At 38.7% G+C, this 57,671-nt stretch carries 54 protein-coding genes, 1 tRNA gene and 1 pseudogene (1 of these 56 running past the window's edge); 31 read left to right on the top strand and 25 right to left on the bottom strand.

Annotated features, from left to right (window positions below):
- The 3 genes from I6F50_RS16280 to I6F50_RS16270 form a co-directional block, all read right to left on the bottom strand.
- Window positions 1-395 carry the 5' end (the start) of a hypothetical protein gene (locus tag I6F50_RS16280; RefSeq protein ID WP_331458731.1) on the bottom strand. Its footprint begins 712 nt before the window's first position, so only the first 395 of its 1,107 coding nucleotides appear in the window; the start codon lies at window positions 393-395; the stop codon falls past the left edge of the window.
- A 156-nt stretch (window positions 396-551) separates the two neighbouring features.
- A complete protein-coding gene (locus I6F50_RS16275; protein WP_166419207.1) occupies window positions 552-848 on the bottom strand; it encodes a hypothetical protein in 297 nt (98 codons plus the stop codon).
- A gap of 35 nt (window positions 849-883) precedes the next feature.
- Window positions 884-1,888 carry a YHYH protein gene (locus I6F50_RS16270; protein ID WP_166419206.1) on the bottom strand — a complete coding sequence of 335 codons (1,005 nt, stop codon included), beginning with the start codon at window positions 1,886-1,888 and terminating at the stop codon, window positions 884-886.
- Between the two features lie 185 nt (window positions 1,889-2,073).
- On the opposite strand from I6F50_RS16270, the gene I6F50_RS16265 reads away from it, so the two are divergent.
- Window positions 2,074-2,832, top strand: a complete 759-nt coding sequence (locus tag I6F50_RS16265; RefSeq protein WP_166419205.1) for a sulfite exporter TauE/SafE family protein — start codon at window positions 2,074-2,076, stop codon at window positions 2,830-2,832.
- 179 nt (window positions 2,833-3,011) lie between these two features.
- On the opposite strand, the gene I6F50_RS16260 is transcribed toward I6F50_RS16265, so the two are convergent.
- From I6F50_RS16260 to mnmC, 3 genes are all read right to left on the bottom strand, one after another.
- Window positions 3,012-3,647, bottom strand: coding sequence for an NAD(P)-binding oxidoreductase (locus I6F50_RS16260; RefSeq protein ID WP_166419204.1), 636 nt, complete (start codon window positions 3,645-3,647; stop codon window positions 3,012-3,014).
- Window positions 3,648-3,830: 183 nt separating this feature from the next.
- Window positions 3,831-4,154 (bottom strand): hypothetical protein, encoded by a 324-nt coding sequence (locus tag I6F50_RS16255; RefSeq protein WP_197176732.1) that lies wholly within the window; start codon window positions 4,152-4,154, stop codon window positions 3,831-3,833.
- A gap of 67 nt (window positions 4,155-4,221) precedes the next feature.
- A complete protein-coding gene (mnmC, locus tag I6F50_RS16250) occupies window positions 4,222-6,231 on the bottom strand; it encodes a bifunctional tRNA (5-methylaminomethyl-2-thiouridine)(34)-methyltransferase MnmD/FAD-dependent 5-carboxymethylaminomethyl-2-thiouridine(34) oxidoreductase MnmC (protein WP_166419202.1) in 2,010 nt (669 codons plus the stop codon).
- 179 nt (window positions 6,232-6,410) lie between these two features.
- Between mnmC and fabB the strand changes: the two genes are divergently transcribed.
- The gene (gene fabB / locus I6F50_RS16245) at window positions 6,411-7,622 is read left to right on the top strand and encodes a beta-ketoacyl-ACP synthase I (protein WP_166419201.1); all 1,212 of its coding nucleotides are present in this window, start codon (window positions 6,411-6,413) and stop codon (window positions 7,620-7,622) included.
- A gap of 103 nt (window positions 7,623-7,725) precedes the next feature.
- Here the strand turns inward: fabB and I6F50_RS16240 are convergent, their stop codons facing one another.
- Window positions 7,726-8,091 carry a hypothetical protein gene (locus I6F50_RS16240; RefSeq protein ID WP_008169794.1) on the bottom strand — a complete coding sequence of 122 codons (366 nt, stop codon included), beginning with the start codon at window positions 8,089-8,091 and terminating at the stop codon, window positions 7,726-7,728.
- A gap of 51 nt (window positions 8,092-8,142) precedes the next feature.
- Between I6F50_RS16240 and I6F50_RS16235 the strand changes: the two are divergent.
- Both I6F50_RS16235 and ggt read left to right on the top strand, forming a co-directional pair.
- Window positions 8,143-8,684: pseudogene (locus tag I6F50_RS16235) on the top strand (GNAT family N-acetyltransferase).
- A 92-nt stretch (window positions 8,685-8,776) separates the two neighbouring features.
- Window positions 8,777-10,450, top strand: coding sequence for a gamma-glutamyltransferase (gene ggt / locus I6F50_RS16230; RefSeq protein ID WP_166419199.1), 1,674 nt, complete (start codon window positions 8,777-8,779; stop codon window positions 10,448-10,450).
- A gap of 47 nt (window positions 10,451-10,497) precedes the next feature.
- Here ggt and I6F50_RS16225 read toward each other — a convergent pair whose 3' ends face one another.
- From I6F50_RS16225 to I6F50_RS16185, 9 genes are all read right to left on the bottom strand, one after another.
- The gene (locus tag I6F50_RS16225) at window positions 10,498-11,355 is read right to left on the bottom strand and encodes a Tim44 domain-containing protein (RefSeq protein WP_197176729.1); all 858 of its coding nucleotides are present in this window, start codon (window positions 11,353-11,355) and stop codon (window positions 10,498-10,500) included.
- A 161-nt stretch (window positions 11,356-11,516) separates the two neighbouring features.
- On the bottom strand, window positions 11,517-12,269 hold the full coding sequence (locus tag I6F50_RS16220) for a DUF3379 family protein (protein WP_197176727.1): 753 nt from the start codon (window positions 12,267-12,269) through the stop codon (window positions 11,517-11,519).
- The gene (locus I6F50_RS16215) at window positions 12,269-12,826 is read right to left on the bottom strand and encodes a sigma-70 family RNA polymerase sigma factor (RefSeq protein ID WP_032827217.1); all 558 of its coding nucleotides are present in this window, start codon (window positions 12,824-12,826) and stop codon (window positions 12,269-12,271) included. The genes I6F50_RS16220 and I6F50_RS16215 overlap by 1 nt, the downstream gene beginning before the upstream one ends.
- A 60-nt stretch (window positions 12,827-12,886) precedes the next feature.
- Window positions 12,887-14,545 carry a BatD family protein gene (locus I6F50_RS16210; RefSeq protein WP_197176725.1) on the bottom strand — a complete coding sequence of 553 codons (1,659 nt, stop codon included), beginning with the start codon at window positions 14,543-14,545 and terminating at the stop codon, window positions 12,887-12,889.
- On the bottom strand, window positions 14,539-16,479 hold the full coding sequence (locus I6F50_RS16205; RefSeq protein ID WP_197176723.1) for a VWA domain-containing protein: 1,941 nt from the start codon (window positions 16,477-16,479) through the stop codon (window positions 14,539-14,541). Before I6F50_RS16205 ends, I6F50_RS16210 begins: the two co-directional genes overlap by 7 nt.
- Window positions 16,479-17,465 (bottom strand): VWA domain-containing protein, encoded by a 987-nt coding sequence (locus I6F50_RS16200; RefSeq protein ID WP_166419194.1) that lies wholly within the window; start codon window positions 17,463-17,465, stop codon window positions 16,479-16,481. Before I6F50_RS16200 ends, I6F50_RS16205 begins: the two co-directional genes overlap by 1 nt.
- Window positions 17,458-17,892 carry a DUF4381 domain-containing protein gene (locus I6F50_RS16195; RefSeq protein WP_004335624.1) on the bottom strand — a complete coding sequence of 145 codons (435 nt, stop codon included), beginning with the start codon at window positions 17,890-17,892 and terminating at the stop codon, window positions 17,458-17,460. The genes I6F50_RS16200 and I6F50_RS16195 overlap by 8 nt, the downstream gene beginning before the upstream one ends.
- A gap of 2 nt (window positions 17,893-17,894) precedes the next feature.
- A complete protein-coding gene (locus tag I6F50_RS16190) occupies window positions 17,895-18,839 on the bottom strand; it encodes a DUF58 domain-containing protein (protein WP_197176721.1) in 945 nt (314 codons plus the stop codon).
- A 3-nt stretch (window positions 18,840-18,842) separates the two neighbouring features.
- Window positions 18,843-19,799, bottom strand: a complete 957-nt coding sequence (locus I6F50_RS16185) for a MoxR family ATPase (RefSeq protein WP_197176719.1) — start codon at window positions 19,797-19,799, stop codon at window positions 18,843-18,845.
- Window positions 19,800-20,105: 306 nt separating this feature from the next.
- Between I6F50_RS16185 and fadI the strand changes: the two genes are divergently transcribed.
- From fadI to I6F50_RS16170, 3 genes are all read left to right on the top strand, one after another.
- Complete coding sequence (fadI, locus tag I6F50_RS16180) at window positions 20,106-21,416, top strand: acetyl-CoA C-acyltransferase FadI (protein ID WP_004335629.1); 1,311 nt, start codon at window positions 20,106-20,108, stop codon at window positions 21,414-21,416.
- Entirely contained in the window at window positions 21,416-23,623 is a 2,208-nt protein-coding gene (gene fadJ, locus I6F50_RS16175) for a fatty acid oxidation complex subunit alpha FadJ (RefSeq protein WP_165729177.1), read from the top strand. The genes fadI and fadJ overlap by 1 nt, the downstream gene beginning before the upstream one ends.
- A 73-nt stretch (window positions 23,624-23,696) precedes the next feature.
- The gene (locus tag I6F50_RS16170; protein ID WP_007580595.1) at window positions 23,697-24,206 is read left to right on the top strand and encodes a GNAT family N-acetyltransferase; all 510 of its coding nucleotides are present in this window, start codon (window positions 23,697-23,699) and stop codon (window positions 24,204-24,206) included.
- Between the two features lie 36 nt (window positions 24,207-24,242).
- On the opposite strand, the gene I6F50_RS16165 is transcribed toward I6F50_RS16170, so the two are convergent.
- The gene (locus I6F50_RS16165) at window positions 24,243-24,629 is read right to left on the bottom strand and encodes an MmcQ/YjbR family DNA-binding protein (RefSeq protein ID WP_007580596.1); all 387 of its coding nucleotides are present in this window, start codon (window positions 24,627-24,629) and stop codon (window positions 24,243-24,245) included.
- Window positions 24,630-24,823: 194 nt separating this feature from the next.
- Between I6F50_RS16165 and yeiP the strand changes: the two genes are divergently transcribed.
- Window positions 24,824-25,396: an elongation factor P-like protein YeiP gene (gene yeiP, locus I6F50_RS16160; RefSeq protein ID WP_007580599.1), complete on the top strand. Its 573-nt coding sequence runs from the start codon at window positions 24,824-24,826 to the stop codon at window positions 25,394-25,396.
- A gap of 142 nt (window positions 25,397-25,538) precedes the next feature.
- The gene (locus I6F50_RS16155) at window positions 25,539-25,733 is read left to right on the top strand and encodes a hypothetical protein (protein WP_007580601.1); all 195 of its coding nucleotides are present in this window, start codon (window positions 25,539-25,541) and stop codon (window positions 25,731-25,733) included.
- Here I6F50_RS16155 and I6F50_RS16150 read toward each other — a convergent pair.
- Window positions 25,730-27,982: an EAL domain-containing protein gene (locus I6F50_RS16150; RefSeq protein ID WP_007580604.1), complete on the bottom strand. Its 2,253-nt coding sequence runs from the start codon at window positions 27,980-27,982 to the stop codon at window positions 25,730-25,732. The genes I6F50_RS16155 and I6F50_RS16150 overlap by 4 nt on opposite strands.
- Before the next feature lie 54 nt (window positions 27,983-28,036).
- Window positions 28,037-30,760: an insulinase family protein gene (locus I6F50_RS16145; RefSeq protein WP_197176717.1), complete on the bottom strand. Its 2,724-nt coding sequence runs from the start codon at window positions 30,758-30,760 to the stop codon at window positions 28,037-28,039.
- Window positions 30,761-30,952: 192 nt separating this feature from the next.
- Here I6F50_RS16145 and sixA point away from each other — a divergent pair, with 192 nt between their 5' ends.
- From sixA to I6F50_RS16130, 3 genes are read left to right on the top strand one after another with little or no spacing between them, the layout of a single operon-like run.
- Window positions 30,953-31,423, top strand: coding sequence for a phosphohistidine phosphatase SixA (gene sixA, locus I6F50_RS16140; RefSeq protein WP_197176715.1), 471 nt, complete (start codon window positions 30,953-30,955; stop codon window positions 31,421-31,423).
- A gap of 24 nt (window positions 31,424-31,447) precedes the next feature.
- Window positions 31,448-31,801 carry a RidA family protein gene (locus I6F50_RS16135; RefSeq protein WP_024591642.1) on the top strand — a complete coding sequence of 118 codons (354 nt, stop codon included), beginning with the start codon at window positions 31,448-31,450 and terminating at the stop codon, window positions 31,799-31,801.
- Between the two features lie 8 nt (window positions 31,802-31,809).
- Window positions 31,810-32,547, top strand: a complete 738-nt coding sequence (locus I6F50_RS16130; protein WP_197176713.1) for an SDR family oxidoreductase — start codon at window positions 31,810-31,812, stop codon at window positions 32,545-32,547.
- A 1-nt stretch (window position 32,548) separates the two neighbouring features.
- Here the strand turns inward: I6F50_RS16130 and I6F50_RS16125 are convergent, their stop codons facing one another.
- Together I6F50_RS16125 and smrB are read right to left on the bottom strand one after the other, a co-directional pair.
- The gene (locus I6F50_RS16125; RefSeq protein ID WP_007580614.1) at window positions 32,549-33,478 is read right to left on the bottom strand and encodes an AEC family transporter; all 930 of its coding nucleotides are present in this window, start codon (window positions 33,476-33,478) and stop codon (window positions 32,549-32,551) included.
- Window positions 33,479-33,505: 27 nt separating this feature from the next.
- A complete protein-coding gene (smrB, locus tag I6F50_RS16120; RefSeq protein ID WP_007377742.1) occupies window positions 33,506-34,063 on the bottom strand; it encodes an endonuclease SmrB in 558 nt (185 codons plus the stop codon).
- A 152-nt stretch (window positions 34,064-34,215) separates the two neighbouring features.
- On the opposite strand from smrB, the gene prmB reads away from it, so the two are divergent.
- From prmB to I6F50_RS16075, 9 genes are all read left to right on the top strand, one after another.
- Complete coding sequence (gene prmB / locus I6F50_RS16115; protein ID WP_165725676.1) at window positions 34,216-35,151, top strand: 50S ribosomal protein L3 N(5)-glutamine methyltransferase; 936 nt, start codon at window positions 34,216-34,218, stop codon at window positions 35,149-35,151.
- A gap of 64 nt (window positions 35,152-35,215) precedes the next feature.
- The gene (aroC, locus tag I6F50_RS16110) at window positions 35,216-36,313 is read left to right on the top strand and encodes a chorismate synthase (protein ID WP_008138551.1); all 1,098 of its coding nucleotides are present in this window, start codon (window positions 35,216-35,218) and stop codon (window positions 36,311-36,313) included.
- Window positions 36,314-36,432: 119 nt separating this feature from the next.
- The gene (locus I6F50_RS16105) at window positions 36,433-36,810 is read left to right on the top strand and encodes a DUF4112 domain-containing protein (RefSeq protein ID WP_024591638.1); all 378 of its coding nucleotides are present in this window, start codon (window positions 36,433-36,435) and stop codon (window positions 36,808-36,810) included.
- Window positions 36,811-36,916: 106 nt separating this feature from the next.
- Complete coding sequence (locus I6F50_RS16100) at window positions 36,917-37,564, top strand: glutathione S-transferase family protein (protein ID WP_165725678.1); 648 nt, start codon at window positions 36,917-36,919, stop codon at window positions 37,562-37,564.
- 62 nt (window positions 37,565-37,626) lie between these two features.
- On the top strand, window positions 37,627-38,088 hold the full coding sequence (locus tag I6F50_RS16095) for a zinc-ribbon domain containing protein (protein ID WP_010554668.1): 462 nt from the start codon (window positions 37,627-37,629) through the stop codon (window positions 38,086-38,088).
- 117 nt (window positions 38,089-38,205) lie between these two features.
- Window positions 38,206-38,760: an elongation factor P hydroxylase gene (locus I6F50_RS16090; protein WP_010554670.1), complete on the top strand. Its 555-nt coding sequence runs from the start codon at window positions 38,206-38,208 to the stop codon at window positions 38,758-38,760.
- On the top strand, window positions 38,750-39,913 hold the full coding sequence (locus I6F50_RS16085) for an ATP-NAD kinase family protein (RefSeq protein ID WP_197142245.1): 1,164 nt from the start codon (window positions 38,750-38,752) through the stop codon (window positions 39,911-39,913). The genes I6F50_RS16090 and I6F50_RS16085 overlap by 11 nt, the downstream gene beginning before the upstream one ends.
- Window positions 39,910-40,185, top strand: coding sequence for a YfcL family protein (locus I6F50_RS16080; protein ID WP_008138544.1), 276 nt, complete (start codon window positions 39,910-39,912; stop codon window positions 40,183-40,185). Before I6F50_RS16085 ends, I6F50_RS16080 begins: the two co-directional genes overlap by 4 nt.
- 143 nt (window positions 40,186-40,328) lie before the next feature.
- A complete protein-coding gene (locus tag I6F50_RS16075; RefSeq protein WP_197142247.1) occupies window positions 40,329-41,882 on the top strand; it encodes an AbgT family transporter in 1,554 nt (517 codons plus the stop codon).
- Window positions 41,883-42,788: 906 nt separating this feature from the next.
- Here I6F50_RS16075 and I6F50_RS16070 read toward each other — a convergent pair.
- Window positions 42,789-44,666: a DEAD/DEAH box helicase gene (locus I6F50_RS16070; RefSeq protein ID WP_197176711.1), complete on the bottom strand. Its 1,878-nt coding sequence runs from the start codon at window positions 44,664-44,666 to the stop codon at window positions 42,789-42,791.
- 160 nt (window positions 44,667-44,826) lie between these two features.
- Window positions 44,827-45,090, bottom strand: coding sequence for a GrxA family glutaredoxin (locus I6F50_RS16065; RefSeq protein ID WP_007585470.1), 264 nt, complete (start codon window positions 45,088-45,090; stop codon window positions 44,827-44,829).
- A gap of 257 nt (window positions 45,091-45,347) precedes the next feature.
- Here I6F50_RS16065 and I6F50_RS16060 point away from each other — a divergent pair, with 257 nt between their 5' ends.
- The 9 genes from I6F50_RS16060 (at window position 45,348) to I6F50_RS16020 (ending at window position 54,896) form a co-directional block, all read left to right on the top strand.
- A complete protein-coding gene (locus I6F50_RS16060; protein WP_165729187.1) occupies window positions 45,348-46,385 on the top strand; it encodes a response regulator in 1,038 nt (345 codons plus the stop codon).
- A gap of 22 nt (window positions 46,386-46,407) precedes the next feature.
- On the top strand, window positions 46,408-47,016 hold the full coding sequence (locus I6F50_RS16055; protein ID WP_197176701.1) for an isochorismatase family cysteine hydrolase: 609 nt from the start codon (window positions 46,408-46,410) through the stop codon (window positions 47,014-47,016).
- On the top strand, window positions 47,009-49,819 hold the full coding sequence (locus tag I6F50_RS16050; protein ID WP_165729191.1) for a PAS domain-containing hybrid sensor histidine kinase/response regulator: 2,811 nt from the start codon (window positions 47,009-47,011) through the stop codon (window positions 49,817-49,819). Before I6F50_RS16055 ends, I6F50_RS16050 begins: the two co-directional genes overlap by 8 nt.
- 336 nt (window positions 49,820-50,155) lie before the next feature.
- Entirely contained in the window at window positions 50,156-50,446 is a 291-nt protein-coding gene (locus I6F50_RS16045) for a hypothetical protein (RefSeq protein ID WP_007585474.1), read from the top strand.
- 427 nt (window positions 50,447-50,873) lie between these two features.
- The gene (locus tag I6F50_RS16040) at window positions 50,874-51,686 is read left to right on the top strand and encodes a bifunctional diguanylate cyclase/phosphodiesterase (protein WP_165729193.1); all 813 of its coding nucleotides are present in this window, start codon (window positions 50,874-50,876) and stop codon (window positions 51,684-51,686) included.
- A gap of 108 nt (window positions 51,687-51,794) precedes the next feature.
- Window positions 51,795-52,169: an Hpt domain-containing protein gene (locus I6F50_RS16035; RefSeq protein WP_024591627.1), complete on the top strand. Its 375-nt coding sequence runs from the start codon at window positions 51,795-51,797 to the stop codon at window positions 52,167-52,169.
- Between the two features lie 9 nt (window positions 52,170-52,178).
- Window positions 52,179-53,576 (top strand): sigma-54 dependent transcriptional regulator, encoded by a 1,398-nt coding sequence (locus tag I6F50_RS16030; protein WP_197142251.1) that lies wholly within the window; start codon window positions 52,179-52,181, stop codon window positions 53,574-53,576.
- A gap of 113 nt (window positions 53,577-53,689) precedes the next feature.
- Window positions 53,690-54,220, top strand: coding sequence for a peroxiredoxin-like family protein (locus I6F50_RS16025; RefSeq protein WP_007585494.1), 531 nt, complete (start codon window positions 53,690-53,692; stop codon window positions 54,218-54,220).
- A 229-nt stretch (window positions 54,221-54,449) separates the two neighbouring features.
- Entirely contained in the window at window positions 54,450-54,896 is a 447-nt protein-coding gene (locus tag I6F50_RS16020; protein WP_007585496.1) for an Hsp20 family protein, read from the top strand.
- A gap of 60 nt (window positions 54,897-54,956) precedes the next feature.
- On the opposite strand, the gene I6F50_RS16015 is transcribed toward I6F50_RS16020, so the two are convergent.
- Both I6F50_RS16015 and I6F50_RS16010 read right to left on the bottom strand, forming a co-directional pair.
- On the bottom strand, window positions 54,957-56,513 hold the full coding sequence (locus tag I6F50_RS16015; protein ID WP_197119608.1) for a cryptochrome/photolyase family protein: 1,557 nt from the start codon (window positions 56,511-56,513) through the stop codon (window positions 54,957-54,959).
- A gap of 191 nt (window positions 56,514-56,704) precedes the next feature.
- On the bottom strand, window positions 56,705-57,166 hold the full coding sequence (locus I6F50_RS16010) for a globin domain-containing protein (protein WP_197119607.1): 462 nt from the start codon (window positions 57,164-57,166) through the stop codon (window positions 56,705-56,707).
- Window positions 57,167-57,596: 430 nt separating this feature from the next.
- Here I6F50_RS16010 and I6F50_RS16005 point away from each other — a divergent pair.
- Window positions 57,597-57,670, top strand: a tRNA-Met gene (locus I6F50_RS16005).
- Window position 57,671: the final 1 nt, after the last annotated feature.

Raw genomic sequence — 57,671 nt, 5'->3', positions numbered from 1 at the left:
TGCTTAATAGCTGCAGCTGTATTTGGGGCTTCGTCTGTATCTAGGCGTTCATTTTGTATTGAGATACTTTTGTCGTTAGTACTTTCACTAATGTGTTTATCTGTATTTTTACTGTGCTCAGTGAGTGCTATTTGATTATTTTGAGATTGAGAGATTACAGTAATGAGTTGAGGTTCTACTTTAGTAATCAAACCTAGCTTTTTAAGTGAGGATTCTGTTTTAACAGCATCAATACTCGATAAGTCTTTTTTTAAAGCGTAAGCTTTTCCATCAAATAACTGAACAACAATATTATGAGGAATATTAAGAAGTTGGCTGAGTTGTTCTTGGGCAGAGGTAAGGTCAGTATTTTGATATAACTGACCATTAAAAACAATTTTAAATGTAGCGCTCACGTTAGTACCTTGCTTGTGTAATTCCATTTTTGGAATTTTATTTTTATTATTTGATACACAAAGCTAACTTAACAGATAAAGGGTATGCTTTCTAATGATTTGCGATTAAAAAAGCCTTAACAAACAGCGTTAAGGCTTTGGCGTGTAGCTGTTACTTTATCGTTTAGCGAGTGATTTTACAGATTGCTTTTGATCACTTGCTGGTTGGGTTGCTTTGTCTATTAATGTTTCAAGTGGTTTATTTCGAACGCACATAAGTACTTTGTTCATTGCTTGGCATGTGCCTGTCGCTTTTCTATCATGGCTTGTGTAGCTGCAATCTTCATTAATGGCTTTTGCTTCACATGCTTCCCAAGGCGCATTTGAGCCGTGGCCTGCATGACTTAGCGCTGAGCATGAGGCAGCAATTAAAAAGCCAGTGGTTAGTGCTTTTATCACGTTAAATATTTTCATTAGTATCTCAGTTAATTGTTTGGCCAGAATGCGAGTTATCTTGCGGTAGCACCTTTAAAACAACCAATAAACATGTTTTCAGATACATCGGCTGCATGGTAGTGGTATCCGCGTGTATCGTCGGTGTGGCCTCTACATTCGTCTAAATCAGTGGGTTCTAATCCATCTTCGTTAAGCATGCCAAATATACCAAATCCATCGAGTGCATAACCCATCATGGCGGCATGACCGTCTGATTGAATTTGTGTTTGGCTACAACCTGCTTCACCGTGGTAGTGATAACCTGCTACTAAGTTAATATGGCCAGCGCAATCATCAAAGGCTGCAATAGTGTATGCGCCTAAAATAGCCTCAACAGGCGCGGGTGCAGCAAGTACAACACCATTGAGAGCAACACCTACATTGGCGTTACCAATACTGCTATTTTGAGTGGTTGCAACAGGCGTTATTGGAATTAAAAATGATTCTGATATACCGCCATCAACATAATCAATAGAGCATTCTACGCAGTGGTTTTGGTATTGTTCTTCTACGTTTGGACGTGCAGCGCCATCACACGATTCTTGTGTGTCGGTTACATTTACAAGGCCTGTACCTTCGTCGTATAGCTGCCAATGACTATCGTTATATAATGTAGGTAGATTTAAAATAAAGTCTCCGGTTATATCGTAAACCTCACCGGTGCCGTCAAACCAAATACCGGCTTCGTCAGCTGTTGAGGTGATATTTTGAGGGCAAAATACACCAATCTCGTAATTTGAAGGCGCACCGGCAATATCAATTTTGTAGCATGAGGCTTCATCGCCATTACTTAGCGTACATGTTTGAGTGGTAATTGATGAAATGAGCGCATCGCTTTCAAAGTTAAAAGGGTCGACTTCTACAACAAAATCGGTTGAAGTATCTGTTGTAGTTCCCTCATCGGTGGTTGTTTCAGTTACGACGGTACTTTCAGCATCGCTACCGTTACAGGCAGCTAAACCCAGTGCAAGTATACACACTGCAAGCGGTGTCAAAATTGGTGTGTTAATTCTTCTCATCAAAAATATCCGGTAATGAAGTTGAATGTATAATATTTGTTAAATGTGCAAACAAAGTGCAAAAACAACGCAACATAGTACATAGCACGAGATAGAGGCTGATAAAGTTGCTATAAATGTGTTTAGTACCTTTTTTACTATTAAATACTGCGACTTGAAAGTACTTAAATAGGCAGTGGAGTTTTATGGATTTTTTATTTCCTGACAGCATGTCTTTATTTTTGTTTTTATTGTTAATGATCACCGCTGGCTTTACTTCTTTTATATCTGCTGCATTTGGTGCTGGTGGCGGATTAATGCTGCTTGTTGTTATGGCGTCGTTTATGCCAATGGCAGTTGTTGTGCCTGTGCATGGTTTAGTACAGCTTGGCTCTAATGCAAATAGGTTTTTACTCAGCTTTAAGCATATTGATAAAAGCATGTTTGTATATTTTGCGTTAGGCGGCTTAGTAGGGGCGGGGTTATCTAGTTTTGTAATTAATGATATATCGCTTGATGCAATGAAGTTCGTGGTCGCTATTTTTGTTATTTATTTACTGTGGGGTAAAACGCCACCTATAAAATTAACCTCTAAGGTGTGGCGTATGGTCGCGGGTTGCATTACTACTTTTATTTCTATGTTTGTGGGGGCAAGTGGCCCATTAGTTGGTAGCTGTTTATATATAAATAACTATGAAAAGTTAAAATTTACGGCAACGTTTTCGAGCATTATGAGTGTGCAGCATTTATTAAAAGCGATAATTTATGGCGCTGTTGGCTTTAGTTTTTGGCAATGGATACCGCTTGTAATTGCCATGGTAATAAGTGGCGCAGTAGGAACTTGGTTCGGAATTAAATTACTTAAAAGGATGTCTGGGGATAAATTTAAGCATATTTTTAGGATAGTTTTAACGTTATTAACGCTACAACTTGGTTGGCAAGGTATAAAAATATTACTCCACTAATTTGCTTAGTGGAGTAAATTTAATTTTATTAAACATAAATTATTTAAGCGGATTAAATAATTCATTGCGCCAAAAAGTTACTGATATAGAGCGACTATACTGTAATTTTTTGCCTTATCGATGAATTACATATTCTTTGTAATAATTGTTCATATGTTTAATTAAATTGGTATTAAAGCTTATTTAACAGCGGCTTTAATTGGCTTGTCGCCATCAAATAACTCAAAAATTCGATTGCTAATAAATGAGTTAGTCGCAATATGTAATAAAGCATTGGCTACGTTTTCGCGGCTAATTTTAGCTTTTGAGCGGTCACTTGGTCGCTGCGTTGTTACTTGCATTGATGCGCTTTCGTCAGTCAATGTACCTGGGCGAACAATAGTGTAATTTAAGCCACTATTTATTAAGTGCTCGTCGGCCATGTGTTTTGCTACTAAGTAAGGTTTTAAATCACCTTGAATCGAATCTGGATCGTCTGCACCAATTGAACTGACCATAATAAAGTGATTAACGCCGTGCTCTTTTGCAAATGTAGCTGCTTTTGTTGCAGCCCATAAATCAATGAGTACAGTTTTATCATCGCCTGTACTTCCACCAGAACCAGCAGCAAAAATTACTTGGTCACAGCCTTTCATTGCATCGCCAAAATCGCCTTCAAGATCTTGCTCAACAATAGTTAAAAAAGAGCTGTTTAAATCGCTTAACTTATTTTTGTCGCGCACTAATGCCACAACATTTTGCTCATTTTCTAAAAGTAGCTCAGTTGTCATTTTACCTATTTGTCCGCTTGCGCCAATAATTAGGGTCTTACTCATAATTAACTCCTTCCAATAAATAGTAAAAGTAATGTGCTTACAAACAGACCTTGGGGTAGGGGATTATTTTTAAAGGGTAAAAAAGAGTTTAAATGAGCTAATTTCAAAAAATACTTTAATTAAAGTGCGATGCTTAACTGAGTATTAAAATCAGCTGCTTTTGGTGTATTTTTTTAAACCTTTTTATTCAACCATTATACTCACTTCGGTCACATAACTACGGCGGTATAGACTAATACGGACTTTACGTTCTTGGTAATTATAAAACAAAGTGCGATATGTACTATTGCCATTTCTTTTTAAAGGTTCACCTAATTTTTGCTGATAAAAGCGAGTGATATCAGAAATTGAATCGGTTAAATAACCAGTACGTACCATTGGGTATTCGCTTGCTACGTCCATCGTTGTAACAAACTCTTCAGGAAGTGGGATTTCAGTGACGTTTTGGCTGAGTACGTTAAACGATAGAGTGCATAGCAATATGATTAAACATGCTAAAGTTTTCATTAGAGTCCTTTGAGTAATAAATTCCTTTTATTGGTACTTATTTTACCTGAATAAGCACCAATGTCATTTAAATTTTATTACGAATTAAGTCTCGCACTATAAATCGTGCAGGATGAATCGCTTGGCTTACACGTTCGCTTAATGGGCGGGGTTCGTTATTTAAACAACTTACGAGGTGGTCTGCACTTAGCGGTGCGCTACACAACGCGCGAGCACCAAAACCGGTAAAGATATGCAGGCCTTGTTGTGGTTTATTAAGTTGCTCGTACCGATAGCGTTTACCTAAACGTAGATTAGCAAAAGCCATAGTGTAATCACTTTGCTCGCACCATTGCCCTGCCATTGGTAGGTGATCTATAAATGTGCAGCGAACAGCCGCTTTTGCCGAGGTTATATTGCCAAGAGTGGAGGCAAATTCACTTTGCTGATAAAAGCTAAGTAGTTGCTCTTGGTTTAATTGGTTGTCGAGCGCTGTAACCTGGCGGCTTTTAGTGTTTTTTTCAAATGTGGCACCCATACAGTGATGATCTAAATAAGCCGGTGTAAAATACCCTTTATGGCATAGCACTGTTTTAAGTTTGCGTGATTGCTCACTTGCCTCAATATGTGAAACCTGACCGCGAACGCCTACTATTGGCAGCGCTTTTGTTTGCTCAAATGCATCGCTGTGCTCGCCTGCACAAATAATTACATCGCTAAAAGGGCCTAACAGCTCATTATTCGTTAATAAAAACCAACCGCTATCAGTTTTTTTAAGCTGCTTTATATTGCAGTTAAATAGGCTTTTAAATGGGCTTATGCTATTTGCAGCGCTTAGCATAGCGTTTACTAATTGTGGCGGGTTAACCCAGCCGCCTTGTTCAAAAAACACGCCTGAATAACCTGTCGTTACGCCGGCTATTTCATCGCCTTGCTCTGCGGTTACGTTACGCATTAGCTGGGTTGGCCACAGTTGCTTTTGTGCTAAGTTTTCGTGCTTATCAGCGAGAGGTTTTTTTACTGCGTGTTGTAATACGCCGCACCAATCGTAATCAAAATTAAAACCGCTGCTAAGTAAATTGTTATATAGGCGTTTGGCGTATAAAAAACTATGTGCAAACAATTCGCTGTGCGGCGAGTTTTTAGCTTGTAGGTGAGGGTAAATAGCGCCTTGCACATTATGCGATGCACCCATAGCGGGCTTTTCATCTTGGCAGAATAATTGGCTTGTTATGCCACGTTTTGCCAAGCTATATAAAATACAGCTACTGGCAATACCGCCACCTATTACAGCTACGTTTTTTAATGCGCTGCTATCTTGATTGAAATAAGCGGGGGTTGATTGAGCGTTATTAGTCTGTTTAAGTTGGCCAATAAGCATATTTTCTTTTTGATTAAAATTTTTGGCTTTTTCAGCACTAAAGCCAGCTTCTATTAATCCTCGTTGAACAAAGTCAGCGGCAGTAAAAGTCGATAAGGTTGCATTAGCTCTTGTTATATCAGCCATGGAGTTAAATAAACTTTGCTGCCACATATCAGGATTTTTACTTGGCTCAAGCCCATTTAAATACCAGGCATCAACAATTCCTGTTTGCGGGTAGCTCATTGCCTGTATGGATTCTAAAGCATCCCCAAAATATAAATCGAGAACAACAGTGCCATTATTAAATTCGAGCCGGTGGCACCCCTCTAAGTTAATAGGGTAGTTTGCTGCTAATTGCTCGCTTAAATGACTTAAAGTAGGCCAAGCGGTTAATGCTTGTTTTAAGTCGTTCACGGTTAAAGGGTGTTTTTCAAACGAAATAAAGTGTAAGCGTTTTACACTTTTTTCACATTCATTTTGAACTTGCATCCGCTTAAGGTGGTCAGTAAAGCGTTGCCATGTATTTAAAAAGTTTAAACCTGTGCCAAAGCCGGTCTCGGCAATAACAAAATGTGCTTGGTCATGATTTTGTAATCGTGCATCTATATTATTTTGCTCATAGAACACATAATGCGATTGAGCTAAGCCATCGACATTAGAAAAATAAATATCACCGGAGTCATTAGTCAAAGGTTTACCTAAATTATTAAAGTGACTATGTGCGTTTTTAATCATGATTTTTTAAATTTATGGATATATTTTTTAATTATTTTACGGGTTTTCTTTGAAATAGTCTGGCGTTATTTATATGCTAGCAGTTCAGAGTACAAGTGTACGCTAGAAAGCTGACCACTTAGGTGATTAAATTCGCGTAAAATAGAATGCAATTAAGTATTAAGCTAAGGGAATTACCCATGAGAAGAGCTGTAATTACAGGTATCGGTGTTGTATCAAGTATCGGTAACAACAAAGAAGAAGTATTAGAATCGTTAAAAACGGGCAAAAGCGGTATCGCTTTTAACCAAGAATTTGCCGATTATAAGTTACGTAGTAACGTATCGGGTAAAATTGATATTGACGTTAAAGCACATGTTGACCGTAAAGCAATGCGCTTTATGGGTGATGCTGCTGCTTACTCTTATATTTCTATGACTCAAGCAATTGAAGACTCAGGTTTGACTGACGACCAAGTATCAAATGAGCGCACGGGTATTATTGTTGGCTCTGGCGGTGGTTCGTCTAAGTGGCAAGTAGAAGCAGCTGATATTTTACGTGAAAAAGGCGTAAAACGCGTAGGGCCTTATATGGTTCCACGTACTATGGCGAGCACTACATCTGCTTGTTTAGCAACACCCTTTAAAATTAAAGGTGTTAACTACTCGATTAGCTCTGCATGTGCAACATCTGCGCATTGTATTGGTAATGCAGTAGAACAAATTCAATTAGGTAAGCAAGATGTTGTTTTTGCTGGTGGCGGTGAAGAACTACACTGGACATTGGCAATGGAATTTGACGCTATGGGCGCACTTTCTACTAAGTACAACGAAACACCAGAAAAAGCGTCTCGTACATACGATGCAAACCGCGATGGTTTTGTTATCTCTGGCGGCGGCGGTATTGTTGTAGTTGAAGAACTTGAACATGCACTTGCACGTGGCGCGCACATTTACGCTGAAATTGTTGGCTACGGTGCAACATCAGATGGCTACGACATGGTTGCTCCATCTGGCGAAGGTGCAGCACGTTGTATGCGCCAAGCTATGCAAGATGTAGACAGCATTGATTACCTAAACACGCATGGTACATCTACACCTGTAGGCGACGTTAAAGAGCTTGGTGCGATTCAAGAAGTGTTTGGTGGTAAGTCACCAATGATCAGCGCAACTAAAGCAATGACGGGTCATGCTCTCGGTGCTGCAGGTGTTCACGAAGCTATCTTTTCATTATTAATGCTAGAGCACAGCTTTGTAGCGCCTTCAATTAATATTGATGAGCTAGATGAGCAAGCGGCAGGTTTAGATATTATTACTGAACGTCGTGATGTTGAGTTAAATACTGTAATGTCTAATAGCTTTGGCTTTGGTGGCACAAACGCGACTTTAGTTATGAGTAAGTACAAAGGTTAATTTGAGCTTATAAGCCCTAAATATGTAAACACATGTCAGGGCTAAACTGCTTAAAACAAAAAAGGAAAGCCGAGGCTTTCCTTTTTTATTATCGAAAGTTAAATTAACCTTCGTTATGTTCTTTACGCGCTTGCTCAATTTCGTCAGCAATTTCTTGCGCTTTCTGCTTAGTTTTTTCAGTTAACTCGCCAGCAGCTTCTTTGCTTTTAATCCATGCATCAACCGCAATCTCTTTGCCGTCGTCGTACATGTCTAAGCCCATTGTTTTACTTTGCTCTAATAGCTCGTTTAAAGACTCATCATTTTTAAGATCGTTAGTTGTCTCTTTAACGTCGTTCCATGCATCACCAAGCTTTTCTTGCATTTGTGCGCTTTTATCTTTTGCATCTTCTTTTACTTCGTTGGCATCTTCACAACCAGTTAATGTAATTAAAGTGCCTAATAAAGCTAAACCTGCTAATTTATTCATGTGCTATCTCCTTTACAGACTGATAATTAATTCGAGGCAGACTATACAACAATGAAAATGAACGCCCCCGTAACAAAACGATTAAATTTAAATTAATGAATGAGCACGATTGGCCTCAATTATTTGAACTCGACCAAGACCCCGCCGTAATGCAGTATTTAACGCGAGGTGTACCTACCTCTTTAGAACAAATAAAAAATGAGGGAGTGCCTCGTATGCTCGCATATCGAAATGAGCTAAAAGGCTGGGGGCTGTGGAGTATCACTCTAAAGCAAACCAATACATTTATTGGCTGGGTATTAATAAGACCTATGAATTTCTTTAGTGATGCACCAAATTACAGCGATATTGAAATAGGTTGGCGCTTTAAACAAGCGAGTTGGGGGCATGGTTATGCAACCGAGGCGGCTATAGCATTATGTGATGAACTCATTAAGCAAGATGACGTTAAGGCGATAAGCGCAACTGCACTAAAAGATAATACGGCCTCTATAACAATAATGAAAAAGTTAGGCCTGCAATTTATAAAAAATTATATACATACAGATGAGCAAGGCGACTTACCCGCGGTACTTTATTCAAAAAACGTTTGAAGATGATTAAATATCAACAGCATAAAGATTGACCTGTCCTTAAGTGACGTGCATTAATATGGGCAACAAAAATAATAAATTAAGGATGTTGTATGGGATTGTTTTTTTCACCACGTAAATTAATCGTCAAAAGTGTACTGGTTTTACAGTTCACTACTTTTAGTGTTTTGGCGCAGCCTTTAGCGCAAAGCGCGGTCGCAATGCCAGACTCGTTCAGTGCCGATGCTGCTAAAAGTATATTAGAGCAAGGCGGTAATGCTGTTGATGCAGCTATTACGGCACAATTTGTACTTGCAGTGACGCTTCCTGAAGCCGGAAATATTGGCGGCGGGGGATTTATGCTTATTCAAAAAGATGGCAAAGGCGATTTTATAGATTATCGCGAAACAGCGCCAACAGCGGCTCATCGTGATATGTATTTAGATGAGCAAGGTAATGTTATTGCAAACAAATCAATATACGGCATTCACGCAAGCGGTGTACCTGGCAGTGTAGCGGGTATGTGGCTTGCACATCAAAAGCATGGCACTTTAAAGTGGGAAACACTAGTACAGCCTGCTGTAACGTTGGCTGAGCAAGGGTTTGTAGTTCCGCCTAAGTTAGCAAAAGGTGTTAGCCATTATATAGCCCATCTAAAAGAGCAAAAAATAAATGTAAACTTCGAAAAATATTTTGCTGATGTAAAAGCCAATAAAGTCTTTAAGCAACCCGAGCTAGCGGCAACGCTAAAGCGTATTCGTGATAACGGCCAAGATGGATTTTATAAAGGCGAGACTGCAAATATTATTGCTAAATTTATGCACCTGCATGGTGGTATTATTAATCAAGATGATTTAAAAAATTATACCGCTAAATCACGTACACCCATTAAAGCAAGTTGGAATGGTTATGAAGTACTTACTTCGCCACCGCCGAGTTCAGGTGGTATTGCTATTTTACAGTGGCTCAAAATGTATGAGTTACAAAAACCAAATGCAGGCTTAGCGCATAACTCGACTCAGTATGTGCACTTACTTTCTGAAATAGGTAAACGTGTATTTGCAGATAGAGCAGAGTATTTAGGCGATCCTGATTTTTTTGATGTACCAGTAAACGCGTTAACTAATATTAACTACCTCAAAGAGCGCAGTAATGGCATTTCGTTAACCGCTATCTCGACTACCGAAAATATTAAACCGGGCCTTAAAGAAAGTGAGCAAACTACGCACTTTTCAATCGTTGATAAAATGGGTAACGCTGTCGCAAATACCACCACAATAAACTTAGGGTTTGGTAGCGGTGTAGTTGTTGAAGGTGCAGGGTTTATTTTAAATGATGAAATGGACGACTTTAGCGCCAAACCAGGCGTTATGAATGTGTTTGGTGCAATAGGCGGTAAAGCTAATGAAATACAGCCACACAAGCGTATGTTGAGTTCTATGACGCCTACAATACTACTTAAAGACAACACCGTTAAAATGGTGACAGGTTCGCCTGGTGGCACAACCATTATTAGCTCTGTGTACGAATCTATCTTAAATGCGATAGAGTTTGATATGAGTGCAGAGCAGGTTGTAAATAGTCCTCGTTTTCATCACCAACTATGGCCTAAAAATATAATTAGATCCCATAAAGGTTTAACCGATAGCGTAAAAGCAGAGCTTACAAAAATGGGTTACACCATAGACGAGAGACACTTTGGTGACTTACACGTTATTATTAATAAAGAGGGTAAATTAGATGCTGCTTCTGAAGCATCAGGGCGCGGTAAATCAATTGTTTTTTAAATAAAAAAACACCGCGCTAAAAAGCGCGGTGTTTTAAACGTTAACGCTTATTGCGTATCAATTAAATCTTCAACACCCACTATTAGCCATGGAGCATCATCTGAAATTAGGCGTTCTAAGTGCCAAATTTCTAAAATAGGCTCTTCTTTTTTATCGCTTAAATCACGGTATTTACCTTTAAAGCGAACACTAACCTGCCACGATTGCGCATTTGTATCTGCACGCACAAGTTCGGCATCAATAAACATTACTTCAGTGTCTACGCTTTGTATTGCTTCACGCTCAGCTTTAAATTCGGCAACAAGTTCAGAGCTCAAGTATTCAGCCATTGTGGTGTAATCGGCATTATTCCATGCAGTTTGTAGCGTATGGTAATGACTACGGGCACCTTGCAAAAAGCCATTAACGTCAAAGTTAGGTGGTAAATTAAATGGCACACTTTCACCTTGCGGTGCATTGCTTGCAAAGCCTGTACTCATTGGCTGCTCAATCGGTGTTTGTTTAAAAGCATTTTGTTGAGTACTTGTACCTGCACTGGCATTTGCAAGTTGCGGTGCACGATTCGCACGTAAAAAACCGGTTACTAGCTTAAATAAAATAAATAGTCCGCCAGCTAATAAAATCATTTCCAATAGCTGAAAACCTTCAAAATCGTCGCCTAACATTGCTGCAATTAAGCCACCAGCTAAAAGACCACCCAAAACGCCAGCCATAATCCCTTTTTTATTTGATTTAGCTTTAGGTGCTGTTGATGCAGGCACATCTGATTGTTTATTTTGTGTGGTTTGTTGTGTTGCAGGTGTTTTTCCGCGTTTGCTGCTGCCAAACTTTTTACGTGCATGTGCATCAAAACTAGCAGTACATAACAATGCTAATAGTGAAAAAATAACGATGATGTTCCTCATGAAAACCCTTAATTTTAATCGAGCCGCGATTATAATTTACTTTAAGGGGAAATATAAATAATTACTTTTAAAATCAGATGGTTTGAGTGTAATTTAATCTATTTAATAGACACAAAAAAACCGCTTAATAAATATTAAGCGGTTTTTTAATTACGTAAAAATTATAACCAACGAATAGCGCCTGTAACGCGTTCGTTATAAGTATTTAGAGGTGCGCCAACACTTGCCACTAAAATAGTATCTGCTTGTGGACCACGATTAATATGACCTTCAAAGCGCTCGTCTTTGAAATTATCATCGCCAAAACCAAATGATTTATTTTCAGAAGGCACTATAAATACAGTCATTGGGCCAAAGTCAGACTCAAATATTAAGTGCAGACCTTTTTCGCCTTCAAAATCACAAAACATAGCGTACGTTACGGCACCTGGAAGTTCATCAAGATGACCTCCTAGAACTGCAAGCTTGTCGTTAACGCTTTGTAGGCTAATAGGCTCTTTTTTATCAAGCGCATTAATTTCGTAGTACACATGGGCTAGTGCATGTTCACCTGCTTCGTGCGCAATATTTTGCTCTGTACTAAAAAAGAATGCACCCATTGCTACAAAAAATGATGCGGCAAGCGCTAAATGTACTCGATCAAACTTAAAACGCGATCGGGCATCAACCACGTTTTTTCCCGTTGCTTGCTCTTCTTGTAGTGCTTTTTCTTTTAATGATGTGTTTAAAAGAATACGGTCTGCAAGATTTTCTGGCACAGGTATGTCTAAAGCATCTTGAATATACTTATCAAAATCTTTCATATCGTTAATAAAACTTTGTCGCTCTGGGTTACTGTTAGCAAACTCCATGAGCTCCTTGTCAATGTCGTTTGGCTGCGCAATAGTGCGGCGACGAAACTCAAGTTCATCCATTATTTTGATGCCCCTTTAAGTTGTTCATCATCACGGCTTAAAGCCTCTTTAAGTTGATTTCGGGCACGGTATAAACGAGTCATTACCGTGTTTTTATTTAAATTAAGTATGCCTGCAATCTCTTCACCAGAGCAGCCCATTACAACTTGCAGTAATAATGGTTCTCGGTATTCATCAGATAGCAGTGCAATCTGGCGTTGAATAACCGTTTGCTCCATTTCATCATCTAATGAATGGCTGGTTTCATCAACAAGCGTATCGTTTTCTACATCACTGTAATCAAACTGTTTACGCTCAAATCTGCGTGCGTTTTCTCTTCGTAATATAGTTAGCAGCCAGGGTTTAGCTGCTTTTTGATCAAGTAAAGAGTCGAGTGAACGCCAAGCGCGTAAAAACGTTTCTTGTACTAAATCATCTGCTATGTGCGGATCACGGCATAACCAATAAGCAAAGCGATAAAGCTCTTTATTGTAAACGTGGACCAAGGCTTCATAACGCTTTTGTTTCTCTGCCATATCGATTAAGACCTGATTGTTTGATTTTTTCTTTCCAAGCATAAGCACTTTTTTAATTAAAAATTATTATTTTTTGCAAAAAAGACCTGTTTATAGTCGTTATTAATCATAAAGATCTTTTAATACAGCTTGTTGCGATTTTAATGCTTGAGTTTGATAATTCTCAATAATTTTAATAATAGCATTAAGATCCGTGTTTGCGTCTTTATTGCTATAAAGTTGCGCCTGTAATTGGTTAATAAAACCATTTAGCTCACTACTATTTATGCGGCTACAAAGCTCATCAATAGCGCCCACATTTTTGTGGGTAACTTTTATAGCAAAGCTATTTAGTGCATTGTAAAAAGCTTTCACATCCTGTGTTTTAGCTAAAGCTTTAAGCTCATTTAAGTTTGGCTGAACAATACGCCCACTATTAATCTGTACTTTTTCAGTCGTATTTTTAGAAGAACGGGTAACTAGATAAAAAATTACAGTACCAATCCATAAAATATACCCTAAAGCGGCAACAACTATTAACCAAAGAGGAGTATCACTTTTAGTTTCAATACGTTGTGTGCCTGTCGCTTCATTCGAAACATTTTCAATAGCAGGTAAATTGTTTGGGTTTGATTGTGGGTTTGCCACAGCGGTATTAGGTGCAGTACTACTTGGCGTTACCGTTATAGTGCGCTTTGGTAATGTAGCTACGCTAATACGGTTCATTTTAGTATTAAACCAAGGCAGCTGTATTTCAGGTAAAGTGTAAGTACCTGGTTTTTGCGGTAATAATGCATACGATGCAGTTTGCTGCGATACAACACGTCCGTCACGTACTGCATTGTTATTTTCTTTTTTATCAGGGTAGCTGCGTATGCCATCAATAGTAGGCATTGTAATTTCAGGCAGTTGCTCTTTTGTAACACCAAGCGCGGTAAGTGTAATAGTACGTGTTATAGGCGTACCTACTTCTACGGTGTTGTCGTTAGGTTGCCATTCTTCATCAAGACTAACTAGCTCGCTTGGTAACCATGCGCCCTTGTAGTCACTCGGAATTGGTTTAATTTCTACTTGCTGATCGTCCCCAAGGGCCGATACTTCTAACTGACGATAATTTTGTTGTACTCGTCCTTGAAAAGCGGGGCCTGCAATAGTGTAAGCACCACTTTTTTGTGGCTGAATTAAATATTCGCGAGTAATAACAAGATAGCGTTTACCATCAACTAGCTCATAGCCTTCTGCTTGCTTACCCAATTGCGTAAGCTGAGCGTCTTCCATACTTGGTGTGCTTAAACTGCCATCAAGCAGTTCTTTTGCAAGATAAAGCTTAATAGTATAAACGCCGGCTTCTTGCACAAACAATGAATTACTCGATAGTGACGTTTTTAAAAATATTTCGTTATTTTTATCTGCATCAACAGAGCGTTTTGCTACTTTTAATTTAATAGGCTGTGAGGTTAACCCTGCAACGCTAAATGCCGGAATCGTGTATTCGCCCTCAGCACGGGTCATTAATTTAACCGACCACGTAGTTTGCTTATTAATGCTGCCATTAATAATGTTGGTACGAGAGCTTAAGCTAGTCGGGCCTACTACAAAGTCTTTTAACAGTGCAGAGGTGTCAGGTTGCTCGCCTTTAACTGTATCGTCTACGGATATATTAAGCATAAAAAATTCACCTGCTAAAACAGGGTTTTTATCTACGCTGGCTTCTAACTTGGTGGCAGCCCATGAAGGCATCGCACTTAATAGCAATAAACAGCAAAATAATCGCATTACCATGATTTTTCGACTCCTGTAGGGCGACGTTTATATTGTCTTTTTTGGGCTTCTAATTGCATTTTATTCCGTAATAAAATAGCCGGATCGTCCGGGACTTTTCTAAGTAGTTGATTAAGCTGTTGCGCTTTTTCTTTCTCTTCGTTAGTCAATTCGCTAGCTTGGGCTTGCATTGCCTGCTGTTGAGCATTTTGCTTTTGCTCATCACTAGCAGGTTGCTCGCTCATTGCTTGTGGCTTACTTTGTTGCTGCTCGTCTTTAGGTTGGTCAGCGTCTTTATTTTGTCCTTGCTCACTTTGTGGCTGGGCTTGCATATCAGGTTCATTTTGCTTGTCTGATTGCTCTCCAGGCTCACCTTGTTGATCTTTTGATTGTTCAGACTCTTTATCTGATTCTTTATCAGATTTTTCATCGCTGGGGCTTTGACTTTCGTTTTCGCCTTTTTCAGAATCGCTTTTATCACCATTTTGTTGCTGATCCTGTTTTGACTCATCAGAATTTTGCCCTTGGTTTTGCTCATCTTTTTTCTGGCTATTATCTTGGTCTTGAGAGTCGTCGCCGTCGCTTTGCTGATCTTGCTGGTTTTGTTGCTCTTGTTGATTTAGTAATTGTTCAACTAAAGTTTGGTTGTCAGCTGCTTGTGTAAAGTCGTCTTGTAAGGTTTGGGCTTGTTTGTAGGCTTCAATTGCGTCCTCAAGCTTGCCAGCTTTGGCAAGGGCATTACCGTAGTTGTACAAACCGCTAGCCGACTTATCATTACTAAACTCATTAAGTGCAGCATCAAAATTACCTTGCTGGTAAAGCGCAGCGCCTTTTAGTTCACTTGATTGAGCCTGTGTTGCTGCATCGTACTCTTTATTATTGTAAGCCTCTAATGCACGTTGATCTGCATTTTGCAAAAGAGTAGGGAGCTCTACGGCATACACATTTTGCTGGGGTAAAAAGCTAAATACTAAAAAAGCACCTAATAAGGCAGCGCGTCTAAATAAATACAAGCCAAATGGCAATAGCAGTAACAGTCCGTATATACCGGCATCTATTCGCCAAAGTGCATGGCTTTGTTTTTCGTCTTTTAACAATTCGCTTTGCGCGCTTGGAGCAAATGTATTTATGTCGTTATTACTAGGCTGATAGCTCGCAAATTTACCGCCACTGCTTGATGCTAAATTTTTAAGCTGAGCTGCATTAAGTGTAGGGACTACAATTTGGCCGTATCTGTCTTTCAAAAAACCACCTTCAGGTAATTTTATCGGTGCGCCTTGAGCGGTACCTACACCATATATATTTAATCTATATTGGGTGTTACTGGTAAAGCTACTCACGTCGCTTTGTTCTTGTTGGTCAATACCATCGGTTACTAAAATAATGTCGCCATCAATATAACCCGCTTGCGTTAATAGCTCTTTGGCCATATCAAGACCGGCTAAAACGTTTGAGCCTTTGTCTGGCATTATTTCAGGGCTCAAGCTTGGAATTAAATTACTAAGTGTTGTGGCGTCGTTTGTTAGCGGCGATATTATGTAGGCCGTGCCTGCGTAGGCTACAAGCGCGGTATCGCCTTCTTTAAACAGCTCAATCATATCAAGCGCTTTAAAGCGTGATTGCATTAAACGATTTGGTAAAATATCGGTGCTGTACATTGAGTACGACATATCCATAACAATTACGCGGGCACTTTTACTTTGAAATACGGGCACTTGTTTTTTCTCAAAACTAGGTCCTGCACTAAATAAAATGCCAAGGCTGCAAAACAAAGCAATAAGCCAAAGAGGTTGGCTGGCTTTAGTGTTTGATTCGCTCATTATAAATTGTGCTAAATGTGGTGCAATTAGCTGCTCACTGGTCGCTTTTTTATGCTTAATTAAGGCAATAAAAAATAATGCCACAGCAGGTATGAGTAACCATAAAAGAGCAGGGCGAATAAATTCAAAATCCATTAGTTTGGCTCCTTTAATGCACGCAGTGTACTAAGCATTACTTTTAAGCTAATAAGTAAAATAGCGATAAGTAATGGGTAGTAAAATAATGAGCTTTGTGGGCGAAATGTTTGTTCATCAGCGCTAATAGGTTCAAGCTTATCAAGCTCTGCGTAAATTTGTTGAAGGCCTGCTACATCTTTGGCTCTAAAGTATAATCCGCCAGTTTGCTCGGCAATCTTTTTAAGTAAGCTTTCATCTAAATTACTGCCGCTAGAGCCGCCCATATTAAAGAGGCTAAAACCACGTGGGTTATCTGAGCCAACACCAATGGTGTACACTTTAATACCTTCTTCGCGAGCTAGCAGTAGTGCATCTTCTGGGTTTAAATTACCAGCGGTATTTTGTCCGTCGGTTAATAGCACCACAATACGGTTACTTTCATCTTTATTGGCAAAGCGTTTTACCGAAAGACCCAATGCATCACCAATAGCTGTGGCGCGTCCCACTAGACCAATTTGGGCTTCGCTGAGCATTTTACTTACTGTTTTAACGTCGCGCGTTAGCGGGGTTTGTAAAAACGCGGTGTCGCCAAATAATATCAGCCCAAGCCTGTCGCCTTGACGCTGCTCTATAAAATCACTGAGTACGGCTTTTACCATGGTAAGGCGGTCAACATATTGGCCGTTGTAAGCCATGTCTTGTTCGGTCATTGAGCCTGATAAGTCAACAGCTAGCATTATATCGCGACCCTCATTTGGCAATGAGATTGGCTCATCTAGCCATGTTGGATTGGCAGCGGCAGTAACAAGTAATAACCAAATTATCCATTCGAAAGGATTTAAACGTTGTGCGTGTGGTTCAATACTTTGGCTGGTTAAATTGTGCTTTGCAAAACTGGGTATACGTAAACGCGTACTGGCATTACTTGCAGCAGGTTTTAATAGTAAAAGTAATAAAGGTAAGGGTAGTAATAAAAATAACCATGGCCAGCTAAATTCAAACATTTACTGACTCCTTTATTTTAAATTGTTTAATACCTTGGCGAAATTTTTCGCACAGGGTTGTATCTTTTTGGCTGGGGTTATACAAGCTTAGTATTTCTTGTTCTGTAAAGCTTAAGCCAGTAAGCGTATTAAGTGTTGTACACCATTTAGAGGTTGATTGCGCAGCAAGGCGCTTGTCGTAATATTCAATCACTAAACGTTTTAAAATAATATGCAGTTGCTGAGGGTTTTGCTCACTTTGGCTTAATTGTATTGCGTAGCGTTTAGGCTTTTTAAATTTATGTTTTTTATAAAATATATAAATAGCTGCGCACAGTGCTAAAAACAGCAGTGCAATAATAACCCACCAAGCAGGGGCAAGTGGCCACCAATTAACTTGGCTTGGCGCTATTATGTCGTGCAGGCCATCGAGTGGATTGGTTTGCATGGTTATTTTCTCACTAATTGCAGCTCAAGCGGTGTTGCTGCATTGAATGATATTAAGTTAAGACCCGATTTAGTTAGGCGATTAAAGCGCGTGCTAAATGCGTGTTCTGCATTTTTAGCAAAGCGTTCTCTAAAGCTGTTATCCATTAATGGTAGGGCAAAGTCTTGGCCATTTGCATTAACGGTAACGGCTTGCTTAAACGCAGGTAACTGATGCTCAAACGGATCGCTTATATGGCAACCAATAAGCTCGCAGTGGCGGCTTAATATTTCGAGTTGCTTAAAGCTGGCATCATCCAGAGCGTTAAAATCAGACACTAAATACACTAAGCTGCCAGGTTTTGCTAAATGATTAAGGCGCTTTAGGTTATCACTAAAGTTGTTAGTGGCTGCTTTATCAATGTTGTTGAGTGCTTGCAGGTGGTTGTCGCATAAATTATGACAAAGCTTAAGGACTGCTTTTTCGCGAGCACTGGGTTTTAGCTCCAAATGAGAGTGCTGATTAAACACAATGCCGCCAATTCTGTCGCCGCGCTGACACGCCGACCATGCAACAAGGGCGCTTATATGCGCCGCTTGAACCGACTTTAACAGTAACTTTGAGCCAAACAGCATCGAGTTTGAAAAATCAGTAAACACAAACACAGGGCGTTCTTTCTCTTCTTGAAAGAGCTTTGTGTGAGTTTCGCCGGTACGCGCAGTGACTCGCCAATCAATAGAGCGAATGTCGTCACCTTGCTGATAATGTCGCACTTCGGCAAATTCCATTCCTCGGCCTTTGTGCGGTGCAAGGTATTGCCCTGTTAAGGTATTTTTTATTTTTACCTTAGGGGCAAGCTCAAGCAATTGCGCTTTGGCTTTGTAATACATCAGCTCTTTAAGTGCTAAATTAACACCGTTGCTATGGCTCTCTTTAAGCCATGCTTGGGGATCTAATTGTTTTTGCATAACTTATGGTACGGCTACAAGTTCAACTATACGGCTTATTACTTGATCTTTAGTAATGCCATCGGCTTGGGCTTCGTAACTTAAAATAATGCGATGACGCAGGACGTTATGCACAACAGCTTGAATGTCATCAGGTGCTACAAAGTCACGGCTTTGAAGCCATGCATGAGCACGAGCACATTTATCAAGTGCTATTGTTGCACGCGGGCTTGCACCAAATTCAATCCAACTACCTAGTTGTGCATCTAATTTAGCGCCTTCACGGGTGGCAATAATAAGTTGTACTAGGTATTGCTCAAGCGGCTCTGCTAAATAAAGCCCTAGTATTTCTTTTCGGGCAGCAAATAAATCGCTTTGACTAATCTTTTGTAATACCGGCTGTTGTTCGTTAAGTGCTTCGCCGCGTGTTAAACGTAGTATATCAAGCTCATGCTCTGCGCCAGGGTAACCAATACTTAGGTGCAGTAAAAAACGATCCAGCTGGGCTTCTGGTAACGGGTAAGTCCCTTCTTGCTCTAGCGGGTTTTGTGTAGCCATAACTAAAAACAGCTCGCTAAGCGGATAGGTGTTTTTACCTACGGTAACTTGGCGCTCTGCCATGGCTTCTAACAATGCTGATTGTACTTTGGCTGGTGCGCGGTTAATTTCATCGGCTAAAATAAGGTTGTGAAAAAGAGGGCCTTTTTCAAATACAAACTCGCTAGTTTGTTGGCGGTAAATATCGGTACCTGTTACATCAGCCGGTAATAAGTCTGGCGTAAACTGTACGCGCTGAAACGAGCCTTCAATACCTTTTGCAAGTGCATTAACTGCACGTGTTTTTGCAAGCCCCGGAGGCCCTTCTACTAATAAATGACCATCAGCTAAAATTGCAATAAGTAGCGCTTGTGTAAGCTCTGGCTGGCCAATGATTTGTGTATCTAAGTACGTTTTTAATTGTGAAAATGCGTTAGCTGCCATAATAAGTGGACTGTCCTCGTCAGCTGGGTTTGTACCTAATAGTGTTAGGTGATAAATACAGACCTATTTATAAGGTTTATAATTGGGTAACTCAAGAGTTAGACTGTATTTTTTAAAATAGTTCGTTATTTTTTAACGATTTTTAGCGTACCACAAAACTTTGTAAATGCGTCTAAAAAAGCCTATTGTGATAGTCGTAATTAAACACTGTTTATATAAATTTGTGTTTTTCTATTGGCTTTAGCACACGGGTTGTTTAGAATCGAGGAAAACAAACAGGTCAGACCTGTCAGCGGGAGAGCATAAATGTCTGAGCAAAACATACTAAAAACACCAAAGGGCGACCGTATTGCCATAGTTAGCGGCTTACGTACACCTTTTGCAAAGCAAGCAACAGCGTTTCACCATGTACCTGCACTTGATATGGGTAAGTTGGTGGTTAACGAAATGCTTGAACGATTAAATTTCAATAAGTCAGAAATTGATCAACTTGTATTTGGTCAAGTAGTACAAATGCCAGAAGCGCCAAATATTGCACGTGAAATTGTATTGGGCACAGGTATGCCAGTATCGGTTGATGCATATTCTGTATCGCGCGCATGTGCTACCAGCTTTCAGGCAATTGCCAATGTAGCTGAGTCTATTATGGCAGGCTCTGTAAGTGTAGGTATTGCGGGCGGCGCAGATTCGTCATCAGTATTGCCAATTGGTGTAAGTAAAAAGCTAGCAGGCAGCTTAGTTGATTTAAATAAAGCGCGTACGCTTGGTCAACGCTTAAAAATATTTTCAAAACTGCGTTTAAAAGATTTATTACCAGTGCCACCTGCAGTTGCAGAGTACTCAACAGGCCTTTCAATGGGGCAAACTGCTGAGCAAATGGCTAAAACACATAACATTAGCCGTGAAGATCAAGATGCATTAGCACATCGTTCTCACTCACTTGCAACGCAAGCATGGGCTGATGGAAAGTTAAAAGATGAAGTAATGACGGCGCATTTACCGCCATATAAAAGCTTTATTTCAGAAGATAACAACATTCGTAAAAACTCAACGGTTGAAGGCTACGCTAAGCTTAAACCGGTGTTTGACCGCCAGCACGGTACAGTTACCGCAGCAAATGCAACACCGTTAACAGATGGTGCAGCGGCCGTACTTATGATGAGCGAAAGCAAAGCAAAAGCACTTGGCTACGAAATACTAGGTTACGTACGTAGCTTTGCATTTTCGGCAATTGGCGTAGAAAAAGACATGTTAATGGGCCCAGCTCATTCAACGCCTATTGCACTAGATAGAGCGGGTATTACCCTTGCTGATTTAGATTTAATTGAAATGCACGAAGCGTTTGCATCGCAAACACTTGCCAATATGAAAATGTTTGCCTCAGACAAATTTGCACAAGAGCATTTAGGTCGCAGCAAAGCAATTGGCGAAATTAACATGGATAAGTTTAACGTTAACGGCGGCTCTTTAGCATATGGTCACCCATTTGCAGCGACAGGTGCACGCTTAATTACGCAAAGCTTACACGAGCTTAAACGTCGTGGTGGCGGTTTAGCATTAACAACAGCGTGTGCTGCTGGTGGTTTAGGTGCAGCCTTTGTATTGGAGAGCGCGTAATGACTGATTCAGTATTTAATTTAGCGGTAGATGAAAATAAAATCGCCGTGGTAACGATTGATGTGCCGGGTGAGAAAATGAATACCCTGCGCAGCAGTTTTGCCGATGATTTAAAAGCATTACTAGAAGACGCTAAGTCGCAAAATGTAAAAGGCATGGTATTTATAAGCGGAAAAAGCGATAACTTTATTGCTGGCGCCGATGTGAAAATGCTCGATAGCGTTCAAAAGCGTGAAGATGCTTTAGCTATTAGCGAGCTATGTCATCAAGCGTTTTTTGATATGACAAAACTGCCATACACAACAGTAAGTGCGATTCATGGCGCTGCATTAGGTGGTGGTTTAGAGTTTGCTTTAGCATGTGATTACCGTGTTGGTACCGACAGTGATTTAACAAAAATTGGCTTACCAGAAGTACAACTTGGTTTACTTCCAGGTGGCGGCGGCACCCAGCGCTTAACCAAAATTGTTGGTATTCAAAAAGCACTTGAGTGGATGCTAACAGGTAAACAAATTCGCCCTACGCAAGCTAAAAAAGCAGGCGTGCTTGATGATTGTGTACCGCACAGTGTGCTGCTAAAAGTTGCAAAAGAATTTGCCGCGAAGAAAAAGCCACAAGCAAAAGAGCCAAAGCTCGACAATATTAGTAAATTACTAGAGTCAAACCCGTTTGGTCGTAACTTTATCTTTAAAAAAGCAAAAGAAAACGTACTTAAAAAAACGGGCGGGCACTACCCAGCACCACTAGCTATTATTAAAGCAGTGCGAGCTAGTGTAGAGCTTGATGAGCTAAAAGCGTATAAAACAGAAGCTGAAAGCTTTGCAACACTTGTAATGAGTGACGAATCGAAAGCGCTTCGCGGTATTTTCTTTGCAACGACTGAAATGAAAAAAGAGTGGCGCAATGATGACGCACCCGCAATAAGCAAAACTGCTGTTTTAGGTGGTGGACTAATGGGCGCAGGCATTGCGCACGTAAGTGCTGTTAAAGCTAAAGTACCGGTACGTATTAAAGATGTAGCAGAGCAGGGCATTAGTAATGCAATGAGCTACACCTATAAAATTTTAGATAAGCGTCTTAAGCGTCGTATTATGTCTAAAGCTGATGTGCAGTTAACGATGAACCGTATTACAGGTACAACTGACTACAGTGGCTTTAAACACATTGATTTAGTAATAGAAGCGGTGTTTGAAGACCTTGCACTTAAGCAAGGTATGGTTGCAGACGTAGAGCAGCAATGCCAAGCAAATACAATTTTTGCAAGTAACACGTCATCATTACCAATATCGCAAATTGCAGCGCAGGCAGCACGTCCTGAAAATGTAATTGGCTTGCATTACTTTTCACCAGTGGAAAAAATGCCATTAGTGGAAATTATTCCACACGAAGGTACGTCTCAAGAGACCATTGCCCGCGTTGTTAACTTTGCACGTAAGCAAGGTAAAACGCCAATTGTTGTAAAAGACATGGCCGGTTTTTACGTCAACCGTATTTTAGCGCCTTACTTAAACGAAGCTGCTAACTTAATGTTAGCAGGCGAGCCAATTGAAAAGATTGATGCAGCGCTTGTTGAGTTCGGTTTTCCGGTAGGCCCGCTGGCTCTACTTGATGAAGTAGGTATTGATATTGGCTCTAAAATTGCCCCAATTCTTGAAAAAGAATTAGGCGAGCGTTTTAAAGGCCCTGATGCATTTATGCGTATGATTGATTCAAAACGCCTTGGCCGTAAGTCTGGTCGTGGTTTTTATGAATACGATAAAAAAGGCAAAAAGGTTGATGAGTCAGTTTACGAACTATTGGGTGTTACCCCGGCTCCACGTTTAAACAAGAGCGAAATTGCTAAGCGTTGTGTATCGCAAATGCTTAACGAAGCAGTACGCTGTTTAGATGATGGCATTATTGCCAGCCCACGTGATGGCGATATCGGTGCAATATTTGGTATTGGTTTTCCACCATTTTTAGGTGGCCCGTTTAGCTATATGGATAAATTAGGCGCAAGTAAAATAAGCTCTGATATGTCTACATTAGCTAACAGCGATGCTAACTTTGCACCATGTGAATCACTGGTAACAATGGCAAGCTCTGGTGCTACTTTTTATAACGCAACACATGTTGAGGTTGTAGCTCCTGAAGTACAAAGCACTGAGTCACAAGAGCAAAGTGTAACTGAGCCTGAAGTTACCAAAGAGATTGAAACGAAAGAATAAAGTTTCTGCTATCTAAAAAAACCGCATTTAAATGCGGTTTTTTTATAGTTTTTATAAATAAATGAGGAGCTTAATGACATTATTTACACAAAGATTGAGCATATACCAAATGGAAGAATCTGATTGGCCTCTTTTTCTTGCGCTTCATCGCGATCCTCAAGTCCTCAAGTATTGTTTTGATATGCCAATGGAGTCACTGGTAAGAAACCGCTTTGAGATACGCTTGCCTAAGTGGAATGCTAAATCACGTCATCCCCTGTGTTTACTCATTATTAATAATCAAACAAAACAACCTGTGGGTGTTACAGGTTTTGCCTATGACGGAGAAACCGCAGAGCTTGGTTATTTATTATTGCCAGAGTATTTTAATAAAGGCTACGCGACAGAATCCCTAAGAGCTGTGATTGACTGGGCTTGGAAAGAATGTGGTATTAGGCAGTTTAAAGCAGTCGTAACGCGTGGCAATATTGGTTCTGAAAAGGTGCTTGGTAAGTGCGGTTTAACCCATACCGATACACTTTTTAAAGTGCATACAATAGGCGAAAAGTTATATGACGATTTAATTTATACGCTTAAGGTGTAGGGTTTTAATGGGCTAGTAGCCTAGCCCAAAAAGTGTTTACAAGTGAAGTGAAATAGCTTTTCGGTCTTTTTCTGGCATGTTTTCTACGACTAAATTAAATGAGTTATCAATCATTCTCTCAATTTCACCTTGTGGAATTGTGCCGTCTAAAATTACTGTGTTCCATAAGCGTTTATTCATATGGTAACCAGGGATCACTGCCGGGAAAATATCACGCAATGATATTGCTTCATCAGGATCGCACTTTAAGTTAAGCCACCAAATAACCTCACCATCATCATTAGTTTGACCGTCATTGCCAATAGCAAGAGTCGCAAACATTTTATGATTCACTTTATATACATCAACCTCTTGCGCAAATGGTTTTGTAACCTGAACAAGTGGTTTTTTAACTAAATACTCATGTACTTTTTTCTGGTCCATGATCCATTCCTTGAAGTCATACTCGGTAAAGCTACCATAGCAGTTTTTTTCACATTTGATTATATGTATTTTAGTATAAATTAAAATTTTACAAGCTAATACAACATGTAGCGTAAAACCAACGTAATTTTAGTTGAACAAAATCCAGTTCGTGGTATGTTTCTGGCAATCAAAAAAATAATAGGAATTCACACATGCCAAAGGCGAGTGATGTTAAAAAAGGTACTGCTATTGACTTCAATGGCCGCGTTTTAGTTGTAAAAGATATTGTGCGCTCTGTGCCGCAAGGTCGTGCTGGTGGTAGTTTATACCGTATGCGTTTATACGATGTGGTAACCGGTGGTAAAGTTGACGAAACATTCAAAGACAGTGACATGCTAACGCTGGCTGATTTAACACGCCGTGAAGTAATGCTATCGTACATTGATGGTGACGAGTATGTGTTCATGGATAATGAAGATTACACGCCTTATAACTTAAGCAAAGATGCTATTAGCGAAGAAATTTTATTTGTTAATGAAGAAACACAAGGCGTACACGTAATTGTTATTGATGGCGCGCCAGTAGGGCTTGATTTACCGTCAAGTGTTGAACTTGTTGTTGAAGAAACAGACCCATCTATCAAAGGTGCATCTGCGAGTGCTCGTTCAAAACCTGCACGTATGTCTACTGGCTTAAATATTTCTGTGCCAGAGCATATTTCAACAGGTGACCGTATCCGTATTAATACTGTTGAACACAAATTTATGGGTCGTGCTGAAAAGTAACGCGTAAATTATAATTTTAAAAGCCGAATCTGTGTTTAACAGCTTCGGCTTTTTTGTGCGCGCGGGGGATTTGTTGCTTTAAATTTAATCACGTTAGCGTTAGAATAAGTGCCGTATTTTTGAGCAACTTTAAAGGGTAATTTTGTTTATAGTTTTACTAAGCAGTGCATTTATAGCTTTAATGTATTTAGAAGCCATTAAAAAAGGTATGCCAATTAAGCGATGGCTTATTTTAGGCGGTTTACTTGGGCCTGTGGCCTGGTGCTTATTTAATCTACATTATCGCCGTGCTTTAGTAAGAAATGTAGGTATAAATGCGTGTATATGGCGCCCTTAATTTATCGACGCCACATTTTTATTTTTTCTAATTAAGCTTGGGGCTGCTTTAGTTTGTTGCTGCTTTAAAAATTCAGTAAATTCACTTTTTGATAGTGGCTTAGAATAGTAATAACCTTGTACTGTTTCGCAATTAAGCTTTTTAAGTATATCAATTTGATGAGCTTGTTCTACACCTTCAGCAACTACATGCAAATCAAGGTTATGCGCAATAGTGACTATTGAGTCGACCATATTACGCCCACGTTCGTTGGTCATGTCATCTATAAATGCTTTATCTACTTTAAGTGTATTAAGCGGAAATTGCTTTAAATACGCTAATGATGAATAACCAGTACCAAAATCATCCATTGCTAAATGAATACCTCGGGCACTTAACGAACGCATAATTGCAATGGCTTCTTTAGGGTCGTCCATTACAGTACCTTCTGTTATTTCAAGCTCTAAAAAGTAAGAAGGTAATTCGTTTTTTTGCAAAATAACGTCAATACGAGAAGTTAAATCGGGGAGGCTAAATTGCTTTGCTGATAAGTTGACAGCTACTCGGCCGCTAAATAAACCGCTATCTAGCCATTCTTTTACGTCTCTGCAGGCTTTGTTTAATACCACTTCACCAATTTCAATTATTTGGCCAGTTTCCTCGGCTATAGGTATAAAAACTCCCGGACTAATAATGCCTTTTTTGGGTGTAATAAAGCGCACTAATGCTTCCATTCCGGTTAGCTTGCCTGTGCGAATATTCATTTTTGGTTGGTAGTACACTTCAAAATGGTCTTCTTTTAAACCAAAGCGCATGAGGTTTTCAATTTGCAGTCGTTTAACGGCTTGACGGTTCATCGTGTCGTTAAAAAATAAGTAGCTGTTACCTTTCTTTTTAGCATGATACATCGCGGTATCTGCATTTTTTAAAAGCAGTTCAGGCGTATTACCGTCTTCTGGAAATAATACAATGCCTACACTTGAGGTGATTGCCAGTTCGTGGCCAGCCATTTTAAATGGTGTAGCAATGGCTGCTAAAAACTGTTTTGCCATACGTGTAATTACATGTATGTCGTTAGTGTCAGACATTACAAGAGCAAACTCATCGCCGCCTAAACGATAAAATACATCATTTTCGCGGGTTAGTTTATTTAAGCGCATTGCTAGTTTAGCTAATAAGCTGTCACCTAGTTGATGCCCTAACGAGTCATTTATTTTTTTAAAGTTATCTAAATCGAATACAAGCAAGGCGTGATGCGAGTTGAGCTTTACTAGCTTTTGCAAATCAGTAAAAAATAAATTTCGGTTAGGCAGACTAGTTGTGCGATCTCGATTCGATAAGTTATGTAACTGCGATTCGGCTTTTTTACGCTCTGTTAAATCTGAATAAACAACGACATAATTAGTTATTTGATTTTGATCGTTTTTAATTTCATCTATCGATATTTCTATAGGCAATAAAACACGCTCACTATTACGAAGCTTCACTTCTTGTTGGATATGTTCGCGCTCTTTTACTATTTCAATAATTCTGTTTGTGTAGCTTGGCTCATACCCAGATAGGTTGAAATCTTTTCCTAAGTATTGCTCGCGTACGCCACCAAACAAGGTTAAAAAACTCGGGTTTATATCAACCAGTTTAAAGTTTTTATCGTAAATTGCTAAGGCGTCAGTGAGTGATTCAACACATTTAGCAAAAAGGTTTAAGCGCTCTTCCGTTGATTTTAACTGTGATATATCGCGAACGGTACCTGTCATTCTAAGGGGTGATAAGTTGGCGTCTTTTTCAATTATTTTTCCGCGATCGAGTACCCAATGCCAACGACCAAATGTATCTTTGATTCGGTAGGTGGCTTCAAAAAAAGCAGACTGCTCTGCAAAGTGTACTTTTAACAAGTGCTCAACGTTATTAATATCGTGAGGGTGAATAAGGCCTTTGTTTGGCGGAAACCCCATTAAGGTAGTCGAATCCATTAAGTACTTATCGTTAATACGAATAACTTCGCCTGTTTTTATGTTCCAGTCCCAAAGTGTATCGCCGCTACCTTCTACAGTACTTTTAAGGCGTTTTTCCGAAAGACGGAGTTGACGGCGTGAGCGTCTAAGTTTGTGGATTACAAATAACAGGTAGGGCAAAGCAAGCGCTATAATGGCGCTTGCTAGTATAAGTATATTGTCGGAGTTGTAATTAAATGATGACTCAAAGGCAAAAAGCTCAAATGAGTAAGCAAGTACTACAAGCATGCTTAGTTTTATTATTATTTTTATCATTTTTTTATTACTTCTAATTTACAAATGATAATTTAAAACAAGCTAAACCTAGTGTCAAAGAGATTGAGAGTAAACGGGCATATTTTGAGATTTATTGACTTTTGCCGAGCTTAAAAGCTCATATCTTGGTCTATTATCATCAAATAGGCTTAGTGCATAAACTTTTAGTTCTTTTAGGGTTAGCGCATTTAAGGCATCTAAAAGTCGTTGTTGCATATAAAATTCATGATCTCTGTTACCAATAGCAAGCCATAACCGTTGTGAGCGCAGGCGCAGGTTTTTATCTTTTTCTGCAATATGAGTACTAAGGCCGTGTTTTTGCTGTTGCCAATCGTTTTCATCAAGTGCATCAATATTATCAAGGTAGTTTTTAATAAAACGGTTATGTCGATGCAATAATGTTTTTGCATCAAACTTAGGTGACTGCACATAAAATGCTATACCAGCACGCGTGTTAAATGGTGCATAACCAGCGCCTACTAAATAACCAAGTTGCTGTGTAGTTCGTAATTCATTAAAGTAATCTTGATTAATTAAATGATTTAACGCCATCATTTTTACTTTTTCGGCCACGCAATCCGTTTGCGCTTGATAGTAAATAACCATTGCATGGTCGTTACAAGGAAGCTCTAACTCGTAGCGAGTTACTTTTTTAATTTCAAAAAGAGGGCGTCTTAAATCTTCAATTATGGTTGCGTTTTTTAAGTGATTTGCGACCTTTTTTTGAAAGGCTATTGCATCACTTTGCTGCCAGTTACCATGTAAAAATGATTCAACATGTAGTGCTTTAAAAAAGTCTGTTCTGAACTCATTAAATTGCTGAAAACAGGTGTTTTTTAATGCCGATGCAAGCTCCCCAGGTTGTGGGTTCCAAGGCATTATTTTTGCGCCTAAAATGCTAAATAACTCACTGACTGGTTTGTTTTGGTTGCTATTGCGCCAATGCCTTACAAGCTGTTTTTTATATTCAGCAAAGCGTTTTGCACAGATCTCTACATTAAATAAAGCATCTATTAATTGATCAACAAGCTCTAACTGGCTAGATGAAAGCCCCGCGGTATGTAGAGTTAATCCACCTTGATGCGAGGTTAAGTGGTAGCTAAGTCCCGCAAGTTCTGCTGGATAAAATTGCTCGCCCACACTATCCATAAATAAATCTGTAAATAAGCGGGTGAGTGCCATATGTTTTACATCTTTTACGGCAAAATCAGAATCCATGGCCAAATAAAAATGGCCTTTAGCAACACGAAATGTGTTGTCTTGTTTAAACCAAAAGTCAAAACCGGGTTCTTTTACTAATAACTCGGGTTTTGTTTGTGGTTTTACGACATCAAATAACACCACTTCTTTTGTTAAATAAGGATTAGCTGTAGGTAGCAGCATTTCGCTCAACGGCTTATTTATCTCGCTAAGGGCATCAAGCCAACTAGGTGAAATATGTTCTACTTTATATGGTGTGTTGTACCATGCCGTTTTATGTTCAGGCTCTACATCTGGATGTATAAGTACGATGCGCATATTATGTGGCGTTAACCACTGCATGGCCATTTCGTGGGTCGCTTTTTTAAAGCCTTCCATTAAATAGTCGCCTTGCACGTAATTTGCTTCATCGTAATGCTGCATATTAATGCTTAAGTTACTAACCCAATCAATTAAACGTGACTTTTCTTGGTTATCGAATGCTATTTGTAATAGATTTTTTTTATCTTGATATAGGCGCGGTAATTTTTCGGTGTTATGGTTAATTAAGCAAATGTATTCAAACACCATTTCAATAATATCTTCAAAGTATTCAATGCCTTCATCACTAAGCGCTAAACTAATATTAAAATCTTTGAAGTTGCTACCATTAATACCACCGCCAGCAGAAAGTGCATTGATCCAGCCTTGCTCCTTTAAAATAGAATAAAGAGAACCGGCGCCTTCATAGCCAAGTAAATGAGCTATAAAACTTACTGTTTTGTGACGATAAAAGTCATCAATATTAGGCATAGCAAAGCTAATAATAAGTTTTTGCATATGCTTATGCGGCTCAATATGGAGTATTTTCCCTATGTCTTGCTTGCGATAAAGTGGCTCACTGATCTCTGGCTTTTTAAAGTTTTTGTTGCCGTTAATTGCGCTAAAGTAAGTTTGCGTCCAACTTTGCAGAGTATCTAGCTCTTCATTAGCGCATATAACCAACGTCATCCACTGAGCTTGGTAGTAGTTATTAAAAAAATCACGTAGCTCGTCGCTAATACAGCGCTCTCTGTCAGCTAGAGTTTGTAGGTTACCCACAGAAAATTTAGCAAATGGATGAGCAGGATTTACTGTTTCTTTGTGGGCCTGATAAATACGGCGACCATCATCTTTTATTTTTAGCTTAAACTCGGCTTCAATTGCATTTCGTTCTTTTTCTGTTTCGGCTGAATTTAAAAGAGGAGCAATAAAAAAACGACTAAATTGGGTTAGCGCTTGTTCAAATTCTTGATTGTTAATATCAAAAAAGTAACAGGTATGCTCAGTGCCAGTCCATGCATTGGTGTTGCCGCCAGCTTGGGAAACAAAATTATTAAAACTGCCTGAATCTGGATATTGGTCTGTGCCTAAAAAAAGCATGTGCTCTAAAAAGTGTGCGAGGCCTTGCCTGTCAAGAGGGTCGTCAAAATGTCCGGCGTTAACTGCCATTGATGCTGCCGCTTTTGTAGAATCTTTATCTTGCACTAATAGTACTTTTAGACCATTGTCCAGTGTAAAGGCGCGGTATGCTCTGTTATCATTGCGGCTGATATTCAAATGATGCTCCTGAAACTAAACGTTTACTTGTTAACAACAGATGATGGCTTCAGGAAAGCGAAATATAGCTTGAAAATTTACCTGAGTCTCATGAAAGAACTATTTTAGAAATAAATAGGTTTATGTTGTCAATATAGCTGACAAACGGGCAAACTGGCTACTGTTTTATATTCTTTAATTGGTTGATTTTTTATGAAAACAATCCTAATAATGCGCCACGGCGAAGCAACACCCATGCAGGCTGATGATGCAGGTAGAAATTTAACCCAAGCAGGGCATGATGAAGCTGAAAAAATGGGTCTTTGGCTCAATAAAACACATCACCCTGATGCACTGTTAGTTAGTCCTTACATTCGAGCGCAGCAAACGGCTGCAGGTGTTGCTAAAAATAACGAATTTAAATTTAGCGAAACCACGTCCGATATAATCCCTGAGGGCAAACCTCAAATTGCCGCTGACTACATCGAAACACTTATAGCTACTCACCCCCAATGTAATACGTGGCTCATTGTAGCCCATATGCCTATTGTCAGTTATTTAGTGGATCAATTAAGCCCTGGCAATATGCCCATTTTTAATACGGGTGCTGTAGCTGTTATTAGTTACGATGAGCAAACCCAGCGTAGTAGTTATTTAAGTATAAATGCCCCAGAAAATGTTTAAATATAAATAATTGAGTAAATTAAAATGACGATAGAACGCTTACAAACAGGTGCGCGCATGAGCCGCATAGTAAAACACAACGGTACTGTGTATTTATGTGGGCAAGTATGCGCCGACGCACAAAAAGATATTAAAGAACAAACTCAAACTATGCTCGATAAAGTAGAGGCGTTACTTGATGAAGCAGGAAGCTCAAAAGAGCATATGCTTAGTGCGACTATTTACGTAAAAAGCATGGAATATTTTGCTGATATGAACGCAGTATGGGATGCGTGGGTAACCGAAGGTTATGCACCAGCACGTGCTTGCGTGGAAGCAAAAATGGCGCGCGATGCACTGCTTGTTGAAATTTCAGTAGTCGCAGCTTTAAAAGAATAATAGCGTTAATGACTCGCTCCCCCGTTGTACTCATCACTGGCTCTAGCCGAGGTATTGGCGCAGCTACGGCATTATACTTTGCTAAGCAGGATTATGATGTTTGCATTAATTATAAAGCTGATTTAGCTAGTGCCAAGCTAGTAGCTGATCAAGTAAGAAGCTTTGGCGTTAGAGCTCAATTTATAAAAGCAGATGTGTCCAAAGAGATGGATGTTTTGGCGTTGTTTGATTTTATTGATAAAGAGTTTGGTCAACTTGATGTACTTGTAAATAATGCTGGGATATTACAGCCGCAAATGCCCTTACTGGAAATGAGTGCTGAGCGCATAAACGAAGTTTTGACTACAAATATTACCAGTGCTTTTTTATGTAGTCGTGAGGCAATAAAGCGAATGGGAAATGGCGGTAGTATTGTTAATGTTTCATCGGGGGCCGCTAAAACGGGCTCTCCTAATGAGTACATTGATTATGCAGCATCTAAAGGTGCAATGGACACATTTACTATTGGCTTGGCAAAAGAGGTGGCAAGTAAAGGTATTCGTGTTAACTCTGTTAGACCTGGGCTTATTTACACTGATATGCATAGTGATGGCGGCGAAAAAAATCGAGTCGATCGTCTTAAAAGTAAATTACCCCTTGGCAGAGGCGGTACACCCGAGGAAGTTGCTGCAGCAATTTACTTTTTAGCTTCGGAGCACGCTTCTTTTACAACGGGTAGTTTTGTTGATGTAGCCGGCGGTTTGTAAGCTAAAGTAATAAAGCTAGCCAAAACGTAAAGCTAATAACACTTAAGATAGTAGAAAGTACGACAGCCCCAGCAAGAGTAGCTTCATGCTGCTTTATTTGACTCGCAATAAGATAAGCATTTACGCCAACAGGGGACGCACTTAAAAGTACCAATACATTAAGTATTTGCGTGTCTAGCTTAAATACATAGGTGCCTACCAATAAAACTAACGCAGGCAATAAAAATATTTTTAAAATTGATGCTATTAACGCGGGTTGCCAATTTGCTGCTATTTTATAAAAAGCTAAATTAGCACCAAGTACAAATAGCGCACAGGCAATTGCTGGTTTAGCTAATAGATCCAAACTATTTGCTAAGTCGGTGAATAGTGTTACTCCTAAAATGTTTAATATAAGCCCGCATCCAATACTCAGTACTATTGGATTTAACACCATACTTTTTCCAAAGTGCGACCACGAAAATTTATCGCTGCTGCCTTTAGCGCCTATTAAAAAAGTAAGTGCAAATAACAATGTGCTATGAAAAGTAATGATCATAAACGCAATGGCTATCATCTCTTTGCCAAGCGATGCAATAACAATAGGAATACCCACTAACACCATATTTGAATAGCTAGAAGCAAGTCCAAAGACGCCGTGTTGTTGGTAATTTTTTAAATACTTTTTATTTAAATAAAAGCGGTCAATTAAAATACCCACCCCAAATACACTCAGAACCGGTATGTAAAAACTCAAAAATGCAAAAAGGCTAATGCTTTGCTGTAAGTTAATTTGCGACATATTTAACAATAAAAAAGCAGGCAAACTAATATAAAAAGTAAATTTACTTAAGCCTGCAATATGCTGCTTTTCGAAAAATTTTAATCGGCAACAGCTGTAACCAAACGCCACAATAAAAATGAGCGGAAAAATAATTGAAAAAATATGCACGAAGTTACATCCTAGTAATAGCTAAAGTTAGCGTCTAAATTCATCACTTTGCGGTAAATTAATTAGTATGAGTACAGCGCCTCTACCACCATATTCGAGAGGGGCTTGGTGCATCGCTATTACGTCAGGGTGCTGTACTAAGTACTGAGGCACTTTGTGCTTTAGTACGCCGCCGCCAATACCGTGCACTACACATGCACAATAGTAATGCTGCTTTTTACATTCGTGAATGAGTCCAGCGAGTTCATCTTTAGCAAGTTCTTTATTTAAGCCATGTAAATCTAGCGTCAAATCGGGTGCAAAGTCACCACGGCGAAGCTGTTTAGCTAGGAAGGTATCTTGGCCTGGTTTTACATATTTAACCGTGCCGTGGGTGTCTATATCGGGAATATAAACGTCTGAGAAGAAAAATTCAGATTGAGCCTGCTTTTTTTGCTGGGCAAATTGCTTAGCTTGTGACACCTTAGGCTTTGTATCAAAACGATGAGTATCTTGTTTAAATACTTTGGCGCCTGTGATCGTTTGACGAAATAAGCTTATGTCGTCATTGCTTAGGGACGAATGTGATGGAGTGTCTTTTTTCATAACTATTACCTAAACAAAAAAACGTAAAAACGCAGCGCAAAAGGCGGTACAATACTTAAATGAGGGGCAATTGTAATTTGCCCAGCGCAGATAGGCAATGCAATCGTCTTAAAGACTCAAAACAGTCAGTAAGCTAATACAGGTAAAAATATATGAGCGATTTACAAATAGAAGAAGCAACACTCGAAGAAGCCGTTGCAGAACTGTCAACTTTACATGACTGGTTACGTTGGACTACAAGCCAATTTGCAAGTAGTAGTATATTTTTTGGACACGGTACAGATAACGCATGGGATGAAGCTGTAAGCTTATTACTGCCTGCGCTTAGCTTGCCTGTTGATGCGCCAAAAGAATTAATGCACGCGCGTTTAACAAGCACAGAAAAAAACCGACTTGCGGGTCTTATTGCAGAACGTATTAACGACTGCACACCAGTACCTTACTTAACAAACATTGCATGGTTTGCGGGTATGCCATTTTATGTGGATGAACGTGTACTTATACCTCGCTCACCGTTTGCTGAGCTTATCAGCAACCGCTTTACACCCTGGCTTGAAGAGCCACAATCGGTTAACCGTATATTAGATTTATGTACAGGTTCGGGTTGTATCGCAATTGCACTTGCGCAAGCTTTTGAGCAGGCACAAGTTGATGCGGTAGATATATCGTATGAAGCGCTTGAAGTGACAGACATTAACATTAACGATTACATGTTAACTGATCGTGTGTTACCTATTCAGTCTGATGTATTTAGCGGTGTACCAGGTCAAAAATACGACCTAATAGTAGCAAACCCACCATATGTTGATGCAGAAGATATGGCTGACTTACCACGTGAATTTCATCATGAACCAGAGCTTGGGCTTGCATCAGGCCACGATGGTTTAGATGTAACCCGTACTATTTTAAGTGAAGCGAGTGAACACCTAACTGATAACGGTTTGTTATTTGTAGAAGTTGGTAACTCTATGGTACATATGGATGCACTGTATCCGGGCGCGCCGTTTGAATGGATTGAATTTGAACAAGGCGGCTTAGGTGTATTTGTAATTAGCAAAAAGCAGCTAGATGAGTATTTTGCAAAATAAGTAAAAAATGAATAGCCAAGCCGTGTGCTTGGCTATTGGTAGTCATTAGGAATGAGGAAAGTTAATGGCAGGAAATAGCATTGGACAGTTATTTAAAGTGTCCACCTTTGGTGAGAGCCACGGCGTTGCATTAGGCGGCGTTGTTGATGGTACTCCCGCAGGTCTTGAAATCACAGAGGCCGACTTACAAATTGATTTAGATCGCCGAAAACCAGGCCAAAGCCGTTATACAACGCAGCGCCGTGAAAGCGATCAAATAAAAATATTAGCAGGCGTTTTTGAAGGTAAAACCACAGGTACTAGCATTGGTTTATTAATTGAAAACACCGATCAACGTTCGCAAGATTACGGCAAAATTAAAGATGTATTTCGCCCAGGTCATGGCGATTACACGTATTGGCATAAGTACGGCCTGCGCGATTATCGTGGTGGCGGCCGTTCCTCTGCACGTGAAACCGCAATACGCGTAGCGGCAGGCGCTATCGCTAAAAAATACTTAAAGCAATTTCATGGTATTGAAGTTAAAGCATGCTTAAGCCAGCTAGGTCCTATTAAGGCGGAAACGTTTGATTGGGACGAAGTTGAAAATAACTTATTCTTCTTCCCTGATGCAAGTAAGCTTGAAGCGCTTGACGAATATATGCGTGACCTTAAAAAGCAAGGTGACTCAGTTGGCGCTAAAGTAAAAGTAGTGGCAAGCAACGTACCAGTAGGTCTTGGTGAGCCAGTATTTGACCGCCTTGACGCTGAACTTGCACACTCATTAATGAGTATTAATGCAGTTAAAGGCGTGGAAATTGGTGATGGCTTTGATGTAGTTGAGCAAAAAGGCTCTGAGCATCGCGACGAGCTAACCCCTGAAGGTTTTACATCAAACCATGCAGGTGGCGTACTTGCGGGTATTTCGACAGGGCAAGATATTATTGCTTCTATTGCGCTAAAACCAACGTCGAGTATTACCATCCCAGGTAACAGCATTAATACAAGCAACGAAGCGGTTGAGATGATCACCAAAGGTCGTCACGATCCGTGTGTGGGTATTCGTGCAATCCCGATTGCTGAGGCAATGATGGCTATTACATTAATGGATCATTTACTGCGCCAACGCGGACAAAATCCACATGTAAACCACGAACACGGGCCAATTAACGGCTCTGTGTAAGTATTTATAATTATAAAAAACGCGGACTACCGCGTTTTTTTATGTCTGTAATTTAGTTTAAAGCCTTTCAGGAGTTGTTCAAGTAAGCCCTATATACTGTACAAAGGAGGGGAGTAATCATGAACGATAATATTAATGAACACTCACAAATAAAAGCCCAAGCTGCAATAGCCCGCTTAGAACGTTTCAGTAAGTTAACCGATAGCAGTATTGGTATTCCTTTTACTAAATTTAATATAGGCCTAGAGGCTGTGATTGGTTTAATTCCCGTTATAGGTGATGCCGCAGGGCTAATTTTATCAAGTTATGTGCTGATAGAAGCGCAGCGTTTAGGTGTGAGTAAACGTATAAAGACTAAGATGATTATCAATATGCTCATAGACTTTGTGGGCGGTTTAGTGCCATTTTTTGGTGATATTTTTGATGCCTTTTTTAAAGCTAACACGCGTAATACACAACTATTAAAAAAGCATTTAAACAAGCAGTTGAGTGAGTAATTAATAGCTTTAAGTAACAGTTAGCAAAGAGACTTTAAACAAAATGTTGTTGGTTGTTAAATCACCTAGTATGGTAGGAGCGTCTATTCACTTTGGTATTTACAATATGCAATTATTTATCGGTAATAAAAACTACTCTAGCTGGTCATTACGCGCATGGTATTTAATGAGTAAATTTGATGTTGAGTTTAGTGAAACCCAGCTAGTACTCGACACCCCCGACTTTTACAATGAACTAAAAAAGACCTTTGCTTTGCAAAAAGTCCCAGCGTTAATTGATGGCGATTTACAGGTATGGGATTCGCTAGCAATTTGTGAATATATTAACGATGCTTACTTATCAGGCGCTGCATGGCCAAAATATATTACCCAAAGAGCTAAAGCGCGTGCACTAAGCGCTGAAATGCATTCAGGCTTTGTGGCACTGCGCAGTGAAATGCCAATGAATATAAGAGCAACCCGTAAAGTAGACCTATCGAGCGAAGCACTAAAAGACATAGCCCGTATAGACGAAATATTTGCACAGCAACAAGATGTGTTTCCAAATGAGTGGTTTTTTGGTGACTTTAGTATTGCTGATGCCATGTATGTGCCTGTTGTACTGCGCTTAAAAACCTATCAAATTACGTTATCGCCAGAGGCACAGCAATATTGTGACTTTGTTATGCGCTGCCCAGTATTGCAAGCATGGATCACTCAGGCATTAACCGAGACCGATATTGTAGAGTGTGATGAAGCAGGAACGCCTGTATAATTATTGTTTTCTTATATGGCATGTTTTATACCTTAAAATCATAAGTTTAAACTAGGCAGCTCATGTATCTAAATCACCCAAGGTATGGCAATACACCAATAACTACCAATACCCCAGTGACAATAGAGGCGATAGAGAATGCGCACTGGCGTTACTCGAGCCTTAAATACTTCCCTAATACGGTAATATTGGCTGATATAAAAAAGCAAAACTATGCCATTTATCCTCGGGCACTTTATGTTGATATTGAAGAGAAGTGCGGGACTTGCTCTAAGGCATTTATTTTTTTTGCTCAAGAGCAGCAATATTGGTTTGAAACATTAAGATTTTGGGTCGATTCACACTGTACTCATTGCTTTGAATGCCGTAGACATGCCAGATATATACTAACTCTACGTAAACGGTACGATATGTTAACTAGCTTAGCCAATAAAACCTCAGGTGAAAAAACACAGCGTAAAGAACTTGGTAATACTCTTTACTGTTTAGGTATTATTAAAAATATCAATAAAGTGAAAGATTAGTCCGCTTATATTTTACTATCACGCCTTATTTTTACTTTAGTTGTAAAAGCCCGTACAATTCGTCTCGTTTTTACTGCGCAAAATAGCGCTATAACCGAGACTAATTAGCCTAATTTTATGCATCAAATAGCTGATCTAATTTCAATTTTTGAACGCACTTTTTATCAAAGTCATAATACATGTCTGATAAAAGGCGATTTTGAACCTGTGTATTTACCAGCAACAGAGCACGTGCCATATCACCAAGTTGTATTTGCGCATGGTTTTTACGCGAGTGCATTACATGAGGTTGCACACTGGTTGGTTGCAGGCGATGAACGTCGTTTATTAGAAGATTACGGCTATTGGTATTGTCCTGATGGGCGCGACAAACAAAAACAAGCTGAGTTTGAAAACGTAGAAGTAAAGCCTCAAGCTATAGAGTGGTTATTAAGCACCGCAGCAGGGTTTAATTTTAATGTGTCGGTGGATAACTTAAACGGCGAGCAAACATGTCGGTTTGATTTTCAGCAGCGAGTACATGCACGTGTATTATCGTTAATCGAAAATGGCTTTAACTCTCGTACAGAGTCACTTTTAAAAGCACTCTCTGATTTTTATAATACACAGTGGCCATTAACAGCGCAGCAATTTAATTGGCAACATCCGAAGGAGCTTTGTAATGGCGTTTAAATTAGGTTTAATTGTAAACCCAGTAGCAGGTTTAGGCGGAACAGTTGCCTTAAAAGGTAGTGATGGCGCACACACAGCCGCTAAAGCAATCGAATTAGGTGCAGAACCCAAAGCAAATAGCCGAACAAAAGCAGCGCTTGAAGTGCTATTGCCTTATAAAGAACGCTTAACCATTTACACCGTTAACGGTGACATGGGTGAGCAAACAGCAAAAGCCTTGGGCTTTAATGTAGAGGTTATATACAACACTGCTGCTATAACAACCCCAGACGACACAGAACAAGCAGCAAAAGTACTTAGAGACTTTGGTGTTGATTTAGTTTTATTTGCTGGAGGCGATGGTACAGCGCGTAATATTTGCCATGCAATCGAAGATACCATTCCCGTACTTGGTATTCCTGCAGGCTGTAAAATTCACTCTGGTGTGTACGCCATTACACCAAAAGCTGCAGGGCGCGTAGTCGAAATGCTGGTTAAGGGGGAGTTAGTTACCTTAGCTGATGCAGATGTAATGGATATAGATGAAGATGCCTTTAGACAAGGCACAGTAAAAGCAAAGCGCTACGGCGAAATGCAAACACCTAGCGAAGTACGCTATATGCAAGCGGTTAAAAATGGCGGTAAAGAAACCGACGAACTCGTACTTGCCGACATTGCAGCGCATGTTGTATCGCAAATGGATGAAGACACATTTTATATAATGGGTAGCGGCTCAACGGTTGAGGCCATAATGGAAGAAATGGGACTTCAAAATACGTTGCTTGGCGTTGATTTAATAAAAGATCAAACCTTAGTTGCTCAAGATTTAACGGCTAAGCAATTACTTGAGCTTACACATGATCAAAGTACTAAGTTAGTCATTACGCTCATTGGCGGGCAAGGGCATATATTTGGCCGTGGTAATCAGCAATTGAGCCCTGCGCTTATACGTGCAATTGGCAAAGAAAACATTATTGTAGTAGCAACAAAAACAAAACTACAAGCGCTTAATAGCCGCCCCCTTATTTGTGACACCGGCGATGGCGAATTAGATGATGAATTAACGGGTTATATTAAAGTAACCACCGGATTTAACGACCATATTATGTATGCAGTAGGGCACCAAAACCTTGAAAATACAGGTGCTTTGCAAAACCAGGAGATTAATAAATGAGTTTAGTGAACTATATCGATGCAGCCCAGCAGTACTTCGATGATTTAGTAATAAAAGCAACTGACGATGAGTTATTCGCAGGCGGCTATTTACGAGGTCACTATGATCTTGCAGTAGGCTATGCCGAAGTAGAAAAGCTGACAATCAGTATAGATGAACTAAACGAAACTGTAGAGCAGAGCTTAGTTAAAGCGTATCGTAATGGTGAGCTTAACGAAGAAGATAAGACATTAGTTGCACGCTTGTGGGAAGAAGTTAAAGCCCTCGCTTAACAGTAAGTGGCACAAAAAACACGATTTTTTTATCACTATCGTGTTTTTTTGTGCCCAAAACTTTTCAAGCAGATTTTCATGTTAATTTACTGTTTTGTTTTTATGCGATATTGTTACTAAAATAAATTTTAGGAACAATAAGAATGAATAATAATCAAGACGCTTTACCTTCAGGGGTTGTAGCGCGTTTTTTAAATTTTGTTGAGCGAGTAGGAAATAAGCTTCCAGATCCAGCCGTAATATTTCTGTTTGCAATGTTATTAATTTGGTTTTTGTCGTGGTGGTTTTCAGGCGTAAGCTTTGATGCAATAGACCCACGTACAGGTGAAGCGATTATTATTAATAATATGCTGGCAAGTGATTCGCTCGCTACCTTTTTATCCTCTATGGTAAAAACCTTTACCGGCTTCGCTCCCTTAGGTGTCGTTTTAGTAGCTATGTTAGGTGTCGGTGTTGCAGAGCATTCGGGCTTCATTAATACCGGTCTTAAGTTAATGCTTAAAGTGACTCCTAAAAAGCTATTAACGCCTTCAATCATTTTAGTGGCTATTGTGAGCCATACCGCTACTGACGCAGGTTATGTATTAGTTATTCCACTTGCCGGTGTTATATTTTTTGCTGCAGGGCGCCATCCGCTTGCGGGTATTGCAGCTGCATTTGCAGGAGTCAGTGGTGGTTTTGGGGCTAACTTTATTCCATCAGGGATTGATCCATTGCTACAAAGCTTTACCCAAAGTGCGGCGCAAATAATTAATCCTGCAATGACAATTAACCCGTTAAATAACTGGGCATTTGCTTCAGCATCTAGCTTATTTATTGTGGCATTAGGCTGGTACATTACCGATAAAATTATTGAACCACGTTTACAAAAAACAGCGGTTGATGGTGCTAAAGAGGATTTACCTGTATTTGAAGATGCACGTAGTGATGAAAAACGTGCCTTTTATATAGCCAGTACCGTGATGATTGCAGGACTTGCGTTATTAGCATTTGTCTCTGCTCCAGACGATTCTGCAATGCGCAGTAGTGACGGATCCCTTACTAATTTTAGCTCTCCTTTAATGCAATCAATTGTACCACTAATATTTTTACTTTTTTGGCTACCTGGCACAGTATATGGTTTTACGGTAGGTACCTTTAAAACTTCAAAAGATATGATTGATGCAATGAGTAAAGCGATGAGCGGCATGGCATATTATATCGTCATGGCATTTTTCTGTTCGCTATTTATTGCTGCATTTAGTAAATCAAATTTAGGTGCATTACTCGCAATCGAAGGTGCGCAGTTATTAAAGGCGATGGAATTGCCAAGTGCAGTAACGGTTGTGGGAATTATCTTTTTAACCGGCTTTGTTAACTTGTTTGTAGGTTCAAGTTCAGCAAAATGGGCATTACTTGGCCCTATTTTTGTACCGATGTTAATGCAACTTGGCATTTCACCAGACTTAACTCAAGCCGCTTATCGTGTAGGTGACTCAAGTTCTAATATTATTACACCGTTAATGCCTTATTTCCCATTAGTGGTGGTGTACTGTCAAAAGTATGTGAAAGGCACCGGTATAGGTACTTTAATTGCTATTATGCTACCGTACTCAATCGCCTTTATGATTGGCTGGAGTATCTTTTTATTAGGTTACTGGGCACTTGGTATTCCACTAGGGCTTGATGCAAGCTACATTTATCCAGCATTGCCTTAACCTAAACCTTGATTTATGAACCTCACTCACTTGAGTGAGGTTTTTAAATAAAAGTTCTGTAATGTAAAAGTAAGTCTAAGTTACCTTTCTAAATCTCTCACTATATAGCCAAATAAGTTGGCCTCACCAACAATATACACATAATCGTTTTTGTTGTTCATTATTGTAGACTTAGCGTCGTACCACCTAAAATCATGAATTTTATTCGTTTTAGGGTCTTTGAAGTATAAATGAGTACAACTATCTTCATACTCGGTGCCACATTTTTGTACATCGGTCAGTATATATTCCTTATACCAATAGCCGCCTTGCGTGTAGTAAGCCCATAATTTAATGGGATCAGAGATAAAAATATAGAGTATTCCATAGATTAATAAAGGGGATAATGGGTACATGAAAATGGATGCCAATTTCATTTTTGTATCTGAAAAATTGTATTTAAGTGATTCTCTATATTTACTGCAGCGTTTGTATTTATTGAATATAAGTATATTTAAATAGATAAATAGTGCGCAACAGATAATAGGGACGGCTATAAAGAAAACAACGTCGTATAGCTCATTTGAGATGAATGGTGGATCTGTAAAGTCCATTAAAATAGGAATAGTGATGCATAATAAAATGGAGAGTATTATTGCTACAAAGAGCAAGTTGTCGTAAATCTTTTTCAATTTTTAATTCATCCGTGAACTATAGCCTTTGTTTAGTTTACAGAATTTTTGTTATTTTAAAAATCAGAGGAATATATTTTTAGACATTAAGTAACCCGAACTCAGGCTAAAAAAACTATCTCAAGCTGCTATTGAATTGACGCGAAGGTTTACTTTGTATTCACTGTGGCAGCAGCTTAAAAACAAAAAAACCTTGTCACTTTCGTGGCAAGGTTTTTTATTAAAGAGTCGTTGCTTATTTAGCTGTGAAGCTTACTGGGCGACGTTCTTTACGAGGGCCAGTACGCTTATCACCGCGTTGGCTATCGTCTTTATCTTTATTAAAGGTGCGCTTTTTGTCACCAGCTGGACGCTCAGAGCGTTCTGCACGTGGCTCAGCAGGGCCTTGATCTTGTGTAATTGTTAAGCCCATAGGACGTTTACAAATAAACACTTTTTGGAAATGATCAAGTACATCTTTAGGCATGTTTTGCGGTAATTGAACCGTACTGTGATTGTCGTGTAAACGAATATCACCAATAAACTTGCTTGAGATGTCAGCTTCGTTAGCGATAGCGCCAACAATGTTCTTAACCTGAACACCGTGTTCACGACCTACTTCGATACGGTAAGTATCCATAGGGCCTGCATCACGACTGTTACGTTCGCGAGGTTTACGCTCAGCGCGTTCACCACCACGTTCGCCGCCACGTTCGCCGCCACGTTCGTTACGACGTCCACGGTCACCACCGCGATCATTGCGGTCGTTACTACGTGGGTTGCGATCGTTACGCTCGTTACGTTCACGAGGTTGAATCTTAACTTCTTCAACTTTAATTGGAGACTGTTGCTGTGCTAAACACAGTAACGCACCCGCTAAGCTTTCAAGAGGAAGTTCAAGTTTTTCAGCCATGTTAGTAGCTATCTCGTTAAAGAATGTAATATCTTTGTTTTCAAGCGCAATAGTTAATTTTGCTTGTAACGCTTCAATACGTTTTTCTTCAACGATTTTTGCAGTTGGTAATTCAACTTGTGCAATTTCAGACTTCGTATGACGAATGATATTTTTAAGTAAATAACGTTCGTTATGTTTTACGAATAAAATTGCTTTACCAGTACGACCAGCACGACCTGTACGGCCGATACGGTGAACGTAGGCTTCAGAATCTTGTGGTATATCGTAGTTGATAACTAAGCTTAAGCGGTCAACATCTAGACCACGAGCAGCAACGTCTGTTGCAATAACAACATTTAGCATGCCGCTTTTTAAGCGTTCTACAGTGCGTTCACGTGCTTGCTGGTTCATATCACCATTAAGTGGAGCAGCAGAGAAACCTTCGCGCTCTAATAACTCAGCAAGTTGTACTGTATCGTTACGCGTACGTACGAAAACAATAGCACCTTCATACTGTTCAGCTTCTAAGAAGCGAACAATAGCTTTATTTTTATGTACGCTTGCATTCCAAAACACTTGCTCAACAGATGATACTGTAGAGTTACGCGCAGAAATATGAACCTGTTCAGGATTGTTCATATACTTGCTGCTGATGTTTTGAATTTGCTTAGGCATAGTCGCAGAGAAAAGACATGTTTGCTTTTCGCGCGGTGTTTTTTCCATGATGCTTTCTACATCATCGATAAAGCCCATACGTAACATTTCATCGGCTTCATCAAGTACAAGTGCTTGTAGAGCATCAAACTTGATAGTGCCACGGTTAATGTGATCGATTAAACGACCTGGAGTTGCAACAATAACCTGAGCGCCACGACGAAGTGCGCTTAATTGGATACTGTAGCTTTGGCCACCATATAGTGCCAATACTTCAATACCACGAACATGTTTAGCATATTGTTCGAATGCCTCAGCAACTTGGATCGCAAGCTCACGTGTTGGTGTGAGTACAAGGATCTGTGGCTGTTTCACAGACGGGTCAATATTATTTAGTAATGGCAGTGCAAATGCTGCGGTTTTACCTGTACCCGTTTGAGCTAGTCCCAGTACGTCCTTTCTTTCTAGCAATAACGGTATACATTGAGCTTGGATTTCAGATGGTGTCTTGTAACCCAACTCTTCAACTGCCTTCAAAATTGCAGGAGAAAGATTTAGAGATTCAAACGTGACTGGTTCTGACATTAATACGCCTCAACGAATTTAAAGAGGCGCGCATTATATAGGATTCGCGAGGAAAATGCTTGTATAAATTGAAACTAATTTGTATGTATTTGATGTTGGTCGAAATTTAACCAGCTCAATATAGGGTTTATTAAACTGGTTAACATATTTAATACAAAGCTTATTTATACAAGCCTAGGTTTTCTTTTGCGTAAGCTTCAAATTCTGTAAATCCACCAATGTGATTTTGGTCTACAAAAATTTGTGGAACAGTAGGGCAAGGCTTACCCGCTGACTTTTCAAGGTCGGCTTTACTAATGCCTTCTTTAATTATGTCGATGTAACGAAATTTAAAGTCATCACGTTCATTTGATAATTGCTCAGCAACATCTTTCGCACGAACACAAAATGGACAACCTTCACGGCCAAAAATTACGGTTAACATAGCTTTCTCCTCAATTTGATTAATATCAGTTTAAATGAATGAAAAATTATTTAAAGAGAAAAAAATCGATTGCACCATTCTAATAAAAGCATAAATCATATTATGCATAGCAATATGATTTGCAAAATGCGAATGAAAAACCAGAGCCCTGTTTGTCTAATACTTAAGTCTATGAATGCAAGTGTGTTTATAAGAATTAATTTATGGCACATAACTTGATGATGTAGAGCTATACATTGGGTTAACGAGAATGCTTTATGAATACTAATAGTCACGTTTTAGAAATTATCCAAGGGGTAATAGGTAAATATTGTGAAACCCAAAGTCAAAAATTCTCTATTACCTTAATCAACAAGTTGCAATGTAACTACGTCTGTTTGCAAATTCCGCCAGAGCAAATGATTGCACAATGCGAGGCGTTTCTTACTCCGGCGCTAGCAGCAGTAAAGCAGTGCTTTTTATTGACGCTCGAAGCAAATATTCAGGGAGTTAGTATTCACTATCAGATTGATGATTCTGAACAAGTAAACACGTTGGATTTTCACGGGCTCTTAGCAACTAAAGAGTCTGTTAGTTTAGCGCTTGATGTTAGACAAAATGTAGACGTTTTAACTGATTGCGAAGCGTTACTCAAAAGCTGTTTAAAAATGTCAGCTAATACTCACGATCGTTTTGGTTTAAATTTTAAATTATTTAATAGCACGCTTAGAGAGTCTGCACAGCTAGAGGATTTACGCCATCTTAGTGGTAACGCATTAATTGATAAATTAAATAGTGACAGCTTAAATACATACATAAAGCTGTGCTCTATCAACGACATTTACGAGCTGAGCCAAGCTCATAAACTATCTAAAAAAATATTAGGCTGGCCATTTTTTGATACCGACTTAATTACTATTTTAACAACATTTCACACACAAACACGTTTATCGGTATTAGTAGCAGACGACAGCTTACCGAGCCAAATTGCTACAAAAGTAATGCTTGAAATGCTGGGCTGCTTAGTAACGTGTGCAGAAAATGGTGCCAGTGCATTAACACTTGCTCAAAATGAACCATTTGACTTGCTACTTTTAGATGAGCGTATGCCAGGAATGTTTGGTAGCGATGTGGCGCAGCAATTAGTTAGGCAAAATACACCTAATAACAATACTCCTAAAGTTATTTTAACGGGGTTAACAGGCGATGAGCAAATAGCTGAGTTGTTTGATAAAGGAATTACTCACTATTTACAGAAGCCAGTGACAAAAGCGGTACTTGAGAAATTTATTAAACCTTGGCAGTTAGCCTCTTAAATTGATTAATAAGGAGAGAGTTATGGATGATTTCTCTAAGACAGCACCTATTTTAATTGGTTTTCAAAACAATTACTTTTTTCCAAAAGGCATTTTGTATGACGAGGTTGAAGAGTCATCAAGAATTACTGGCGTGGGGGAAAATACACTCTATTTATTGACCTTCTGCGCAGAGCAATTTGCTTTAGTTATTAATACACCCATTCACTTTACGCAAAACTATAGCGAGCTTAAAAATCCGATTGGTATATTAAAAGTCATTGCGGTGGGGGCATTTAAAGCAGGTTCGTACTGTGCTCAAACCATTAAGCAGCTAGACCTTTTTAGTAATATTATAGAGGTGGTATTTGGGAAAAGAAGTTTAAATGCTTTTACACATATAGGTTTAGCCGAAAACATCAAAAAACATGGGGCCATTAATATAATTTTAGCGGGTACTGTGTCTTCTATCTGTATTGATTCAACTGTGCGCACTGCTGTTGCACTTGGTTCTAATGCCACTATTTTAAGTGACTGCACACCGAGACGCACTCCTTTTGAACAAGCATTCTACCGTGAAAAGGTTTCCCTTCTTTATGCACGAGTTTGTCAGAGTAATACTTTTATAAAGTATTGGAGAGATCATGAATAATAATGATGAGCTACAAGTTCAAATCCAATATGCACTAGTTGAAAAACTTTCCAATAGTAATCGACGTCAAGCAAAGCTATTAGCTATTTTAGATGAGTGTATTTTTGAGTGTGATAAACATTTGAATTTTACTTATATTAATGAAGCTTGGGAGAAGAAGTTAGGTTACTCAACCGATTCATTAATTGGCTCCAATATTACTAAGTTAATGAATTGCGATGATATTATGCATTTTGTCGCATACAGCTGTTGTTTACTAGAAGGGAAGCAGGCTCCCAGTGTAGAAATACAAATTAAAAGCAGCATCGGGCTCATGAACTGGTTTGAGTTAAGGTTAGTTTATGATGAAAAAAGCGGCTTTATAGGCTCGTTCTATGACATTCAACGTCATAAAGATTCTCAATTTTTGCTCACACAACAACAAAAATATGTAAAACGCTTATCGCTTGTTGCGAGCCATACAAATAACTTAGTAATAATTACAGATAAATTTGGCGTAATTGAGTGGGTTAACAATAGTTTTGAAGTACTTACAGGTTACACCTGTGATGAGGTTATAGGCACTAGCCCAGGTCAATTGCTACAAGGGCCAAAAACATGTGAAAAAAGTCGTAAGGTTATGTCTCACGCTGTAAAAAATGGGCTTCCTTTTCAAGTTGAAACCACAAATTACGATAAGAATGGTAACGTTTATTGGGTTGCTATTGATGCAAATCCAGTGCGAGATGATGAAGGTAAAGTAAAGCATTTTATCGCTATAGAAACTAATATTACGCAGCGAGTTAAAGCTGAACAAGCAATGGCAGAGATAGAATATAACTACCACTCTGTCGTAGATAATATTCCTGATATTGTTCTACGCCTTGATACATTTGGCAATTTATTATTTATAAATCAAGCATGGCAACGCGTCTTACACAGCAATGTAGATGAGAGTCTTGGCTTACCTATAATTAAGTTTATAGCAAAAGAAGATGTCGAAAAAATTAGTAGCACTTTGCTTGATTATAAACAAGGTAAGCGCGATATACGTCGCTTTGATATACGTTTGATTAATGCACAAGGCATAAATAATTGGGTTGAAATGACACTTACTCCCATTGTGGATGGCTACGAAAACGATTTGTTATCTATTGCCGCAACACTTGTTGATATACAAGAACGTATTGAAAGCGAGCAAATATTGCTTGAAGCTAAACATCAGGCAGAAACATTAGCTGAATCTAAAAGCCGATTTATGGCAAATATTAGCCATGAAATTCGCACGCCATTAAATGCCGTTATTGGCTCTGCAGATATTTTGCATCATACCGGTTTAACTTCTGAGCAAATGCGTTACACACAAATGATTAAAACAAGCTCTGATGCATTACTGAGTGTATTGGACGATGTATTAACGTATTCGCGTTTTGAAGCACAAGCTATAACACTCGATAATCAGCCATTTAGTATTGATACGTGTATTGAAGAAGCAATAGATATTATTACCCAAAGTGCTTTGCAAAAAGGGCTTGAGGTTGTTTTTGATTTTTATCCTGATGTCCCCGCTCAAGTAATTGGTGATCATGCACGTATAAGGCAAATAGCCATTAATTTATTAGCCAATGCGATTAAGTTTACTCAACAAGGCGTAATAACGGTGACCGTTAGATGTACTTACATTGGAGCCAATAATTTAAATCTTCATTTATCAGTAAAAGACACTGGAATGGGAATCGCAAAAAATAAAATAGAAAGTATGTTTATGCCTTTTATTCAATCAGATAATTCAATTACCCGAAAACATGGTGGTAGTGGCTTAGGCCTTGCGATATGTAAGCAAATTTGTGATGTAGTAGGGGGAGATATTTCGGTTAACTCTGAGCTCAATAAAGGGAGTGAGTTTATCGTTAATTACCCGTTAAAAATAGACACAACCGACTCAATATTGCGAGAGGGGCTTGCAGCACGAAGTAAAAAGCCAAGAGTATGGATTGTAGGACATAATCAAATTTTAAAAACCGCGTTGGAGCACACACTCACTCGGTTTTCTATCGCTTTTGAGCACTATGAAATATGTCCAGATATCCCTGAGTATGATAGTTTTCCTGATGCAATTGTATTAACTGATCCTCGAATGCTAGCCCAAACACGCGAGTGTATAAATACATATAACTCCCTTAATTCACCATGTTTACTTATCTTAGACTTACTAGGTGAAAGCTTATTACCGCAAAATCTTAACGACAGAGAGCTTAGGTTAAATGGCCCTTTTAAAGTATCGCATGTACCGCGAGCAATTAGTTTATTGGAAGAGCAGTTATTTCATTTAGATATTATATTTACTAATCGTGAACAAAAAAAAGCCTTAGAAAGCTCTTCAGGGTTAACTCAGTTGAATGGGACCAATGTATTGGTTGCTGAAGATAATACTAATAATCAAATAGTAATAAGACAGTTTTTAGAGCAAAAAGGTTGTCGGGTATATATTGCTAGCGATGGGCAAGAGGCAATAACGAAGGCTAAAAACAATAAAATTGATATTATTTTTATGGATATCCAAATGCCAATACTAGATGGGATCTCTGCAACCAAAGCAATCAGAAAGTTAGGTATAGCCACCCCTATAATAGCGCTCACAGCAAATGCAATTCATGGTGATAAAGAGCGATTTATAGAAGCGGGGATGAATGATTACTTAGCTAAGCCAATTGTAAGTGAGACACTTTATTTATTGCTTGATAAATATGCCCCAGAGCAGGTTATTGAATCTAAACATTTAAAGCTCTCTCGTTTAGCGCAAGTGTGGGAGAAGCTGAGCTGAGCAATGAAGGGCAATATAAAAAGTGGGTTTGTGTTGCATAAAACTTGATAAACGAAGAAATTAACCTAGTATTTTAGGAGTAAGTTAAATTTATTGTTTAGTATTTAATGAGTGTTTTTATTATAGTTTTTCAATTTGATTCGCAAATTGCAATTCAAAATAAAAATACAACGTTACGAATTATTTTTGGATTCTAAATTACATTTTTAATTTTATTAATACTTTGATTTTGTTGTTTATTTTATCTTTCGTTTGTTTTTGTTTAGTTGGCACGGCTTTCGCAACATATTAAATATCAAATCAAGACAATTTAGTTAAATTTTTAAGAGGTGCAATATGCAAACAAATACAAAAGCCAAACAACAACCTAAAAGTAATAATTGGGTACTTACACCTGAAATCATGGTTTTGTCTATTTTGCTTGTAGCTACCTTAGTAATAGGTATTACAGTTCTACGCGGTAGCGATTCTGTAGAGCCGTTAACGGACATACAGCCGATTACTTTTACACAAGCTGATGTTGAAAATGCACAGTCGATGAGTAATACGTTTGACTCGCAAAATACTAACTATGCACAACATGTAACAGCCCCTAAAAACGAAAATAACGACACTCTTTCAAACTAGAGACTTTTGCGCAGGTAACTATTTATTGTTGCCTGCGTTTTTTTTATGTTTCCTATCACCGTTTTAACTTTTTCTCCCTAGCTTTAAAATTACGTGTACGCTTTTTAATTCAAGCTGTGCGTAACCAAATTAGTCTTATCAAGCCTTTCTTTATACTCATCTTCAATTACTAATCCTTACTTTTAGCCAACAATTACTAACTGGTTTCTCTGTGCTGTTTGGGCTTGAGTAAGCTCTTATTTATTAATTTAGGTGCATTGCAAATTGAATTGCAAAATGCAAATAAAATGGAAAAATTTAAATACTCAAATAACTAAACTTAACCTTTTGAATTTGCTGTTTTTATTTTTGTTTTATTCACTTTCTAAATGGTCTGTAACTTGCTCTTGATTACATAAGTCACTAAGAGTGAAAATCGGAGCAAAACATGAATGCATTTAAGTACCTAGAATCAGAAAGCCCAGTCAATCTCGCAAGATGGCATGAGTTAGAAAGAATCATGTCGGATGCAATGCAAAATAATTATTTTAAAATGGTTTATCAACCGCTCGTATCATTAGGAACGGGAAAGTTGGTCGGCTTTGAATCGCTAGTAAGGTGCCAATCACCCCGCTTTGGTATTGTAGGCCCTGATGAGTTTATCCCTCATGTAGAGCAATCGGGAATGATTTTAGAATTAGGTGACTGGATTTTTGAGCAATGTTTGTCTGATTTAAAACAGATGCGACATTTTGGTATGACAGATATTGCTGTTTCTTTAAATATTTCACCGGTACAAATTTTAGATGGTGATGTGTTTTCAAAAGTAATGGCTTTGCTAGAAAAGCACCAAATACCACCACAAGCTATTAAAGTTGAATTAACGGAAACAGCGCTCATTCATAGTCCTGATAAAATAGCTAAGGCGTTTGAAAACTTCCATAAAGAAGGCGTAAAGGTGTGGATTGATGATTTTGGCACTGGGTACGCGTCTTTAGGTCTACTTCGTCAATTTGATATCGATGGTTTAAAAATTGATCGCAGTTTTGTAAGTGGTATTGCAACTAATAACGAAGACTTTACGTTATGTAGCGCAATTATTGCGATGGCTCAACGATTGGGCTTACAAACTGTAGCAGAAGGCATTGAAGAGAATGAGCAATTACAAATATTAGAACAACTTGGTTGTGATATTGCTCAGGGGTACTTGCTCGATAAGCCGCAAACATTAACAAAAAGTATTGATACCTGGGCTCTGTAATTGTTTATATTCATTTTGATTTGCAAAATGCAAAAAACAAATTACTCTTAAACTACAATTCTTACATTTTATTAGTGTACGAAGCTTTAACTTACACAAAGGTTATCTATGCCTATATCAGAGCAGTTTATCGATAAAAGTATTACGGAGCTAAATGTTTTAATTCAACTTGAAAAGGATGTTGGAATAAGCGTTTTAGCTCGATTAGTAAACTTATTTATCGATGAATTAGTTACTATGGCTAACCAATTAGATACGGCAATTAGTAATGCAGATATTATAAAAATTAGAGAAATAATGCATGTTTTGAAAAACTCGGCTGCCTTATATGGAGCCGCTCCTTTAGCTGCATTGGCAACACAGTTACACGATTCACCACCACCAACCACAGAAGAAAATTTGCACGCAGCGCTTGTTATTAAGCATAACTTGGATAAAACCCGAGATGCATATCAAATAATGAGTAAGAGTATAGCTATCTAGGAGAAAGCCGTGTCAGATATAATGGGTAAAGGCCTTGTTTATATTGTTGAAGATAGCATCGCAAGTGGTGCTTTGTACGCAAGTCAGCTAGAGCAAGTAGGTTTTGAATGTAAGCATTTCGCAGATGGATATTCTGCTTTGGTCGGTATTAAAGAAAAAATGCCTGCGGTGATAGTACAAGATGTATGCTTGCCTGATATAAGTGGGCTTGAAGTTTTACAATTTGTAAATAAACAAAAAAATCCTGCTAATGTAGTCATGATCACCTCAAATAGTTCTATTGATATTGCAGTGGAAGCTATGCGTTTAGGTGGCTTCGATTTTTTAGAAAAACCCTTCACAAGTCAGCGACTTATTAGCTCAGTAGAAAGTGCGTTAACACCCAAAGAGCAAGCTAAAGTACAACCTTTGGTTCAAAGCAGTGAAAAAAGCCAAGATTTTGTTGGTGAATCTCTCGCAATGAAAACCGTTTTTAGATTGCTAGATAGCGCAGCTAGAAGTAAAGCATGCGTATTTATTACAGGTGAAAGTGGAACCGGTAAAGAAGTATGCGCACAAACCCTTCATGATTCGAGCCCTCGCAGCCAAGGCCCTTTTATTGCTATAAACTGTGCTGCGATCCCTGCTGAATTATTTGAATCAGAATTTTTTGGTCATGTTAAAGGGGCGTTTAGTGGGGCGTTAAGCGATCGTAAGGGCGCTGTTGAAGTGGCCAACGGCGGTACGTTATTTCTAGATGAACTATGTGAAATGGAGCTTAACTTACAAGCTAAGTTATTGCGCTTTTTACAAACCGGCATATTTAGCAAGGTTGGTAGCAGCGAGGTATTACACAGCGATGTTCGCTTGGTATGTGCAACCAACAGAAATCCAATAATAGAGGTAGCAGAGGGGCGCTTTAGAGAAGATTTATATTATCGTTTAAATGTTATCCCCGTAAAGCTCCCGCCTTTAAGGGAGCGCGGAAACGATATTTTGCTGCTCGCTGAGTATATTTTAAAACAAAAAAGCGATAGCAACGCTAAACATTTTATTGGCTTTTCTGATGAAGTTAAGGCGCTTTTTTGTAATTACGATTGGCCAGGAAATATACGCGAACTGCAAAATGTAATTGAAAATACAGTCGTTATTAATGATGGCGATGTAATAGAAAGAGATATGCTACCAAATTCATTTGGTCTAGGCGCTGTAAAACACTCAAGCTCAACTAAGTCAATTCACAATACAAACGATCAGAGTGTTCAATTATCTCCTATGTCGGTTCACGATATAGAACCATTATGGCAAGTTGAAAAAAGGGCTATTGAAAACGCAATCAAAAGCTGCGAAGACAACATTCCTCTTGCTGCTGCTTATTTAGGGGTAAGTGCATCTACCATTTATAGAAAAATAAAGGGATGGTCTTAAAGCTTTAATAGATTTTTAATTGCAATTTTAGGTTGAATTAATAAAAGTTACCCTAAACTCTATGTGTAAGAGCAAAATTAATTTTTAATCTGAAACAGTAAAAGGAGATCGCAATGAGTAACACTAGTTTAAAACCTGCGGATATTATGCCATCACTAGTAGTGAGTGATGTTGATGAGAAAAAGGTAGATTTAGTTGACAGAATAAGTGACTCTCCGTGGAAAATGATTGTTGTTTATCGAGGCCAGCACTGCCCTAAATGTACTGCGCAACTCAACGAGCTTGCTAAAGTTCATAAAGACTTTAAAGAGGCTGGAGTTGAAGTGGTTGCAGTAAGTGGTGATAGCCATGAGCAGCTTAATAAACATCTTGAAAAAATAGATATTAACTTCCCAATTTACTATGGTTTAACAATCGAACAAATGACTGATTTAGGGCTACATATTAGCGAGCCTCGCAGTGGAGCAGAAACTGATCATCCATTTGCTGAACCAGGAATTTATGTGCTTAATGAAAAAAATCAGCTTCAAATGGTAGATATATCAAACAGCCCGTTTGTTCGTCCTGATTTAGAGCAACTGCTAGGTGGGATTAAGTTTTCAAGAGAAAACGACTATCCAATCAGGGGCACATTTATTAAATAGTATTCATTTTAAATGGTTTCAAAAAAGGCACTCTACAGTGCCTTTTTTATTTATTTTTAATAAATTTACTTGAAAACAATTTTACCGTCCATATATAGTTAAGTAGGACGCCTGATGGGTCCTAAATTAAACTTAAACAATTGAAATTTATATTATTAATTAAACTTTGCTTGAGCTTGTTCAATAGAAAAGCACATGCAAAATATCGCTTAAATATGAGGATATTATTATGCGTACAGTAGACTTATCACCACTTTATCGTTCATTTATCGGCTTCGAACATTTAGCATCACTTATGGATGCGGCAGCTAATACAGACAAGCAGCCGAGTTTTCCTCCTTACAATATAGAAGCACTCGATAAAGACAAATACAGAATCACTATGGCCGTTGCCGGTTTTAGTGATAGTGAATTAACCATTGAGTCAGAAAACAACACATTAAAAGTTGCAGGTATTAAAGCTAATAAAGATGAAAATAATGAACGTAAGTTTATTCATCAAGGTATAGCAGAGCGTAACTTTGAACGTAAATTTCAGCTTGGAGACCATGTAAAAGTACTTGGTGCCGATTTAGCTAACGGCTTATTGAGCATAGAGTTACAGCGTGAAATTCCTGAAGCACTTAAACCACGTAAAATAGAAATTGGTAATAGCAATCTAATAGAAGGTAAATAGTCTTCTAAAGTACATATTCCCCTGATTATTTAGCCGCCTCATTTGAGGCGGTTTTTTTACTTAAAGCGCTTCTAAATTATTAAGGTAGTAGGTTGCTTGTTGCAGCGTTTGTTCTTGAAGTGTTTCATCTTGTTTATCCCAGTTTTTATATACCATACCAATACGTGGGTTCTTCTCTAGCCTGTCTCTGTGTCTATTCATGAAATGCCAATACAAGCTATTTAGCGGGCAGGCTTTATCTCCTACTTTTTGTTTAACATCGTACTGACAGCTTTTGCAGTAATCGCTCATTTTATTAATGTAGTTACCGCTTGCAGCATAAGGCTTTGTTGCAATTATTCCATCATCGGCAAACTGACTCATGCCTCGGGTGTTGGGCATTTCTACCCATTCTATGGCATCTATATAAACGCCTAAGTACCAGTTGTCTACGTCATCAGGGTTTATTCCTGTGAGCATGCAAAAGTTCCCAATAACCATTAGGCGCTGAATATGATGAGCATAAGCGGTTTCAAGGCTTTGCTTGAGTGAGTGGCTTAGACAATTCATTTTTGTAGAGCTGTTCCAAAAATAAGATGGCAGTTTATTTTTGGCTTGTAATTGATTTTTAACTGCGTAGTCGGGCATGTTAATCCAATAAATGGCACGTACATACTCTCTCCAGCCTAATATTTGCCTGGTAAAGCCCTCTACTTGCGAGAGGGATATTTCATTGGGTCTTTGTTCGTATTCGCTTATTACACGTTTGATTACATATAACGGGTGGAGTATTTTTGCGTTTAGGGCAAACGATAAACGGCTATGGTACAGGCTGGTATTGTTTTTACTTTGATCTGTCATCGCATCTTGAAAGTGACCAAAGCGACTAAGTAAGTGCTCACAAAAGTATTCAAGAGATTCAATCGCTTGTTTACGCGTTGTTGGCCACTCCAGTGAATGTTCATTTATTTCACCCAAATAAGTGACGTTGTGTTTATTTAAACGAGAAATAATGATGCTAACATCAGTATTGAATAACTTAGGCTCTGGGATGTCGGCTAAGTCTTTTTTAGAAAATTTATTACGATTATTACTATCAAAATTCCATTTGCCACCAGTTGGCTTTGCATCATCAATTAATATATTAAATTGCTTACGCATAGCACGATAAAAGTGCTCCATTGTTACATGCTTGTTTTTTGTAAAGCGTGTTTTTATATCGGTGAACGGTAATAAAAAGTGTTCAGTATCTGTAGCAATTACATTTAATGAGCTATCACTTTTAAACTTAGCTAATTGAGATTTTAGCCTAAACTCGTCAGGGTATTGATATTCAATAGAGTCGCATTGGTATTTATCGGCAACTCGCTTGAGTAATTCAATCAAGTCCTTGTCGTCATCGGTATCATCAAGTGTTAAATGCAAAACATTAAAACCTGCCGTGTTTAATGCAGTTGCAAAGTTTTCCATAGCATTAAAAAAAGCACACAGTTTTTGAATGTGATGTTTAACGTAGTCAGTTTCTTGTTTTAGTTCTGCGATGAGGTAAAGCGTGTCGTCGTCTTTTTGCTTGTACCATGAATGAGATGGGTTTAGCTGATCGCCTAGTATTAGTCTGAGTGTTTTGTGATGGGTCATAGTAAAGCCAAATTTTTTTATACGGACGTATTTAATTAAAGGATCGTTTTACTATTTAACTACGAGTGAATAGAGCAAAAAGGCTTAACCGATTATCAAGGCAATAAAGGCGTGTTGGATCATGGTGTGCAAATGAGTTTAATTAATGGGGAGGTTAAGTAAGTTAAATTGCCACCCCTAAAATTTTATATTTAAATTTTATTACTTTGCTTTTGCTGCATTTTTTGTTGTAACGAAACCACATTAGATACATTAAATAGAATATTGCTGGCAAAGTTTTCAAAATATTTAAGGGCTTTTTTCCAAGCGAGCTGGCTCTCAGGAGTAAAGTGTTTACCAAGGTGCTCTTTAAGGGTTTCGTAAAACGCATCAGATAATGGTGCAATGTCACTTTGCGAAACACTGCTTTTTTTTAGGTACATTAAATGATGTGCTAAAAAAGGAGCTACCGATGCTGGCTTATCTAAATGTTTAACAATTCGTTCTAACACACAAAAAAGGGTAAAACTCTTTTCGTTAAATTGTAAGGCTGTTGGGTAATTCATTTCAATGCTAGATTCAGCCAATTTACTGTGAAATCGAGCCGTGAATGCATGAAAATTTGGCTTAATAATTGTTAAGTTATTTAACAATGCTGATTGTTGTTGGTTCATTTTTATCTCGCTGCAGTGAGTAATAACTATTATTATTAAGTGGCATAAAATTGATTATAGCGGGCAGATAAAATTCTGCACGTTTTTTTAGTGTTAAAGTATGGGTTTTAGTTATATCAATTTATTTTCTAGTAAATTGTAAGCATCTAGAAGGTACTAAGGTAGCTCAAATTTAGTTTGTTTGATTTTCACTCAAAAATAATAAGCTGTAATATTTAATAATTTAGAGACAGCATTTTATAAAATTGATTGATTACTTATGTTACTTATATATACATTAAATTAGCATCTTGACGAATTGGAAATTTTATAAACTAATTGCGTATTATAGTTGCTAATCATCCCGTACATCCTTATAATAGCGGCCATTGTTTAGCATGTTGTAAAACAGCTAACAGCGATATTAAATTTAAAGTTTGATATCTATTGGCGCGGGATGGAGCAGTCTGGTAGCTCGTCGGGCTCATAACCCGAAGGTCGTCGGTTCAAATCCGGCTCCCGCAAC

This window comes from Pseudoalteromonas sp. NZS127_1 (assembly GCF_015864295.1).
Lineage (GTDB): Bacteria > Pseudomonadota > Gammaproteobacteria > Enterobacterales > Alteromonadaceae > Pseudoalteromonas > Pseudoalteromonas arctica.
Note: the sequence above shows the minus strand (reverse complement) of the source record. Positions and strands in the feature narration are given on the sequence as shown.

Coding starts and splice junctions, on each gene's coding strand:
- I6F50_RS16070 (WP_197176711.1), bottom strand. CDS start 44,666: ATGTCAGAACCAGTCACGTTTGAATCTCTAAATCTTTCTCCTGCAATT.
- I6F50_RS16165 (WP_007580596.1), bottom strand. CDS start 24,629: ATGGACCAGAAAAAAGTACATGAGTATTTAGTTAAAAAACCACTTGTT.
- I6F50_RS16200 (WP_166419194.1), bottom strand. CDS start 17,465: ATGTTTGAATTTAGCTGGCCATGGTTATTTTTATTACTACCCTTACCT.
- I6F50_RS16090 (WP_010554670.1), top strand. CDS start 38,206: ATGCATCAAATAGCTGATCTAATTTCAATTTTTGAACGCACTTTTTAT.
- I6F50_RS16020 (WP_007585496.1), top strand. CDS start 54,450: ATGCGTACAGTAGACTTATCACCACTTTATCGTTCATTTATCGGCTTC.
- I6F50_RS16060 (WP_165729187.1), top strand. CDS start 45,348: ATGAATACTAATAGTCACGTTTTAGAAATTATCCAAGGGGTAATAGGT.
- I6F50_RS16270 (WP_166419206.1), bottom strand. CDS start 1,888: ATGAGAAGAATTAACACACCAATTTTGACACCGCTTGCAGTGTGTATA.
- I6F50_RS16025 (WP_007585494.1), top strand. CDS start 53,690: ATGAGTAACACTAGTTTAAAACCTGCGGATATTATGCCATCACTAGTA.
- I6F50_RS16275 (WP_166419207.1), bottom strand. CDS start 848: ATGAAAATATTTAACGTGATAAAAGCACTAACCACTGGCTTTTTAATT.
- I6F50_RS16040 (WP_165729193.1), top strand. CDS start 50,874: ATGAATGCATTTAAGTACCTAGAATCAGAAAGCCCAGTCAATCTCGCA.
- I6F50_RS16050 (WP_165729191.1), top strand. CDS start 47,009: ATGAATAATAATGATGAGCTACAAGTTCAAATCCAATATGCACTAGTT.
- I6F50_RS16225 (WP_197176729.1), bottom strand. CDS start 11,355: ATGAGGAACATCATCGTTATTTTTTCACTATTAGCATTGTTATGTACT.
- smrB (WP_007377742.1), bottom strand. CDS start 34,063: ATGAAAAAAGACACTCCATCACATTCGTCCCTAAGCAATGACGACATA.
- I6F50_RS16105 (WP_024591638.1), top strand. CDS start 36,433: ATGAACGATAATATTAATGAACACTCACAAATAAAAGCCCAAGCTGCA.
- I6F50_RS16035 (WP_024591627.1), top strand. CDS start 51,795: ATGCCTATATCAGAGCAGTTTATCGATAAAAGTATTACGGAGCTAAAT.
- prmB (WP_165725676.1), top strand. CDS start 34,216: ATGAGCGATTTACAAATAGAAGAAGCAACACTCGAAGAAGCCGTTGCA.
- I6F50_RS16210 (WP_197176725.1), bottom strand. CDS start 14,545: ATGGTAATGCGATTATTTTGCTGTTTATTGCTATTAAGTGCGATGCCT.
- I6F50_RS16260 (WP_166419204.1), bottom strand. CDS start 3,647: ATGAGTAAGACCCTAATTATTGGCGCAAGCGGACAAATAGGTAAAATG.
- aroC (WP_008138551.1), top strand. CDS start 35,216: ATGGCAGGAAATAGCATTGGACAGTTATTTAAAGTGTCCACCTTTGGT.
- I6F50_RS16170 (WP_007580595.1), top strand. CDS start 23,697: ATGACATTATTTACACAAAGATTGAGCATATACCAAATGGAAGAATCT.
- I6F50_RS16215 (WP_032827217.1), bottom strand. CDS start 12,826: ATGCTTGGAAAGAAAAAATCAAACAATCAGGTCTTAATCGATATGGCA.
- yeiP (WP_007580599.1), top strand. CDS start 24,824: ATGCCAAAGGCGAGTGATGTTAAAAAAGGTACTGCTATTGACTTCAAT.
- I6F50_RS16045 (WP_007585474.1), top strand. CDS start 50,156: ATGCAAACAAATACAAAAGCCAAACAACAACCTAAAAGTAATAATTGG.
- I6F50_RS16265 (WP_166419205.1), top strand. CDS start 2,074: ATGGATTTTTTATTTCCTGACAGCATGTCTTTATTTTTGTTTTTATTG.
- I6F50_RS16065 (WP_007585470.1), bottom strand. CDS start 45,090: ATGTTAACCGTAATTTTTGGCCGTGAAGGTTGTCCATTTTGTGTTCGT.
- I6F50_RS16095 (WP_010554668.1), top strand. CDS start 37,627: ATGTATCTAAATCACCCAAGGTATGGCAATACACCAATAACTACCAAT.
- I6F50_RS16130 (WP_197176713.1), top strand. CDS start 31,810: ATGACTCGCTCCCCCGTTGTACTCATCACTGGCTCTAGCCGAGGTATT.
- I6F50_RS16085 (WP_197142245.1), top strand. CDS start 38,750: ATGGCGTTTAAATTAGGTTTAATTGTAAACCCAGTAGCAGGTTTAGGC.
- I6F50_RS16150 (WP_007580604.1), bottom strand. CDS start 27,982: ATGATAAAAATAATAATAAAACTAAGCATGCTTGTAGTACTTGCTTAC.
- I6F50_RS16010 (WP_197119607.1), bottom strand. CDS start 57,166: ATGAACCAACAACAATCAGCATTGTTAAATAACTTAACAATTATTAAG.
- I6F50_RS16135 (WP_024591642.1), top strand. CDS start 31,448: ATGACGATAGAACGCTTACAAACAGGTGCGCGCATGAGCCGCATAGTA.
- mnmC (WP_166419202.1), bottom strand. CDS start 6,231: ATGATTAAAAACGCACATAGTCACTTTAATAATTTAGGTAAACCTTTG.
- I6F50_RS16205 (WP_197176723.1), bottom strand. CDS start 16,479: ATGGATTTTGAATTTATTCGCCCTGCTCTTTTATGGTTACTCATACCT.
- I6F50_RS16100 (WP_165725678.1), top strand. CDS start 36,917: ATGCAATTATTTATCGGTAATAAAAACTACTCTAGCTGGTCATTACGC.
- fabB (WP_166419201.1), top strand. CDS start 6,411: ATGAGAAGAGCTGTAATTACAGGTATCGGTGTTGTATCAAGTATCGGT.
- I6F50_RS16185 (WP_197176719.1), bottom strand. CDS start 19,799: ATGGCAGCTAACGCATTTTCACAATTAAAAACGTACTTAGATACACAA.
- fadJ (WP_165729177.1), top strand. CDS start 21,416: ATGACTGATTCAGTATTTAATTTAGCGGTAGATGAAAATAAAATCGCC.
- fadI (WP_004335629.1), top strand. CDS start 20,106: ATGTCTGAGCAAAACATACTAAAAACACCAAAGGGCGACCGTATTGCC.
- I6F50_RS16055 (WP_197176701.1), top strand. CDS start 46,408: ATGGATGATTTCTCTAAGACAGCACCTATTTTAATTGGTTTTCAAAAC.
- I6F50_RS16255 (WP_197176732.1), bottom strand. CDS start 4,154: ATGAAAACTTTAGCATGTTTAATCATATTGCTATGCACTCTATCGTTT.
- I6F50_RS16015 (WP_197119608.1), bottom strand. CDS start 56,513: ATGACCCATCACAAAACACTCAGACTAATACTAGGCGATCAGCTAAAC.
- I6F50_RS16220 (WP_197176727.1), bottom strand. CDS start 12,269: ATGGATGAACTTGAGTTTCGTCGCCGCACTATTGCGCAGCCAAACGAC.
- ggt (WP_166419199.1), top strand. CDS start 8,777: ATGGGATTGTTTTTTTCACCACGTAAATTAATCGTCAAAAGTGTACTG.
- I6F50_RS16075 (WP_197142247.1), top strand. CDS start 40,329: ATGAATAATAATCAAGACGCTTTACCTTCAGGGGTTGTAGCGCGTTTT.
- I6F50_RS16080 (WP_008138544.1), top strand. CDS start 39,910: ATGAGTTTAGTGAACTATATCGATGCAGCCCAGCAGTACTTCGATGAT.
- I6F50_RS16195 (WP_004335624.1), bottom strand. CDS start 17,892: ATGCAAACCAATCCACTCGATGGCCTGCACGACATAATAGCGCCAAGC.
- sixA (WP_197176715.1), top strand. CDS start 30,953: ATGAAAACAATCCTAATAATGCGCCACGGCGAAGCAACACCCATGCAG.
- I6F50_RS16190 (WP_197176721.1), bottom strand. CDS start 18,839: ATGCAAAAACAATTAGATCCCCAAGCATGGCTTAAAGAGAGCCATAGC.
- I6F50_RS16240 (WP_008169794.1), bottom strand. CDS start 8,091: ATGAATAAATTAGCAGGTTTAGCTTTATTAGGCACTTTAATTACATTA.